General features: G+C 29.1%; 54 protein-coding genes, 2 tRNA genes and 1 riboswitch (1 of these 57 running past the window's edge). Of the genes, 16 read left to right on the plus strand and 40 right to left on the minus strand.

Annotation, left to right across the window (positions count from 1 at the left end):
- Positions 1 to 106 precede the first annotated feature (106 nt).
- The 7 genes from EXD82_RS04690 to mutS all read right to left on the minus strand — a co-directional run bounded on the left by EXD82_RS04690 (position 107) and on the right by mutS (position 8,768).
- On the minus strand, positions 107 to 796 hold the full coding sequence (locus tag EXD82_RS04690; RefSeq protein WP_142535762.1) for a DUF554 domain-containing protein: 690 nt from the start codon (positions 794 to 796) through the stop codon (positions 107 to 109).
- A 24-nt stretch (positions 797 to 820) separates the two neighbouring features.
- Positions 821 to 1,336, minus strand: coding sequence for a prolyl-tRNA synthetase associated domain-containing protein (locus EXD82_RS04695; RefSeq protein WP_142535763.1), 516 nt, complete (start codon positions 1,334 to 1,336; stop codon positions 821 to 823).
- A 187-nt stretch (positions 1,337 to 1,523) separates the two neighbouring features.
- Positions 1,524 to 2,804 (minus strand): methionine gamma-lyase family protein, encoded by a 1,281-nt coding sequence (locus EXD82_RS04700; RefSeq protein WP_142535764.1) that lies wholly within the window; start codon positions 2,802 to 2,804, stop codon positions 1,524 to 1,526.
- A gap of 11 nt (positions 2,805 to 2,815) precedes the next feature.
- Positions 2,816 to 3,055 carry an RNA chaperone Hfq gene (gene hfq, locus EXD82_RS04705; protein ID WP_142535765.1) on the minus strand — a complete coding sequence of 80 codons (240 nt, stop codon included), beginning with the start codon at positions 3,053 to 3,055 and terminating at the stop codon, positions 2,816 to 2,818.
- A 16-nt stretch (positions 3,056 to 3,071) separates the two neighbouring features.
- Positions 3,072 to 4,007, minus strand: a complete 936-nt coding sequence (gene miaA, locus EXD82_RS04710; RefSeq protein ID WP_142535766.1) for a tRNA (adenosine(37)-N6)-dimethylallyltransferase MiaA — start codon at positions 4,005 to 4,007, stop codon at positions 3,072 to 3,074.
- A 17-nt stretch (positions 4,008 to 4,024) separates the two neighbouring features.
- Positions 4,025 to 5,965, minus strand: a complete 1,941-nt coding sequence (gene mutL, locus EXD82_RS04715; RefSeq protein ID WP_142535767.1) for a DNA mismatch repair endonuclease MutL — start codon at positions 5,963 to 5,965, stop codon at positions 4,025 to 4,027.
- A 34-nt stretch (positions 5,966 to 5,999) separates the two neighbouring features.
- Positions 6,000 to 8,768 carry a DNA mismatch repair protein MutS gene (mutS, locus tag EXD82_RS04720; protein WP_142535768.1) on the minus strand — a complete coding sequence of 923 codons (2,769 nt, stop codon included), beginning with the start codon at positions 8,766 to 8,768 and terminating at the stop codon, positions 6,000 to 6,002.
- Positions 8,769 to 8,903: 135 nt separating this feature from the next.
- Here mutS and upp point away from each other — a divergent pair, with 135 nt between their 5' ends.
- Both upp and EXD82_RS04730 read left to right on the plus strand, forming a co-directional pair.
- Positions 8,904 to 9,533, plus strand: a complete 630-nt coding sequence (upp, locus tag EXD82_RS04725) for a uracil phosphoribosyltransferase (protein WP_142535868.1) — start codon at positions 8,904 to 8,906, stop codon at positions 9,531 to 9,533.
- 109 nt (positions 9,534 to 9,642) lie between these two features.
- The gene (locus EXD82_RS04730; protein ID WP_142535769.1) at positions 9,643 to 10,071 is read left to right on the plus strand and encodes a 4Fe-4S dicluster domain-containing protein; all 429 of its coding nucleotides are present in this window, start codon (positions 9,643 to 9,645) and stop codon (positions 10,069 to 10,071) included.
- A 65-nt stretch (positions 10,072 to 10,136) separates the two neighbouring features.
- Here EXD82_RS04730 and EXD82_RS04735 read toward each other — a convergent pair whose 3' ends face one another.
- Positions 10,137 to 11,564 (minus strand): MATE family efflux transporter, encoded by a 1,428-nt coding sequence (locus EXD82_RS04735; RefSeq protein ID WP_142535770.1) that lies wholly within the window; start codon positions 11,562 to 11,564, stop codon positions 10,137 to 10,139.
- Between the two features lie 190 nt (positions 11,565 to 11,754).
- The gene (locus tag EXD82_RS04740; RefSeq protein ID WP_142535771.1) at positions 11,755 to 12,051 is read right to left on the minus strand and encodes a DUF2325 domain-containing protein; all 297 of its coding nucleotides are present in this window, start codon (positions 12,049 to 12,051) and stop codon (positions 11,755 to 11,757) included.
- Positions 12,052 to 12,259: 208 nt separating this feature from the next.
- Here EXD82_RS04740 and EXD82_RS04745 point away from each other — a divergent pair, with 208 nt between their 5' ends.
- Positions 12,260 to 13,606, plus strand: a complete 1,347-nt coding sequence (locus EXD82_RS04745; RefSeq protein ID WP_142535772.1) for a Na+/H+ antiporter NhaC family protein — start codon at positions 12,260 to 12,262, stop codon at positions 13,604 to 13,606.
- Between the two features lie 41 nt (positions 13,607 to 13,647).
- Here EXD82_RS04745 and EXD82_RS04750 read toward each other — a convergent pair whose 3' ends face one another.
- Entirely contained in the window at positions 13,648 to 14,556 is a 909-nt protein-coding gene (locus EXD82_RS04750) for a Ppx/GppA phosphatase family protein (RefSeq protein WP_142535773.1), read from the minus strand.
- A 104-nt stretch (positions 14,557 to 14,660) separates the two neighbouring features.
- Entirely contained in the window at positions 14,661 to 16,781 is a 2,121-nt protein-coding gene (ppk1, locus tag EXD82_RS04755) for a polyphosphate kinase 1 (protein WP_142535774.1), read from the minus strand.
- Positions 16,782 to 17,042: 261 nt separating this feature from the next.
- Between ppk1 and EXD82_RS04760 the strand changes: the two genes are divergently transcribed.
- Positions 17,043 to 17,119, plus strand: a tRNA-Arg gene (locus EXD82_RS04760).
- A gap of 131 nt (positions 17,120 to 17,250) precedes the next feature.
- Here EXD82_RS04760 and EXD82_RS04765 read toward each other — a convergent pair.
- Positions 17,251 to 17,553, minus strand: a complete 303-nt coding sequence (locus tag EXD82_RS04765; protein WP_142535775.1) for a TIGR04076 family protein — start codon at positions 17,551 to 17,553, stop codon at positions 17,251 to 17,253.
- Between the two features lie 11 nt (positions 17,554 to 17,564).
- Positions 17,565 to 18,104 carry a PadR family transcriptional regulator gene (locus EXD82_RS04770; protein ID WP_142535776.1) on the minus strand — a complete coding sequence of 180 codons (540 nt, stop codon included), beginning with the start codon at positions 18,102 to 18,104 and terminating at the stop codon, positions 17,565 to 17,567.
- Between the two features lie 237 nt (positions 18,105 to 18,341).
- Between EXD82_RS04770 and EXD82_RS04775 the strand changes: the two genes are divergently transcribed.
- From EXD82_RS04775 to EXD82_RS04785, 3 genes are all read left to right on the plus strand, one after another.
- On the plus strand, positions 18,342 to 19,628 hold the full coding sequence (locus EXD82_RS04775) for a cytidylate kinase family protein (RefSeq protein ID WP_142535777.1): 1,287 nt from the start codon (positions 18,342 to 18,344) through the stop codon (positions 19,626 to 19,628).
- A gap of 140 nt (positions 19,629 to 19,768) precedes the next feature.
- On the plus strand, positions 19,769 to 20,296 hold the full coding sequence (locus EXD82_RS04780; RefSeq protein WP_142535778.1) for a cysteine hydrolase family protein: 528 nt from the start codon (positions 19,769 to 19,771) through the stop codon (positions 20,294 to 20,296).
- 12 nt (positions 20,297 to 20,308) lie between these two features.
- Positions 20,309 to 21,760 (plus strand): nicotinate phosphoribosyltransferase, encoded by a 1,452-nt coding sequence (locus EXD82_RS04785; protein ID WP_142535779.1) that lies wholly within the window; start codon positions 20,309 to 20,311, stop codon positions 21,758 to 21,760.
- A gap of 34 nt (positions 21,761 to 21,794) precedes the next feature.
- On the opposite strand, the gene EXD82_RS04790 is transcribed toward EXD82_RS04785, so the two are convergent.
- The 4 genes from EXD82_RS04790 to EXD82_RS04805 all read right to left on the minus strand — a co-directional run bounded on the left by EXD82_RS04790 (position 21,795) and on the right by EXD82_RS04805 (position 24,773).
- Positions 21,795 to 22,589: a Cof-type HAD-IIB family hydrolase gene (locus EXD82_RS04790; RefSeq protein ID WP_142535780.1), complete on the minus strand. Its 795-nt coding sequence runs from the start codon at positions 22,587 to 22,589 to the stop codon at positions 21,795 to 21,797.
- Positions 22,590 to 22,604: 15 nt separating this feature from the next.
- Complete coding sequence (locus EXD82_RS04795; protein WP_142535781.1) at positions 22,605 to 23,498, minus strand: YegS/Rv2252/BmrU family lipid kinase; 894 nt, start codon at positions 23,496 to 23,498, stop codon at positions 22,605 to 22,607.
- Between the two features lie 10 nt (positions 23,499 to 23,508).
- Entirely contained in the window at positions 23,509 to 24,150 is a 642-nt protein-coding gene (locus tag EXD82_RS04800; RefSeq protein WP_142535782.1) for a lactate utilization protein, read from the minus strand.
- A 101-nt stretch (positions 24,151 to 24,251) separates the two neighbouring features.
- On the minus strand, positions 24,252 to 24,773 hold the full coding sequence (locus tag EXD82_RS04805; RefSeq protein WP_142535783.1) for a TIGR04002 family protein: 522 nt from the start codon (positions 24,771 to 24,773) through the stop codon (positions 24,252 to 24,254).
- 212 nt (positions 24,774 to 24,985) lie between these two features.
- On the opposite strand from EXD82_RS04805, the gene EXD82_RS04810 reads away from it, so the two are divergent.
- On the plus strand, positions 24,986 to 25,750 hold the full coding sequence (locus tag EXD82_RS04810; RefSeq protein WP_142535784.1) for a DeoR/GlpR family DNA-binding transcription regulator: 765 nt from the start codon (positions 24,986 to 24,988) through the stop codon (positions 25,748 to 25,750).
- Positions 25,751 to 25,814: 64 nt separating this feature from the next.
- Here EXD82_RS04810 and mgtA read toward each other — a convergent pair whose 3' ends face one another.
- The 3 genes from mgtA to EXD82_RS04825 form a co-directional block, all read right to left on the minus strand.
- The gene (mgtA, locus tag EXD82_RS04815; RefSeq protein WP_142535785.1) at positions 25,815 to 28,550 is read right to left on the minus strand and encodes a magnesium-translocating P-type ATPase; all 2,736 of its coding nucleotides are present in this window, start codon (positions 28,548 to 28,550) and stop codon (positions 25,815 to 25,817) included.
- Between the two features lie 133 nt (positions 28,551 to 28,683).
- Positions 28,684 to 29,190 carry a winged helix-turn-helix domain-containing protein gene (locus tag EXD82_RS04820; protein ID WP_142535786.1) on the minus strand — a complete coding sequence of 169 codons (507 nt, stop codon included), beginning with the start codon at positions 29,188 to 29,190 and terminating at the stop codon, positions 28,684 to 28,686.
- 2 nt (positions 29,191 to 29,192) lie between these two features.
- Positions 29,193 to 31,694: an HAD-IC family P-type ATPase gene (locus EXD82_RS04825; RefSeq protein WP_142535787.1), complete on the minus strand. Its 2,502-nt coding sequence runs from the start codon at positions 31,692 to 31,694 to the stop codon at positions 29,193 to 29,195.
- A gap of 126 nt (positions 31,695 to 31,820) precedes the next feature.
- Positions 31,821 to 31,926, plus strand: a riboswitch (TPP riboswitch).
- Between EXD82_RS04825 and thiM the strand changes: the two genes are divergently transcribed.
- Both thiM and thiD read left to right on the plus strand, forming a co-directional pair.
- Positions 31,918 to 32,739 (plus strand): hydroxyethylthiazole kinase, encoded by an 822-nt coding sequence (thiM, locus tag EXD82_RS04830; protein ID WP_142535788.1) that lies wholly within the window; start codon positions 31,918 to 31,920, stop codon positions 32,737 to 32,739. Its footprint overlaps the riboswitch before it by 9 nt.
- A complete protein-coding gene (gene thiD, locus EXD82_RS10600) occupies positions 32,726 to 34,165 on the plus strand; it encodes a bifunctional hydroxymethylpyrimidine kinase/phosphomethylpyrimidine kinase (RefSeq protein ID WP_142535789.1) in 1,440 nt (479 codons plus the stop codon). Before thiM ends, thiD begins: the two co-directional genes overlap by 14 nt.
- Positions 34,166 to 34,257: 92 nt before the next feature.
- On the opposite strand, the gene EXD82_RS04840 is transcribed toward thiD, so the two are convergent.
- Positions 34,258 to 35,598: an MATE family efflux transporter gene (locus EXD82_RS04840; protein WP_142535790.1), complete on the minus strand. Its 1,341-nt coding sequence runs from the start codon at positions 35,596 to 35,598 to the stop codon at positions 34,258 to 34,260.
- A 119-nt stretch (positions 35,599 to 35,717) separates the two neighbouring features.
- Here EXD82_RS04840 and EXD82_RS04845 point away from each other — a divergent pair, with 119 nt between their 5' ends.
- Complete coding sequence (locus EXD82_RS04845) at positions 35,718 to 36,455, plus strand: MerR family DNA-binding transcriptional regulator (protein ID WP_174919164.1); 738 nt, start codon at positions 35,718 to 35,720, stop codon at positions 36,453 to 36,455.
- A gap of 55 nt (positions 36,456 to 36,510) precedes the next feature.
- Here the strand turns inward: EXD82_RS04845 and EXD82_RS04850 are convergent, their stop codons facing one another.
- The 3 genes from EXD82_RS04850 to EXD82_RS04860 all read right to left on the minus strand — a co-directional run bounded on the left by EXD82_RS04850 (position 36,511) and on the right by EXD82_RS04860 (position 38,199).
- Positions 36,511 to 37,353: a CPBP family intramembrane glutamic endopeptidase gene (locus tag EXD82_RS04850; protein WP_142535792.1), complete on the minus strand. Its 843-nt coding sequence runs from the start codon at positions 37,351 to 37,353 to the stop codon at positions 36,511 to 36,513.
- Between the two features lie 179 nt (positions 37,354 to 37,532).
- Complete coding sequence (locus EXD82_RS04855; protein WP_142535793.1) at positions 37,533 to 38,063, minus strand: folate family ECF transporter S component; 531 nt, start codon at positions 38,061 to 38,063, stop codon at positions 37,533 to 37,535.
- Between the two features lie 59 nt (positions 38,064 to 38,122).
- A tRNA-Arg gene (locus tag EXD82_RS04860) sits at positions 38,123 to 38,199 on the minus strand.
- A 316-nt stretch (positions 38,200 to 38,515) separates the two neighbouring features.
- Between EXD82_RS04860 and EXD82_RS04865 the strand changes: the two genes are divergently transcribed.
- Both EXD82_RS04865 and EXD82_RS04870 read left to right on the plus strand, forming a co-directional pair.
- Positions 38,516 to 39,451, plus strand: coding sequence for a magnesium transporter CorA family protein (locus EXD82_RS04865; protein WP_142535794.1), 936 nt, complete (start codon positions 38,516 to 38,518; stop codon positions 39,449 to 39,451).
- Between the two features lie 31 nt (positions 39,452 to 39,482).
- Positions 39,483 to 40,487 carry a calcium/sodium antiporter gene (locus tag EXD82_RS04870; protein WP_142535795.1) on the plus strand — a complete coding sequence of 335 codons (1,005 nt, stop codon included), beginning with the start codon at positions 39,483 to 39,485 and terminating at the stop codon, positions 40,485 to 40,487.
- Positions 40,488 to 40,524: 37 nt separating this feature from the next.
- Here EXD82_RS04870 and EXD82_RS04875 read toward each other — a convergent pair whose 3' ends face one another.
- Positions 40,525 to 42,393: an SEL1-like repeat protein gene (locus EXD82_RS04875; RefSeq protein ID WP_174919165.1), complete on the minus strand. Its 1,869-nt coding sequence runs from the start codon at positions 42,391 to 42,393 to the stop codon at positions 40,525 to 40,527.
- Between the two features lie 244 nt (positions 42,394 to 42,637).
- Between EXD82_RS04875 and EXD82_RS04880 the strand changes: the two genes are divergently transcribed.
- Complete coding sequence (locus EXD82_RS04880) at positions 42,638 to 43,549, plus strand: AEC family transporter (RefSeq protein ID WP_246082013.1); 912 nt, start codon at positions 42,638 to 42,640, stop codon at positions 43,547 to 43,549.
- Positions 43,550 to 43,692: 143 nt separating this feature from the next.
- Here the strand turns inward: EXD82_RS04880 and EXD82_RS04885 are convergent, their stop codons facing one another.
- From EXD82_RS04885 to EXD82_RS04950, 14 genes are all read right to left on the minus strand, one after another.
- The gene (locus EXD82_RS04885; protein WP_142535796.1) at positions 43,693 to 43,923 is read right to left on the minus strand and encodes a hypothetical protein; all 231 of its coding nucleotides are present in this window, start codon (positions 43,921 to 43,923) and stop codon (positions 43,693 to 43,695) included.
- Between the two features lie 15 nt (positions 43,924 to 43,938).
- The gene (locus EXD82_RS04890; RefSeq protein ID WP_142535797.1) at positions 43,939 to 44,988 is read right to left on the minus strand and encodes a hypothetical protein; all 1,050 of its coding nucleotides are present in this window, start codon (positions 44,986 to 44,988) and stop codon (positions 43,939 to 43,941) included.
- Positions 44,989 to 45,133: 145 nt separating this feature from the next.
- Positions 45,134 to 45,916, minus strand: coding sequence for a hypothetical protein (locus tag EXD82_RS04895; protein WP_142535798.1), 783 nt, complete (start codon positions 45,914 to 45,916; stop codon positions 45,134 to 45,136).
- On the minus strand, positions 45,917 to 47,077 hold the full coding sequence (locus EXD82_RS04900; RefSeq protein ID WP_142535799.1) for a hypothetical protein: 1,161 nt from the start codon (positions 47,075 to 47,077) through the stop codon (positions 45,917 to 45,919). It abuts the gene before it with no gap.
- 12 nt (positions 47,078 to 47,089) lie between these two features.
- Positions 47,090 to 47,917, minus strand: coding sequence for a hypothetical protein (locus EXD82_RS04905; RefSeq protein WP_142535800.1), 828 nt, complete (start codon positions 47,915 to 47,917; stop codon positions 47,090 to 47,092).
- Positions 47,910 to 48,626, minus strand: a complete 717-nt coding sequence (locus EXD82_RS04910; protein WP_142535801.1) for an ATP-binding cassette domain-containing protein — start codon at positions 48,624 to 48,626, stop codon at positions 47,910 to 47,912. The genes EXD82_RS04905 and EXD82_RS04910 overlap by 8 nt, the downstream gene beginning before the upstream one ends.
- A 17-nt stretch (positions 48,627 to 48,643) precedes the next feature.
- Positions 48,644 to 49,006: a GntR family transcriptional regulator gene (locus EXD82_RS04915; RefSeq protein WP_142535802.1), complete on the minus strand. Its 363-nt coding sequence runs from the start codon at positions 49,004 to 49,006 to the stop codon at positions 48,644 to 48,646.
- 161 nt (positions 49,007 to 49,167) lie between these two features.
- Positions 49,168 to 49,599 (minus strand): Fur family transcriptional regulator, encoded by a 432-nt coding sequence (locus EXD82_RS04920; protein ID WP_142535803.1) that lies wholly within the window; start codon positions 49,597 to 49,599, stop codon positions 49,168 to 49,170.
- A gap of 202 nt (positions 49,600 to 49,801) precedes the next feature.
- Positions 49,802 to 50,110: a PTS sugar transporter subunit IIB gene (locus EXD82_RS04925; protein ID WP_142535804.1), complete on the minus strand. Its 309-nt coding sequence runs from the start codon at positions 50,108 to 50,110 to the stop codon at positions 49,802 to 49,804.
- 52 nt (positions 50,111 to 50,162) lie between these two features.
- A complete protein-coding gene (locus EXD82_RS04930) occupies positions 50,163 to 50,501 on the minus strand; it encodes a GIY-YIG nuclease family protein (RefSeq protein WP_142535805.1) in 339 nt (112 codons plus the stop codon).
- Entirely contained in the window at positions 50,488 to 51,084 is a 597-nt protein-coding gene (locus EXD82_RS04935) for an NUDIX hydrolase (RefSeq protein ID WP_142535806.1), read from the minus strand. The genes EXD82_RS04930 and EXD82_RS04935 overlap by 14 nt, the downstream gene beginning before the upstream one ends.
- 128 nt (positions 51,085 to 51,212) lie before the next feature.
- The gene (locus EXD82_RS04940; RefSeq protein WP_142535807.1) at positions 51,213 to 51,974 is read right to left on the minus strand and encodes an acyl-CoA dehydratase activase; all 762 of its coding nucleotides are present in this window, start codon (positions 51,972 to 51,974) and stop codon (positions 51,213 to 51,215) included.
- 100 nt (positions 51,975 to 52,074) lie between these two features.
- Complete coding sequence (gene add / locus EXD82_RS04945; protein ID WP_142535808.1) at positions 52,075 to 53,100, minus strand: adenosine deaminase; 1,026 nt, start codon at positions 53,098 to 53,100, stop codon at positions 52,075 to 52,077.
- A 49-nt stretch (positions 53,101 to 53,149) separates the two neighbouring features.
- Entirely contained in the window at positions 53,150 to 53,968 is an 819-nt protein-coding gene (locus EXD82_RS04950; RefSeq protein WP_142535809.1) for an Mrp/NBP35 family ATP-binding protein, read from the minus strand.
- A 399-nt stretch (positions 53,969 to 54,367) separates the two neighbouring features.
- Between EXD82_RS04950 and EXD82_RS04955 the strand changes: the two genes are divergently transcribed.
- Both EXD82_RS04955 and EXD82_RS04960 read left to right on the plus strand, forming a co-directional pair.
- On the plus strand, positions 54,368 to 55,984 hold the full coding sequence (locus EXD82_RS04955) for a Na/Pi cotransporter family protein (RefSeq protein WP_142535810.1): 1,617 nt from the start codon (positions 54,368 to 54,370) through the stop codon (positions 55,982 to 55,984).
- Between the two features lie 145 nt (positions 55,985 to 56,129).
- Positions 56,130 to 56,861 (plus strand): lysophospholipid acyltransferase family protein, encoded by a 732-nt coding sequence (locus EXD82_RS04960; RefSeq protein ID WP_142535811.1) that lies wholly within the window; start codon positions 56,130 to 56,132, stop codon positions 56,859 to 56,861.
- Between the two features lie 67 nt (positions 56,862 to 56,928).
- On the opposite strand, the gene EXD82_RS04965 is transcribed toward EXD82_RS04960, so the two are convergent.
- Positions 56,929 to 57,671: the 3' portion of a 4Fe-4S dicluster domain-containing protein gene (locus EXD82_RS04965; protein ID WP_142535812.1), read on the minus strand. 193 nt of this gene lie beyond the right edge of the window; 743 of the gene's 936 nt are visible here — the last part of the coding sequence; its start codon lies beyond the right edge, outside the window — the gene reads right to left on this strand; the stop codon is at positions 56,929 to 56,931.

Below are 57,671 nucleotides of genomic sequence, written 5' to 3' on the forward strand. Positions count from 1 at the left end.
AGGAGTTTCTTTGTCAAAGACTCAAAGCTAAAAGCCTTATTGAACCCCCAGTCTAACTGGGGGTTTTCTATATACAATAAAAAAGAAGGGAATTACCCTTCTTTTGTTATATTACTCCAAACATACCAAATATTATAGGTATGATGACTCCCGGAAGCATATTAGCTATTTTAATATTTGTTACTCCAAGTAGATTAAGACCAAGCCCAACTATCATAAGACTTCCTGTAGCAGTCATTCCAGCAATTACTCCATCACTTAAAACAGATGAAAGAAAAGATGCTCCAATAGTTATAAGTCCCTGATAAATAAAAACTGTTACAGTAGAAAATATTACTCCTATGCCTAAAGATGCAGAAAAAATAATTGAGCTTATTCCATCAAGAACCGATTTTGCATATAATGTTTCATAATCTCCGGAAAGCCCCGCTTGTAAAGCTCCTACAATAGCCATAGCTCCAACACAGAACAAAAGACTTGAAGTAACAAATCCCTCTGCTATTTTATTCCCAGAATTTTTACCATTTGAAAACTTATTTTGTATGATATTTCCCAAGTTATTTATATATTTATCTATATCTATAAGTTCGCCTATAAGTGCACCAGCAGCCATAGATATTATTGTTACAAGCGTATTTGTACTTTCAAGTGCTCCTGAAATACCTATATATATAACACAAAGAGCAAGAGCATTCATTATTATATTACTTACTCTTTCTGGAATACCACCTTTTATAATAAGACCAATAATACATCCGGCGATTATAACTGCACAGTTAACTAAGGTTGCTATCATTTAAATCACCCCTATATTATTTAATTAAAGTTCTATTTCATTAAGTTCTACGTTGATATATTCAAAATATTTTTTCAAATCTTCAAGAGATATTGTAACTGTTTTATAATTTACATTTGGATGAAAATTAAGTAATTCTCCATTAAGAAGATCTTTATCTATAAATACCTGTACAACTTTATTCTCATCATTAACAACAGCGAATGGATTTACACTCCCTGGAACAAGTTTTAAAACATTCATAAGTCTTTGCTCTGAAGCAAAAGAAAGAGCTGTACTACCTATTTTACTTCTTACTTCTTTTAAATTTATAGCTTTCTCATCAAGTGTTACTATAAGATAATATTTATTTCCTTTAGCATTTCTTAAAAAAAGATTTTTTGCATGAAGTCCAGGAGCCTGTTCTTTTATCTTATTTAAATCCTCTGCTGTATATAGAGGTTCATGTTCTATGACTCCATAATCAGCTCCAATAGCTTCTAGTACATCATACACTTTCTGTTCTACTTCTGTAGGTTCAGTAGAAAATATTTTATTCATAAAAAATTCCTCCTATTCTATACATGAAAATAAAAAGTATTTCAAGTATATTACAAGTTTATAGTATCTTAGTATAAATAATACCATAAAAAATGATTATTGTTTCAAAAAATATGAAAATTTAGCAAATTTATTTTTTATTAATTAATAAAAACAGCATTCAATGCTATGAATGCTGTTATATAAATTATTTATTAAGTTGTTTGATTTTTTCTATAGCTTTAAGAGTACCCATTTTTGAATGATCAAATGTAAGTCCTCCCTGGAAATATACATTATATGGAGGTCTTATTGGAGCATCTGCACTAAGTTCTATAGAAGAACCCTGAACAAATGCGCCTGCAGCCATTATAACTTCATCACCATATCCAGGCATTGCCCATGGAACAGGTGTTACAAATGAGTCTACGGGAGCAGCTTCCTGTACACCTTCACAGAATTTTATAACTTCCTCAGCATTATTAAGCTGAACACACTGTATTATATCACTTCTGAGATCTTTATACTCTGGAAGCACACGATATCCCATTTTTTCAAATGCCCTTGAGCAGAATATTGCTCCCATAACTGCCTGTGATACTACATATGGAGCCATAAATAATCCCTGAAGAACAGTTCTTGTTGTACCAAAAGTAAGTCCGCATTCCTTACCTATACCAGGGGCTGTAAGTCTATATGAAATCATTTCAACAAGATCATGTCTTCCTACTATATACCCCCCAGTAAGAGCAAGTCCCCCACCTGGATTTTTTATAAGAGATCCAGCCATTATATCTACTCCTACATCAGTAGGCTCTTTAGTATCCAGAAATTCTCCATAACAGTTATCGACCATTATTATAACATCGCTACTTACTTTTCTTATGGCTTTTACAGCTTCTTCTATATCTTCTATAGACAGAGATTTTCTCCATTCATATCCCTTTGAACGCTGTATCATTATAAGTCTTGTTTTATCGTTTATTTTATCTTTTATTCCATCAAGGTCAATATTTCCATCTGGAAGAAAATCAAGCTGACTGTATGTAACACCGAATTCTTTAAGACACCCTTTTTCTTCTCTTATACCTATAACACCCTGAAGTGTATCATATGGAGCCCCTGTTATAGAAAGTATTTCATCTCCAGGTCTCACAAGTCCCTGAACAGTAAGAGAAAGAGCATGAGTTCCATTTACTATGATAGGTCTTACAAGTGCATCTTCTGTATGGAATACTTTTGAATATATTTCCTCTATTTTTTCTCTCCCTAAATCATTATATCCATAACCTGTTGTCCAGTTAAAATGGTTATCACTTAATTGGCTGTCTTGCATTGCTTTAAGTACCTTATATTGATTATATTCTCTTATCTCTTTTATTTCGTCAAATTTAAATTTTATATCATCCATTACAGACTCTGAAAATTCAAATGTCTCATCATCAATATTATATTGTTCTTTTAAAAATTCTTTAGTTATATCTAGCATATTTATTACTCCTATTTATTTGTTTTATTAGATATGTTAAATGGTCTAAGTGGCTGTACAGTAGAAACCGCATGCTTATATATAAGGCTACTATGTCCACTTTCATCTTCAAGTAAAATTACATAGTTATCAAATCCTTTTACAGTACCTTTTACCTGAACACCATTCACCAGGTAAATTACTAAAGGGCATTTTTCTTTTCTTGCATTGTTAAGAAATATATCCTGAAGATTTAAAACATTATTTTTCATGTACATACCTCCATTATTATATATATTGCTCTACACATGATAAAATTGATTTTTTTAATTCATCCATAGGCATAGATTCAACATCGAACCATGTAGCTTCTTTATATCTTTTGAACCAGGTTATTTGTCTTTTTGCATATCTTCTAGAATCTCTCTTTATAATTTCTATAGCCTCATCAAAAGAATATTCGCCTTTCAAATACTTTATAATTTCTTTATATCCTATTCCCTGCATTGATGTTAGATCAGGTGAGTATCCTCTATCAAGAAGATTTTTGACTTCATCAACAAGACCTTTCTCAATCATAATATCTACTCTTTTATTTATTCTTTGATATAGATGTTCTCGATTTCTATTAAGAACTATTATAATCGGCTCATATTTTTCATTATATTTAAGATCAGATGAAAAATCGCTCATTTTTTCACCATTCATACAAACTTCGATAGCTCTTATAACTCTTTTTGTATTATTTGGGTGAATTCTTTCTGCAGCATCAGGATCAAGTTTTTCAAGTTTTTCATGCATAAATTCTGGACCTTTAAGCTTAAGTTCTTCTTCCAGTTCCTGTCTAAGTTTACTATCTGAGTCAGATTTTGCAAAATCCATATTATATATTAAAGAACTTAAATAAAGCCCTGTTCCACCAGTTATAATTACATTTTTACCTTTTTTATTTATTAAATCAATATAATTCGAAGCTCTCCTTTGAAATTCAGAAACTGAGAATGGAGTATCCGGATAAACCTCATCTATCATATAATGAGGTATATTGTTCATTTCATCACAAGTAACCTTTGCACTTCCAATATCCATATATTTATATATCTGCATTGAATCAGCTGAGATTATTTCTGCATTCAAAGATTTTGCTAGCTGTATAGAAAGTTCTGTTTTTCCTACAGCTGTAGGACCTGTAAGTATAATAAGAGGTATTTTATTATTTTTCATGTCATCCTCCTTTGGCTTTAAATAATTCTTTTAAACATTTTTTCTATTTCTGATTTTGTAAGTTCTACCATAATAGGTCTACCATGTGGGCATGTATACGGGTTTTCGCATGATTCAAGCTGTTTGAATAAAGCTGAAATTTCAATATTCTTTATTCTATAATTTGCTTTTATAGCTGATTTACATGCCATTGTAGCAAATCTATCGTATTTTAGGTCATAGCTTCCTGAAATATCATTTATATTATCTATAATCTCGATTATAAATTTTTCTGATTGAGGTATTCCAAATAAGTTAGGAACTCCTCGTATAAGAATATGATTTAATCCAAAAATTTCAACGTCAAATCCAAAATAAGAAAATACAGAAATATTTTTTTCGACTAATGACATATCTACATTAGATAATTCAAGTATAATCGGATCTAATAATATCTGAATTGGAATTGATTTTTTTCTGAATGAATTCATATATTTCTCAAAAAGTATTCTTTCATGTGCTGCATGCTGGTCCATAAGATACATGGAATCATCTCTTTGAAGTATTATATATGTATCAAAAACAGTTCCACAAACTTTATAATTATCAAGTGAAAAAGCTGTTTCTCTGTTTTCTTCATCATTCTTATAAAGATCATTGTTTTTAATTTTAACACTTTCAATTTCAAGTTGTTTACTTTTACTGTATTCACAAGAATCCTCAGATATATAAGAATTCTTGTTATCAGAATTGACACTGCTAAATGAATTTATATCTTCAAATTTTGTAAATGAACTAACATTGGCTGAAAGGTTTATAGGCTCTAATTCTTTAAATTCTCTTTTGTTTTCGTTGAAAGATTTATTTTTAGCATGTTCTTTCTCTGATTTTGTTTTTTCCCCTATAAAACTGCTATTATGAGAAATACTAGATTTATTTTCTCTTAAATCTATTTTATCATTATAAGTTTCATATTTTGCAATAAGATTATTTTTTAATAATTTAGCTTTTAAATATTCCCGGAGTTCGATATAGATTTCTCTTTCTTTTTCAAACTTTACCTCAAGCTTTGCCGGATGTATATTTACATCAAGTTTTGCTGGATCTACATATATATTTATAAAACATATAGCATGTTTATTTATAGGTATTATAGATTTATATGCTTCAGAAATAGCATCCAGTATTATTTTACTTTTTACAAATCTGCCATTTATATATATATGCTGAAGATTTCTATTTGACCTAAAGATATTATTATTTCCTATAAATCCATCTACACTAAATAAATTACATTTATAATCTATATTAATAAGGTTTGATGATATTTCTCTTCCATAGACACATCTTATTGCATTGTTCTGTATACCATCACCAGGTGTATCAAGCATAATTTTCCCATTATTTATATACTTGAACTTTATATTCGGATATCCTATAGCAAGTTTATTTACTGTATCACTTACTGTGATGGTTTCTGAATGATCTGATTTGAGGAATTTTTTTCTAGCCGGAGTATTAAAGAAAATATCTTTTATCAAAATTATAGTTCCTGTATTTGTTCCGACAGCTTCTTTTGAAACTACTTTACCTCCATTAAGATATATATTAGTTCCAATAGATTCATCTTTATATTTTGTTGTCATTTCAAGCTTTGATACAGCAGATATTGATGCAAGTGCTTCTCCTCTAAATCCTAAAGTATTTAATTTAAATAAATCTTCAACTGCATCAATTTTACTTGTTGCGTGCCTAAGAAAGCATTTTGATACTTCAGATGATGGTATACCATGGCCATTATCAATTATTTTTATAAGTGATTTACCACCTGATTCTATTTCAATAGTTATTCTTGATGCTCCTGCATCTATAGAATTCTCAACAAGTTCTTTTACTATAGATGCAGGTCTTTCAACGACTTCTCCTGCTGCAATTTTATTTATGGTTATATCATCCAGAATTCTTATCTTTTCTGACATAATTTCACCTCCTTAATTACAAATACAATATTTTCTATTTGTTTTTTCTGGCTATCTTTTGAAGTTCTAAAATACTACTCATTGCGTCGAGAGGTGTCATATTCATAAGATCTAAAGATAAAACTGCATCTTCAAGTTCATTTCCAATCTGAGCAAATGAAAGTTGCATCTCTGTTGGAGCTTCTTTTAATGCAATAATTTCCTTTTTCAACTTTTTATTTTTTGCTTCAAGAGTTTTTATATTTTCTTTTGCCTGTTCATATTTTTTTCTATATTCGTCAAAGTTACTATTTATTGATTTCTCATCTATAGAAATTTTATTTTCATTAACATCTTCTTTTTTTACACCCGATGTAAGTGTCTTCATATTATTTACATGATTTTTCTCAAGATCTGATAATATCTCAGATGATCTTTTTATCACCTCTTCTGGAATATCTGCCAGTTTAGCAACATATATACCATAACTTTTATCAGCAGCATGAGGAACTATTTTTCTTAAGAATACAATATCCTTACCATTGTCTTTGACATCAATAGAATAATTTTTTACTGATTCAAATTCATCTTCAAGATCTGTAAGTTCATGATAGTGAGTTGCAAAAAGTGTCTTACATTTTATCTTTTCATGTATATACTCCACAATAGACCATGCAAGACTTATTCCATCGTAAGTACTGGTTCCTCTTCCTACCTCATCAAGTATAACGAGACTGTCAGCTGTTGCATTATTCAAAATAAGTGAAACCTCGTTCATTTCTATCATAAAGGTAGATTGTCCCTGTGCAAGATCATCACTGGCTCCTACTCTTGTAAATATTCTATCTGTTATAGGAATATCTGCGTATTCTGCAGGAACAAAGGAACCTATATGAGCCATTAATACTATTACGGCTGTCTGTCTCATATATGTAGATTTACCGGACATATTAGGTCCTGTAATAATATTAATAGTATTTTCATTATTATTCAGATATGTATCATTCGGTACAAAGTTTTCATGGCCAACAATACTTTCTACAACAGGATGACGACCATTTTTTATCTCAAGTTTATTGTCAGTATTAATATTTGGTTTAATATAATTATTAATAGATGCTGTTTCGGCCATAGATACATAAACATCTATGGTAGCAACTATTTGAGCAATACTTTGTATCCTATTTATATTATTATAAATTTGATTTCTTATATCTGTAAAAATTTTGTATTCAAGAGCTTTTATTTTATCTTCTGCATTTAGTATTTTTTCTTCTATTTCCTTTAGTTCAGGTGTTATAAATCTTTCAGAATTACTTAAAGTCTGTTTCCTTATATATGTATCATCTATACATCCCTGCGCAAGTCCTGCCTTTGTTATATCTATATAGTATCCAAATACTTTATTAAACCCGATTTTAAGAGATTTTACACCTGTTTTTTCTCTCTCGCGGATTTCAATATCTTTTATTATTTTTGCTCCATTTTGAGAAATATCTCTAAGATCGAATAACTCCTGATTGTATTCACTTTTTATAATATTACCGTCTTTTATTGTTATTGCCGGTTCTTCCATTATAGATGAATCTATTAATGTATATATATCAGAAAGTGTGTCCATATCACCTATATAAGAAAGAAGTTTCTTGCACCCGGAATTATATATAATAGTTTTCAAATCAGGTAAATGCGCAATTGAATTTTTAAGATTTATAAGTTCTTTGGGCGTAACTTTCTCAAATGCAATTTTACCGCATATTCTTTCTATATCATATATTTTCTTCAGACTTTCTGACAGGTCTGATCTTGTTCCATAATCTGAATATATTTCATCTATTATATCTAATCTATTTTTTATTTTTTCAATATTTACAAGAGGTTGTTCTATATACTTTCGTAAGAGTCTGCCTCCCATAGATGTTCTGGTGTTATCTAATACATCTAAAAGAGAACCTCTTTTTTTACCTCCTCTTATAGTTTGTGTCAACTCAAGATTAGTTCTCGTAAACATATCAAGTAGCATATATTCTTCGGATTTATATATATTTATACTACAGATATTTGAAGTAATCTGCTTTTGAGTATCAAATATATAGTTCATTAATAATACAAGACTTGATTTTATGAGGAAATTTTTATTTATTCCGATATCTTCTAAATAGGATTCAGAAAAATATTTAGATAAAATACTATCATCATATTCATTATGTGTTTTTTCTTCAGATATTGTATTAAGATAAATATTACTTATTGTAGCTATATTATACAGAAGATTTTCCAGTTCTGAATCATTCATTATTATTTCTGACGGCTTGATTTTAGCGGTTTCTTCTATTAGTTTATCAATATTAGTTATAGTTGCCTCAAGTTCTCCAGTACTTATATCTACATAAGATATCCCTACCTTATCATCTATTCTATACACAGACATAAGGTAGTTATTTTTTTTATTTTCAAGAAGAGAACCGTCAAGAACTGTTCCCGGAGTAACAACTCTAACAACGTCTCTTTTTACAAGACCTTTTGCAGAAGCAGGATCTTCAAGTTGTTCTCCTATTGCAACTTTGTATCCATTTTCCACAAGTTTTGATATATATGAATCTGCAGAATGAAAAGGAACACCACACATCGGAGCTCTCTCCTCAAGTCCACATGACTTACCTGTAAGAGCAATTTCAAGTGTTTTTGATGCAATAATGGCATCTTCAAAAAACATTTCATAAAAATCACCAAGTCTATAAAACAGTATACAGTCTTTATATCTGTCTTTTGTATCAAGGTACTGTTTCATCATTGGAGTAAGTTTTTTTCTATCTATGTTCATCTTTACCTCCTTTGAATTTATCTGCTTTAATATTATATCATAACACAAATAAACATATACAACAAATGGATGCAATTATGCTCAAAATCTGATATAATAACGGAAACAATAATAATTTTATGGAGGTACAGAATGATGAACAAAGTAATAGAAATAAATCATCCTCTGATACAGCACAAACTTACTATAATGAGAGATAAAAACACAGGGACAAAAGATTTCAGAGAACTTCTTACTGAAATTTCAATGCTTATGGCTTACGAAGTAACAAGAAATCTTCCCCTTGAAGAAGTTGAAATAGAAACACCTCTTGTAAAAACAAAGGCAAATATAATCTCTGGTAAAAAATTAGGTATAGTTCCAATACTTAGAGCTGGTTTAGGAATGGTTGATGGTTTTGTCACTCTTATTCCAAATGCAAAAGTTGGACATGTAGGATTATATAGAGACCCAGAAACATTAAAACCTGTAGAATATTATCTTAAACTTCCAAAGGATACACCTGAAAGAGAAATTATAATCGTAGATCCAATGCTTGCAACAGGTGGTTCTTCAGTGGCAGCAATTGATGTTTTAAAAAGAGAAGGAGCAAAAAATATAAAACTGGTAAATCTTGTAGCTTCTCCTGAAGGAATTTCTGAAGTGCATAAATATCATCCTGATGTAGATATATATGTAGCAAGTGTTGATGAAAAGTTAAATGAACATGGATATATTCTTCCAGGACTTGGAGATGCAGGAGATAGATTATACGGAACTAAATAAAACATAAAAAATCGCCTTTCAAAAGGCGATTTTTTAATTTTAATAGAAGAAATTTATTCAATATGTTACTATAAAAATACAGCAGTTCTATAAAAGGGGGAATTTTATTTTGAAAAAAATAGTTTATAATATAGGATTATGTGATGGATGTTTTAAGTGTCATACAGCATGCTCAAATGTTCATAAAAACACAGATGGACAAAGTTGTAGAAAAATGAAAAGAATACACAACCCTATAGATAATTACGCCAGAATTATAACTGATGCATGCAGACATTGTGATGAACCTATATGCGCAAATAATTGTCCTAATGAAGCAATATATAGAAATGAAGAAACAGGATTTATAATAGTTGATAAAGAAAAATGTACAGGATGCCAGATATGCTCTTTTGTATGTCCATATGATATACCAAAATTTGTAAAAGGCAAAATGATAAAATGTGATGGATGCAATGATATAGTACTTAAAGGCGGTATACCTGCCTGTGTTGAAATATGTGATAGAAAAGCGCTTAGAATAGTAGATGTAAAATAGAAATGAATAAATTAAATGCCCTCAAATTATGTTTCATACTATGAGGGCATTATTTCTAATATTTTTTATTTTATTTTACTAAGCCATTTTCCGCTATTAAATCTATGAAGTACAAGTCCCGATCTTAAAAGCTGGTCGATTATAAGTGCAATCCAAGCACCCTGAAGTCCCCAGTGAAGGCTATTAACCATAAATATAGCTAATGCTGGTCTTATTATTAATGTTGTTACTGTTGTTATAATAGCAGTAGCTTTAGTATCTCCTGCTCCTCTTAATATACCACTTACGATAAACTGAGAACCTTGAGGTACCTGTATAAGTGCCATCATCATCATTATTACAGTTCCCGATTTTATAATCTCTGGATCATTATTATATAAAGATACTATAAAATCAGGGAAGAAAAAGAATAGCAACATAAGAACAACAGATATACTCATACCAGTTCTTCTAGCTCTTGTAGCATAAAGTTTAGCCATATCTTCTCTTCTTTTTCCAAGACTTTGGCCAACCAGAGATGTTGCCGATACAGCAAATGCCTGACCGTTCATAAAAGACAATGCCTGAACATTCATACATATCTGATGAGTAGCAAAAGCTACTGTTCCAAGTGATGCGACTGTTTTAGCATATATAATCATACCAGTACGCATAACAAGTTGCTCTATAAGTGCAGGAATACCTATATCAGATATTTTTTTCATAAGTTTCAAATCAGGTTTGAAATTATCTTTTATTCGTATTCTTATATAATTTCTATTTCCAGTAACGGATATAACAGAAAATATAAAAGCAAAAATCTGACCGATTACAGTAGCTATAGAAGCTCCTGCAACACCTAATTTAGGGAATCCCATATTTCCATATATTAAAAGATAGTTGAAGATTACATTTATAAGGTTTCCTGATAAGTTGTAAAGCATGGCAGTCTTTGAATTTCCTGCTCCTCTAAGAGCTGCAGTTATAGTACTTGTAAGTCCTAAAACAGTTATTCCTAGCATCTGTATCTGGAGATATATAGTACCATCTTTTAGAGTTACATTATCGGTTGCCCCCATAAATTTTATTATACTTTCCGAAAATATAAATATACTTACAGAAACAAGTATAGATAGAAAAAGCATTATAAGAAGTGCCTGTCTGAGTATCCGGTTTGATTTTTCCGGCTTATTTTGACCTTTATATCTGGCAACAAGAGCCGTCGTACCAACATTTAATGCTGAAAATACAGATATTATAAGAAACTTTGGCTGAGTTGTTAGACCTATTGAAGTAAGAGCTGCCGCACCAAGTTTACCTACCATTATCATATCTACCATAGAAGCAAGCTGAGTAAGTGTAAGTTCAACAAGAGACGGCCATGCGATTGTAAAAACATCTTTATAAAGCATTTTTGAAGATATTCCTTTAGGAATCCGTACTTTTTTCCCTGAAAAATCTTCATTTCCATTACCGGTTTCTACATAATCAAGTGCAATTTTATTCCGATTCATATATCGCCCTCCTCTAATATTAAATTTTAACTTTATCACAATTAATTATTATAACATTTCACATTGTAAAAATCTACACAATAAAATATTTTTATATTAAAATATATTTCGTGTCAATTTGCATAAAAATAAAAACCCGATGCATATCGAGTTTTATTAATAATGGTAAAATTTGTTTTTATATGTAAGATCAAGAATGACATAGTTCATCCTGTATTTGTTCGATACATTCAAAAAATGAGCTTCTACTACTGCTTTTTCTTCTATATATTGGTATATTTTTCTTTTTTGCTTTTGATTCAACAATAGAGCATATTTTATGAGAAACTGTTGATGTTAATATTATAATAGCATCAGGATTTCCTATTGAAACAGCTAATTTATTTGCTTTTTTTGTACATACTTTTGTTTTAAATCCCGAAATCTTACCTATTTCAAGATAATCCTTTTCCATTCGTTCATGTCCACCTACAACTAATAGACTCATTATTTTCCTCCTAATATTATTATATGATAATTATTTTTATATTATAAATATTATCATTATATATAATTATGGGTCAATAACATATAAGTATATGATATTTTTTGTCAATTATTTAATTTGGGTATATAAACATATAATTTGAAAAATAGTCAAAAATTATATATACTTAATGTACATATAAAAAAAATTATATATAGGGGGTAATATTATGGATAAAGTAAAAGCTAATGGAAAAGCAATTTTTCCATTTATAGTTTTTATAGCTATTTATTTAGGAGTTGGTATAACTCTTGAATTATATGGTGTTGAAATGTCTTTTTATCAACTTCCGGCTCCGGTCGCAATAATCATAGCAATAGTTGTTGCTTTTATTATGTTTGACGGAAGTATTGAATCAAAATTTGCAGAATTTGCAAAAGGATGTGGACATGAAAATATTTTAATGATGTGTTTTATATATCTTTTTGCTGGAGCTTTTGCTACTGTAGCATCTGAGATGGGTGGCGTAGATTCAACCGTAAATCTTGGATTATCTTTTATACCTGCAGAATATATAACTGCCGGTATGTTTGTAATTTCATCTTTTATATCTGTTTCAACAGGGACATCTATGGGAACAATAAGTGCTGTTGCACCTATAGCTATAGCTACTTCAGAAAAAGCAGGATTAAGCTTAACTCTTATGCTTGCTGCTATAATAGGTGGTGCAATGTTTGGAGATAACCTATCAGTAATATCTGATACAACAATTGCTGCAACAAGAACACAGAATTGTGAACTTAGAGATAAATTCAGAGTAAATTTATTTATAGCAATACCTGCAGCGTTTATAACCTTTATTTTGTTTATTTTAATGGGAAGCCCAGAGACACCGGTTCCTCTTCAAAATCTTGATTTTAATATAATAAAAGTTATTCCTTATATTATAGTTCTTGTATTGGCTATTTCTGGAGTTAATGTTTTTGTAACATTAGGTATGGGTACTATTGTCGCCGGAATAATAGGTATATTTTATGGAAATTTTAATCTTTTAGGATTTTCTCAAGCTATTTACAAAGGTTTTACGGGAATGAATGAAATTTTTCTTCTTTCTATGTTTACAGGTGGACTTGCTCATATGGTTACTCAAAGAGGAGGATTACAGTGGATACTTGAAAAAATACAAGGTTTTATAAAAGGCGAAAAATCAGCAGCTATAGGGATAAGTGCTATTGCAGCAGCAGCCGATATGGCTGTAGCAAATAATACAGTTGCAATTATAATAACCGGCCCAATAGTAAAAGAAGTGGCAAAAAAATATAAAGTTGATCCAAGAAAAAGTGCGTCTTTGCTTGATATCTGGACTTGTGTATTTCAGGGATTTATACCATACGGAGCACAGATATTGCTTGCTGGAAGTTTAGCAGCCGGAAAAGTAAGCCCTCTTGAACTTTTCCCTTTCTTATGGTATCAACAACTTCTTGCATTATTTGCTGTTCTATCAATTTTTATACCTTACGCGGATGGAATTATAAGAAAAAATCCTTGGAATTGGGAATTAGATAAATCAAACTAAATAATAAAATAGACCTATAATTAAATTATAGGTCTATTTTATTATTTTTCACAAGTAAGAATTTTGTCCTGTATATATCCATCTCTAACTCCATTTTTTAAAACTACAACTTCTTTTGCACAAGATAAAGAGCATACCGTATCAAGTACTATAATACTTGGAAGAATATTATTCATTCTATCGGGTACAATTCTTTCTAATATATCTATATCACTTCTTCTTGGATCTTCAAATCTTTCAGTTAATTTATTAAGTTCTTCTATAGATATATAATATTTATTTATTTTTTTATTTATTCGATGGATATATCTGTGAAGTTTCGCAACTGCTCTAGCGGTTCCTCCCATAAGATATATAACATCATTTCGATTTTTCTTGAATATACCATCTTCTTTTATGGATTTTTTTACATAATCCTTTATTTGTGCAATTTCATCTAAAGTAGGATACACCATAGAGACAAATTTATTTTTCATTTCCAAACCACCAAGAGGTAAAGAAGTAGACTTAACTATTTGATTATCTTTGAAGTTAAAAATCTGTATACTTCCACCTCCGAGGTCTAATCCAATACCATTTTTATCTTTTACTATTTGTTTAAGTCCTATGAAATCATAATAAGCTTCATCTTCTCCGCTTATTATTTCCATTTCAGGTATAATTTTTCTTATGTTTGAAACTATTTCATCAGTATTAGAAATTTTTCTTAATGAAGCAGTTGCAAAACAATAAACTTTTTTACACGCAAGTAATTCACATATTTTAGAAAATCTATCAAGAGCTTTTAAAAGTCTCTCTGCACCTTCATCAGAAAGTTTTCCGTTATCTATAAAATTTAATATAACAGAAAGTTCCTTTTCTTTTAATATTATGTTGATATCATTATTTTTTAATTCGCATACAATTAATCTTATTGTATTTGAACCCACGTCTATAACTCCATATCTCATTATAAATGCTCCAATCTTTTGTCTTATTAATTCTATACTTTATTTTACAACAAAATATGAGATCTGTTAAGTAATGCTGATTATAGAAGCAATTAAGTTTTTATCTACAGACTTTTACTTTCTTCTAATTCTCTATATGCTCTTTCAAAGAAATATATTTGAGAATCCAGTTTTGCGCCTTCAGATTCAACATAAACATATTCTCCATTAGGAAGAAGTTTTCTGGCTTTTACATTATCATTAAATTGTATTGTAAAATCTTCTAGAATTCTTTTTTTAATTTCCTCATTATATATAGGTGCTGCAACCTCTACTCTTCTCATAGTATTTCTTGACATATAATCCGCAGAACTTATATAAACTTTTGAATCTGTACCTTCTCCAAAAATATATATTCTAGAATGTTCAAGATATCTTCCTACTATACTTATTATTTCAATATTTTCGGTTTCACCTTCTACTCCAGGTATAAGACAACATATTCCTCTTACGATAAGTTGTACTTTCACACCAGCCTTTGATGCCTCTATAAGTCTATTTATAAGGCCTTTGTCAGCAAGAGAATTTACCTTTGCTCCTATATAAGCTTTTACACCATGTTGAGCTTTTACTATTTCATTGTCTATCATATCAAATATTTTATTTCTCAAACAATGCGGTGCTACAAGAAGATGATTTGTATCTTCCACAACTTCTCCAAGAGAAAGTCTGTCAAATACTTCAGCAGCTTCATGAGCTATCCTTGAATCTGATGTCATTAAAGAATAATCAGTATATAATCTAGATGTTTTTTCGTTATAATTTCCAGTACCAATTTGTGTAATAAATTTAATTCCCTCATCAGTCTTTCTTGTTATTAGGCAAAGTTTAGAATGTACTTTTAACCCAGGAAGACCATATATAACTCGACATCCAGCTTTTTCAAGAACTCTTGACCAGTTTATATTATTTTCTTCATCAAATCTCGCTCTTAATTCTACAAGAACAACAACTTCTTTATTATTTTCAACTGCATTAGTAAGTGCTTCAACAATTTTACTGTTATTTGCAAGTCTATAAAGAGTCATTTTTATAGAAACGACAGATGGATCTTCGGATGCTTCATACAACATATCAAGAAATGGTTTCATACTATTATATGGGTAGAATAATAGTTTATCTTCTTCATCAATTTGCTCCATTATAGGTCTTGATGATGTTATATGTGGTGATTTTTGAGGAACTAATCTATTATAGACTAATTCAGAGTGCTCTCTAAGTATATCCTGTATTTCTCTTGAAAAAGAAAATTCCAAAGGTGATTTTGAATAAAAGATGTATTTTTTATCAAGGTCTATATATTTACACAGTGTTTCTAGAGCTGACGTATTTAATTTTCTTGACATTTCCATTCTTACAGGAGAAAGTTTCTTTCTTTTTTTTATAAGCTTTTTCATTGTAGATCTGTAATCTAAATCTTCATCATAAACAGTCTCTTCATCTATATCAGCATTTCTTGTTATTCTTATTAACGATTTGCTTTTTACTTTATAACGGCTAAATATTTCAGAAACAAAATGAAGAATAACTTCTTCAGCTAATATGTATTTTGTCGAGTCAGAAGGAATTCTAAGAAGTCTTGAGAAAGCTTCTCCTGAACAAGGAACTATTCCAAGTTTTTCAGTTCCACTTTTACTCTCTAAAGCAACAACTGCATATATCCGTTTGTCCTTTAAAAAAGGAAATGGTTGTCTTTTACCTATTATCTGTGGAGAGATAAGAGGTCTTATATTTGAATTAAATATTTTCTTTAATTCTTTTTCATCTTCTGGTGTAAGCATTTTTTCATCTGCTGTGAATGCTTCAGAATTTCCATATTCACAAACAGTTTCTTTTTTTGAGTGAAAATCTATTAACTCTAAACCATATTTTTTAATTTCACTCATTATATCTGCATAAGAACTGTCCTTTACTTTACAAATCTCTTTTGTGTATGAAACTATGGCATCAAGCTGTTCTTCCGGAGTCATATTTAATTTGCTTTCTCTCTCATCCGGATCTATAATAAGCTGATCTCTTAGAGAGCCAACTCTTACCATAAAAAATTCATCAAGATTGCTTTGAAATATAGATACAAAAGATAATCTTTCTAGCAGCGGAACTCTTATATCCATACTTTCTTCAAGAACTCTCTTGTTGAATTTCAACCATGAAAGCTCTCTATTGTCATAGCATATTTTTTTCATAACAGTATCCTCCTAAAATATAATAAAACTGTCTCATTTAATAAATCTAACATAATGCCATTTTGAAAAACAGATTAACTTAGTTAAAAATATATTAAAAAAATGTTAAATTATTTTATTTTTTACTTATATTGAAAATTTCTGATAATATTATAATATATATTATATACTATTTTTTTACTCCTTACAAATTTTATTGTAGAATAATAAAATTTTATGATATAATATATTTCGAAATATTTAATTTGTTATTATTTAGTTGTCGTATTAGCTCAGCTGGATAGAGCACACGCCTCCTAAGCGTGGGGTCGGAGGTTCAAATCCTCTATGCGACGCCAATAAAAAAGCCTAAGATTTCTATTGTAGAAATCTTAGGCTTTTTCTTATTATAAATTTATAATAAGAATAGTATTATTCTTTTGAAACTTAGTAACATAAGTGTAATTTTTATTTAACAATACTGTTGTTATTAATCAATAACTTCGATAAGAAAACTTACTGGTCTAAAACCATCATTACATGAAATCATAGCTGATTTTTTATTTTTCATCCATCCATTGTATATATCCTCGCCACCATAAGAAAGCGTCATGACAAACGCTGACATACTATCCCATGCACTTTCACATAAACCATCAGGTTTTTTCCAGCCATCGGTTATAAATACCTGCCCTTCTTTCATATCACATGGATTTTCAATTGGATTTTCGTACTTTTCGATAAGATCTGGATAACATGATTTCTTCATTACTGTTATTTTACAATTTTTCATAGTTCCTCCCATTATTCATCTAAATATGAGTTTTTGCATAGTTCTAGCCAATCTATATAATAATCTTCTCTCATTATTGCTCCTTTTACTACTATATAATCACTGAATTCTTGACTTCCTGGTTTTGGAACAAAAGAGTAATTTTTAAATGTTTCTAAAAGTCTTTCTCTTTTTCTTTTGTGCAAATCTATTTGACATTTAATAAGATTAATAACATCACTTTTATTCATAGACTCACTGAAGTACATCTTGAGTCTAAATAAGTCCTTTTGGAAAGGCTCAACTTCTGGGTCTAATATCAACCACTGTTTAAAATCCTGAATACCCTCTTCTGTTATAGAATATAATTTTTTTTCCATTACTTCTCCAGAGATAACAGTTTCAAAAGTAATTAAACCCTCCTTAGTAAGGCGTTTTAATTCTGGATAAATTTGACTATGTTTTGCGCTCCAGAATTCCACAACACCACTATTAAATTCTTTTGTTATATCATATCCAGTCATAGGCTTTTTCATAAGAAGACCTAAAATAACATATTTTAAAGTTCTCATATAGCGCTCCTTTTTTATTTATTATTTTTCATTATATCACAATTATATACCCATAATATAAATATAAAAATCTTTTCAAATATTAATAGTATATTTATAAATATAAAATATTTGACTGGTATATGGATATATGATATTATAAACATGTAATTTATTACATATAAAAAGTCTTTAAAGAAAATCTTTAAAGACTTTTTATATGTGTCTATTTTAATACTTTGGAAGGAGAATATTTTTATGAAATTAAAACGTTATATTGTATTTTTAATTGGACTTTTCATAAATTCTTTGGGTGTAAGTATAATAACAAAGGCTGAACTTGGTACTTCGCCAATATCATCCATACCATATGTACTTAGTTTAAAGTTTCCTTTTTCATTAGGTGAATTTACAATAGCATTCAGTATTCTTTTAATTATTCTTCAGATTATGATTCTTAGGAAAAATTTTAAAATCGAGGATTTACTTCAAATTCCGATATCTATTATTTTCGGATATTTTATAGATTTCACTATGATTCTTTTATCTTCATTTAATCCAGAATTATATATACAAAAATTTATATTTTTACTTTTCGGATGTCTTGTTCTTGGATTTGGAGTTTATCTAGAGCTTGTTGCCAATGTAGCTATGTTACCTGGAGAATCATTTGTAAGAGCTGTAACCTCTACCTTAAAAACAAATTTCGGTTCAACAAAGGTTGCTTTTGACGTATCAATGAGTATAATAGCACTTATTTTATCATTTATTTTCTTTAAGTATGTAAATGGTGTAAGAGAAGGAACTATAGTAGCTGCTGTTCTAGTAGGATTTATAGCTAGAATATTCGAAAGAAGACTAAAAAAATTAGAGTTAATCTTATTCCCATATACAGAAAGCAATAACTATGATACAGATTGCCATTCTGCACCAATTTATCCTAATATTATACTTATAGATAGACAATATGGGAGTGGCGGTCATGATATAGGAAAAGGACTTGCTGAAAAATTAGGCTATAGTTTTTATGATAATGAAATAATACAGCTTGCTGCAGGAACTACTGGATATTCAACTGAGTATATACAGAATATAGATGAAAAAATGAACAGTATATTATTGTATGATTTTAAAAATCAGATGTATTCTCATACCTCCGAATATCAATCTCCAAATGATAAACTTTTTGTTGCTGAATCAAAAGTTATAAATGATCTTGCTGATAAAGGAAACTGCGTTATTGTAGGAAGATGTGCCGATTATATTTTAAGAAATAGAAAAAATTGTATAAAAATATTTCTTCATGCCTCATCTGAATATAGAATAAATAGAATAATGGAAACAAATAATATAACTAGAAATGAAGCTATTTTGAAAATAAAGAAAGAAGATTCAAGGCGTGCTGGTTATTATTACTACTATACAAATCGTATATGGGGAATGGTAAATAATTATAATATAACTCTTGATACAGGAATAGGAGTTGAATCATCAGAAAATATACTTTTAGATTTATACAATAATACAATTAAAAATGTTTTATAATTATTCTGGGAAATCTGTAGAATCCATTTACAGATTTCTTTTTTTGTGAATGATATTAAAATATGATAAAATTAAGTTTATAAAATCAATATTTATGGTAAGTAATAAAAATAATTAATTTCGTCTATGGAGGAATATAAATGAATAAATGCTTAATTGTAGTAGATATGCAAAATGATTTTGTAACAGGAAGTTTAGGAACTGATGAGGCAAAATCTATTGTGTCTAATGTTGTAGAAAAAGTAAAAAATTTTAAGGGTAAAGTAATCTTTACCCAGGATACTCATGAAAAAAATTATCTGAATACTCAGGAGGGGAAAATTCTTCCTATTGAACACTGTATAAATAAAACAAGTGGATGGGATATAATAGATCCATTAAAGGAAATCATCGACAATAAGGAATATTCAGTTTATACAAAAGGTTCTTTTGGGAGTATTGAACTTGCAGAATATATAAAAAATAAATACAACAGCAATGAAATAGATTCAGTTGAATTAATTGGATTATGTACAGACATATGTGTGATAAGCAATGCTCTTATTATTAAAGCCCTATCTCCAGAAATTCCAATATATTTAGATTCTTCATGTTGTGCCGGTGTTACTCCTGATAAACATGAGGCAGCATTAAAAACGATGGAAAGCTGTCAGATAATTGTTAAATAAGGAGGTATAAAAATGTTAAATTATGATAAAAGAAATCTTACTATGATGATGGACTTATATGAATTAACAATGGCAAATGGATATTTTCAAGGAGAAAATACTGATAAGTATGTCGTATTTGATGTTTTCTATAGAAAAAATCCTGATGGTGGTGGTTATGCAATATTTGCTGGGCTTGAACAGATTATAGAATATATTGAAAACATGCATTTTGATGATGAAGATATATCTTATCTTGAAAGTCTGAATTTATTTGACAAAAAATTTCTTGAATATCTGAAACAATATAGATTCAGTGGAAATATTTATGCCTTTGAAGAAGGTACAATTATGTATCCAAATGAGCCGGTTATAACAGTTGTAGCACCACTGATAGATGCTCAGCTCATAGAGACTGCTATTCTTGCTATATTTAATCATCAATCACTTATTGCTACTAAAACAAATAGAATCGTACAATCTGCAAAAGGAAGAAAGGTCTCTGATTTTGGGGCAAGACGTGCTCATAACATGGATGCAGCAATATATGGAGCGAGAGCTGCATATATTGGTGGTGCATCTGGTACAGCTACCGTGCTTGCAGGACAGAAATTTAATATTCCAGTTGGTGGAACTATGGCTCACAGCTGGGTTATGTATTATAAAGATGAATACAAAGCTTTTATGGAATATGCAAAAACATACCCTGATGAATCAGTCTTTCTTGTAGATACATATGATGTTCTTCATTCTGGTATTCCAAATGCAATAAAAGTAGCAAAAGAATATCTTGAACCAAAAGGTAAAAGGCTTAAAGGTATAAGACTTGATTCGGGAGACCTCGCATATTTATCAAAGGAAGCCAGAAAAATATTAGATTCAAACGGAATGGAAGACTGTAATATAATTGTTTCTAATAGTTTAGACGAATATACTATATCATCTATTTTAAATCAAGGTGGAGAAATTGATAGTTTTGGGGTTGGAGAAAGGCTTATTACAGCTAAAAGTGATCCCGTGTTTGGTGGTGTTTATAAAATAGCTGCTGTAGAAGAAAATAGTAAGTTTGAACCACGTATAAAAATATCTGAAACAGTAGAAAAAATAACAAATCCAGGATGGAAACAGGTTTACAGAGTATACAATTCTGATGGACATGCCATTGCAGATTTAATAACGGAAAGTGATGAAAAACCGGATTTGAAAAACAAATATCGCTATGTAGATCCTGAAAAACCTTGGAAGAACAGATATTTTGAAAACTGTACTATTAAGAAGCTTCAAAAACCGGTTATATTGGATGGCAAAAAAGTTTATGAAAATAAATCATTATCTGATATACAGAGTTATGTTAGAAAACAACTTTCTGAAGAAATATGGACTGAAGAGCAGAGATTTGAAAATCCTCATAAACACTATATAAATATGAGTCCGGAATACTATGAAATGAAAATGAATTTACTCAATGAAAGTAGAGGAGAATAAAAATTAAGCAGCAGGTATATAACCTGCTGCTATTTTATCTTGAGTTTATGCTATTAATAATACTGATTGCTTCAGAAACATTTTTCACAACATATGAAGCGGATTCCTTGACATCATCTCTTCCATTTTCCATAGCAAAGCTATATTTAAATCCTTTTAACATGGAAATATCATTTGGAGAATCTCCTATTGTAGCTATTTCATCGTGTGATATATTTTCCTTTTCAATTACAAAATTTATACCGGATTCTTTTGAAACTCCCATAGGAACTATATTAATAGTACTTTCACTAGAAAAATATATATCAAGCTCATTTCCAAATTCATCTATTAATATTTTTTCAATTCTTGCTAACTCTTTTTCATCTTCACATGCAACACCAATATTTCCTATCATATTATCAAAACTTTCTTTTTTAGTAAATTCTGGATCTATGATATAATCTTTCGAATAGTGGCTAAAAGCCTTACTCTCTTCAAGAATAACAGTTTCACCTTTATATTTAAAGTATATCTGTGCATCAACTGATTTATTTATTTCTATGTTTTCAAATGATTTTATAACTCTTTTTGCAATATCATCATCAAGAGTTCCTTTAAAAATAATCTCAAGATTATTATCGTATATAAAAGATCCATTCTCACATATAAAATATCCATTCAAAGAAATATAATTCTTAACCATTTTATAACCTTGTTTGAATATTCTTCCGGTCGCTACATTGAATACACCATTTTTTTCGAAATTTGATATTGAGTCTATATCATCATTACTTATACCATTGTTATATAAAGTTCCATCTAAGTCACAAAAAATATATTTTATCATCTAATCTGTCATCTCCTATAAGTCTATTCCTAATACCTCTATAGCTCCCTCTATACATTCTATGCATAGAGGAAAAGAAGGGCCTTTTTCTCCATCAATATCTGTTCCTAAATCACTCTCATCGCAATCAATTACAAGTTTTTTTGTCTTAAAATATAATATTTCATCATCTGTATCAAAATCTAAATGTTCTCCTTTAAGAACTCCTATAAAAACAGGGATAGATTTTGGAATAGGCATCCCTTTAAATATAATAACATCCAGATATCCATCGTCAAACTCTGATTTATATGCAAGGTTGATATTTCCCGCTGTCTTTCCATTAAAAACAAGCAATAAATACATATTGCCAGAATAAGATACTTCATCTGATGTAACAGTTACATTAAATTCTCTCATAGAAAGAGCCTCTTCTATTCCTTTAATATAGTATCCTATTCTACCAAAAGAATTCTTCATATGAGTATTTATTTTCTGTGATACATCTGTAAACATTCCAGAACTTGCTACATTTATAAAATACTTATTGTTTACTTTTCCAATATCAATTTTTTTAGATTTTGAACTTATTATATTTTTGATAGCTTCTTCAGGTTCAAAACTTAACCCTAAAGCATTTGCAAAATCATTGGCGGTTCCTGAGGGAATTATCCCTATAGGAATATTAATATCTCTTTTTTTAAGTTCATTTACAATTAGATCTATTGTACCATCTCCACCACAGATTACAATATGATCGTATGAATCATCAATATCACATATTGAAATATATGCTGGTATATCATAATCAAGTCTATATGGTATTACATAATATCCATTTTTCTGATATACTCTTATAATATCATCAAGTCTTGATGCGATTTTTTTTTCTCCAGAATTTGGATTATATATAAATTTAACTTTTTTCATAATATGCCTCTTAATATCCTAATACTTCATTTAAAAATATTACATGCATTCTTCCCTTTGAACGCTGTTTTTTGATAGTTACATAATCGCAGCATATTCTGTCAGAACTTGAACAATACGCACATGACCCAGAAATAGAACATGGTGTATCTGTATTAAGTCTTTTAGCATTTGCAGGAGCTGCTATATTTCTCACTCTTTCTATTGCTTCCTGCTCGTTTTTTACAATTTTATTTACACCTGAAATAACAATTACTTTATCTGGTCCATAAATCATAGCAGCAACTCTGTTTCCGTTACCATCTACATTATATAACTCTCCATTTTCTGTAATTGCATTTGAACTCGTAAAATAAGCATCTGCGAAAAAAGACTTTCTGTATATCTCCTTTATATCATTTGCCGAAAGCCCTTCTTTATATCTGTCAAGAAAGTTATAATCACTGCCTCTTAAAAAGTCAATTATATCTGTCTCGAAAAGAGTCATAGAACCACCACACGATACTGTGCTACCACTTTTAACAATAGATTTTATTGTTGATATAAGTTCATCTTTATCTTTTGCAAAGTATCCATTGATATTATTGTTTTCAAGAGCTCTTATAGTTTTTTCTATTTTCTTTTCATTCAGCCATTTCATATTATTATCCATAAAAAACACCCCTTTATATGTTTGTTATTTATATCTATATGATAACATATAAAGAGCTAACTACTCCATATATTATATCTAATATATATTAATATTTATAATTATCTGTAAATATATTTATGTAGAATAGATGATTTGTCAAAAGCAAATCCTAGTATTATAAATACTATACTACTTCCTATAGGCTGTATCATCCCTATAGTACTTAATATGAATGCAGACCAAAAATTCCCTATTATGACTCCCTCTGCAATCATATATAAAACTGTACCTATAATACCTGCAAATATAGAACCTATTATATTCCTTTTAGATACGATTTTTTCTCCTTTTTTAAAAAATAGTACAAGAATAGGTTTTATTATAATGGTAGGAATTGCCCATATTGCAGAACCTGTTGATATATCAGCTAACCGAGCTCCAACTGCAGCCGTAGCCATTGCATATGGTGTTGGTAATATAACTGCTGAAAGATATATAAATGCATCTCCTATATGCACATATCCCCCATTAATTCCCATAGGTATATGTAATATATATCCGGTTGTAATAAAAATAAGTGCTGCCAATAAAGATGATAATACTAGAATGTTATTATTGTTTTTAGAATTTAAATTCGACATATTTCTCTCTCCTTTATTAATTGTTTGATATATATGATACAATAAATCATACAATATTTGAATAAAATTTGATAATTCCATTATTTTTCATAAATTGTATGATAACAAAGTTATGGTATATATTATCAATAATTATTAATTCATCTTCTTTCATATTGAAATTGAAATTCCCATATGATAAAATTTATCTAATTATAAACAGGAGGTATACAATGTTTGCTGAAGAAAGAATACAGGATATCCTTGATACACTTAAAAAAGATGGGAAGGTAAAAGTAAAAGATTTAAGCACAAAATACAGCGTAACGGAAGACTGTATACGAAAGGATTTAAAAGCACTTGAGAAAATAGTACCTATAAAAAGAATTTATGGTGGTGCCGTTCTTCATAGGGAATCTCTTGCCTATCATTCAACAAAACAGAGACTTGGAGAAAATATAGATATAAAAAGAAAAATAGCAGAAAAAGCATTTGATATGGTAAATAATATGGAAACTATATTTCTTGATGTATCTACAGTTAATCTTATTTTAGCGGAACTTCTTGCAAAAAGTGGTAAAAAACTTACTATTGTTACAAATATGGTTGATATATTAAATCTGTTTACAAATATTGATCATAATATTCAAGTTGTTTCCGCTGGCGGAATACTAAACTCTACTATAAATGGTTTTGTGGGTGCATCAACAATTGATTTTCTTTCTAACTATAAATTTGATAAATCTTTTATTGGTACAGGGGGAATTGATGTTCCTTCAAATTGTTTGACAATATTTGAAATAGATGACGGTCTTACAAAAAAAAGTGTTATGGAAAATAGTAGAGAAATATATGTGGTAGCAGAATCAAAAAAGTTTGCATTTGATTGTGCTTACCAGTTTTATTCACTTGATAATATTGATGCGATTATAACAGATGAAAAACCTGATAGTGACACAATAAAACTTCTTGACGAATATAATATAACTATTGTATAAAAATATCATCATAAAACTTTGTTTCTAATACAGTAAAAAGAGAGCTATTAAGCTCTCTTTTTATTTAAAGTAATTCTCCAAATCTTTTTACATATGCCTTTTTAAATATAGTAGCAACAATCATGTAAAGTAAAATACATGGAAGTAAGTACATAAAGAAAGTCATTGGTAATGCTGAGAATCCTATTATATTTCCAAAATTTGTAAATGGTATTAATGTAAGAACCATTATTCCAGTAAATGTAAGAATTGTAAGAGGCTTTGATGCTCTACTCTGGATAAATGGTATTTTAGGAGTTCTTATCATATGTATTACAAGAGTTTGACTCCACATAGATTCTATAAACCATCCAGCCTGGAACATTGCTATATATGCTGCCTGAACATGTATTAATTCCTGTCCAGAAAAATGAGTTGCTAAGTCATTAAAAAGTACTCCTCCAGAAACAACCATTGGGCATAGTATGAAATACATAAAAGCATATGTAAGCCAATCAAATATAGAACTTGTAGGTCCTATCCACATCATAAATCTACCTACAGATGATGCATCCCATTTTCTTGGTTTTAAAAGATATTCCTTATCAACATTATCCCATGGAATAGCTGTACAACTAAGATCATATATAAGATTTAGTATTATAAGATGTATACTCATCATAGGTAAAAAAGGAAGTAAAGCTGATGCTGCCAATACAGAAAACATATTGCCGAAATTCGAAGAAGCTGTCATTTTTATGTATTTTATCATATTTGCATACGTCTTTCTTCCCTCTATGATTCCCTCTTCAAGAACCATCAAATCATTTTCAAGAAGAATTATGTCAGCAGATTCTTTTGCAATATCTACTGCTGTGTCTACAGAAATACCTATATCTGATTTTTTCATAGCCGGAGCATCATTTATACCATCTCCCATGAAACCTACACAATGCCCGTTATTTCTTAAAGCAGTTACTACCCTTGATTTCTGTTCAGGAGAAAGTTTTGCGAATATAGTTGTCTTTTCTACAGCATCTGAAAGTTCAAAATCACTCATGTACGAAATTTCTGTACCTAAAAGAGTATTTGACGTGTCAATTCCAACGTAACTACATATGGCTTCTGTAACAGTTTCATTATCACCTGTAAGAATTTTTGTTGTAACTCCATATTCTTTTAATGCTTCTATAGCTTTTGCTGCTGTTTCTTTAGGTGGATCAAGAAAAGCTAGGTATCCGATAAGTACCATTTCATTTTCATCATCTTTTCTCAGTTCTTTTGAGAATATATTCTTTTGAGCAACTGCTATTACTCTAAAACCTTTTTTGTTCAAATCCAGTACAGACTTAAGGATTTTATTTTTTAATTTATGGTCAATTTTTTTTATAGAACCATTTATCTCAGCATAAGAACATATAGAAATCATTTCTTCAACAGCACCTTTTGTTATCATCTGTTTTTTACCTTTTCTATCTTCCACTGAAACAGATAATCTTCTTCTTGAAAAATCAAATGGTATCTCGTCTACTTTGATATATTCCTCAGAAAGATCTGTAAGTGTCTTATCTATATTTTCTTCCTCTTCTGTTTTTTTAATGATAGCTATATCCATAAGATTTCTATAACCTGTCTGAAAATAACTATTAAGATATGCATGTCTTAGTACTCTTGAGTCTTCATTGCCATCAAGATTTAGATGATATTCAAGAACAACATTATTTTGTGTAATAGTACCTGTTTTATCTGTACATAGAATATCTATTGCTCCAAAATTTTGTATTGAATTAAGATTTTTTACAATGGTTTTTTTCTTCGACATTGCAACTGCACCTTTTGCAAGACATGTAGTAACAATCATAGGAAGCATTTCCGGTGTAAGCCCTACTGCAACTGATATTCCAAATAGAAATGCCTCTGGCCAGTTTCCTTTTGTTATTCCATTTACTATAAATACTATTGGAACCATTATAAGCATGAATCTTATAAGTACCATTGAAACTTTGTTTACACCCTTTGTAAAACTTGTTTCTTCTCGATCTTCAGAGACAGAATCAGCAATATCTCCAAATATCGTATTCTTTCCTGTAGCTATAGCTACAGCTTTTGCTGTACCACTTATAACATTACTGCCCATAAAGGATATATTTCTATAGTCTGTAATATTTATTGACTCTCTTTCATATATACAATCTATTTTTTCAATAGGTTCACTTTCTCCTGTAAGAGATGATTGGTTTACAAAGAAATCTTTTGATTCTACTATTCTTACATCTGCTGGTATCATATCTCCTACTGAAAGCATTATTATATCACCAACAACAATATCATCAATTTTTACATCAATGGCTTTTCCATTTCTTATAACAGTGCATGTTACTGCTATCATATCAAGTAGTTTTTCGGCTGCATTTCCAGATTTTGTTTCTTGAACAAATCTTAATGTTCCAGAAATAAAAACCATTATAACTATTATTCCAACAGTCATAAAATCAACTTCACCAGGATTTCCATCAAGAATAGGTTTTATTATATCTGTAAAGCCTGATACTATTGCAAGACAGAAAAGTATCGCTGTGAAAGGATTTATAAAAGATTCCATAATCCTTCTTAGAACACTTTTTTTACTTTTATGTGCCACTTCATTACTTCCATATATATCCCTGTTTTTTAGTATCTGCCCTCCGCCTAATCCGTCATGACATGTACTATACTTATTCATGATAGACCTTATATCATGAGTCGCTGCAAAAGTAATTTCTTTATCAGCAGTTTCTCTAAGAGATATTATATCTCTATCTTTTTTTGTTTTTATTGTCATAAAAAACACCTCCATTGAATATATATTTTTGTAGAAGAAACTTAACTTCTATTTAAATTATATATTCTGGAAGTGTTTAATAATATCTATTAACTCTTGCTTTTTCTTGCATTTTCGCAAGAATTTATTGATATTAGTTATCATTAAATTTATATCCTATACCCCAGACAGTTATTATATATTCAGGGTCATCAGGATAAGGTTCTATTTTCTTTCTCAGCTTTCTTATATAAGACATAATATTGCTGTCAGATAAAAGATACTTGTCATCCCACACGGCTTGATATATCTGCTCCTTTGTAAAAATTTCCCCTCTATTTGTGTATAAAAAATATAATATATCAAATTCCTTGGGAGTAAGATTGACGTCATTTCCAGATACAGTTACTTTTCTTGTTCTTCTATTTATTACCAAATCTTTATAAATACTTTCATCCATGTCAGGTAATATATTTATATCTTCAGATCCTTCCATTTGTATAAGTATTCCATTATTCTGACCGCCCAGCATATCCATAAAATATTGCCATAATTCATCGTTAAGATGCTCGTTACCATCAGTATGAGATTGAATAAGCTCTTTACATATCCATTTTACAAAAGAGGTATTAACTTTTATTTTTTCTATTTTTTTATCCATATTTATACCTCCTGAAATCCATATTTTATGATATATTTTCTCTTTCTGAATGATATAAAAACAGAATATATAATTATTACTGGAATAATATATATATAATATATAAATGGAAGTTTCTGGAATCCTATACTTATAAATAAAGGATTCGTTGTTATTAGAATCGATATAATTATTACTGCAAAACCAATAACCCATGTTGAAATTGATTCCTTTATATTGTTAATAATATTTTCGTCGGTTTTTAAAATATTAAGAACTATAATTTGTGACCGTATAGATTCTATAAACCATCCTGTTTGGAAAACAGATATAAATTTATTTTGCATATATAGATCTGATATATTATTAAAACTCTCTACACCACAAACATATGGACATATTACAAAAAACATTATTGCAAATGTTATAATATCAAAAATAGAACTTATTGGTCCAAAAAATCTCATAAATACAGCAAGCTTTTCTCCACCCCATTTAACTTTTGAAGATACTTTTTTCTGTCTGGATTTACTCAGTGGAAAAAGCATACACATTGTATCATAGATAAGATTCATAAAGAGAATCTGAACTGCACTCATAGGCATAAATGGAAGAAATGCCCGAGCAAACCGTATTGAAATAATATTCCCGAAATTTGAACTTGCGGCAATTCTTACATAGTCCAATATATTTATAAATACATTTCTGGATTCAGAGATACTATCTGCTACTACTGATAATTTTTTACCTATTACTATAACTTCAGCAGCGTATTTTGCTGCATCTGTTGCAGTATCTACAGAAATACCGACATCAGCATTTGAAATTGCGCCTACATCATTTATTCCATCGCCTAAAAAACCTACTGTATTTTTTTCTTTTAATATATCAACTATTCTGGTCTTATCATATGGTGAAAGCTCCGCATAAATATTATATTTATCTACTATCATTTTTAGCTCATCATCTTTTATTTTACTTATTTCATTGCCGGTTATTATTTTATTTGAGTCTATATTAAGTCTTTTACATATAGATGATGTAACTTCCTTCTTATCTCCACTTAATACTTTTATTGATACACCCAGTTTCTTTATTTTTTCTATTGCAGCAAATGCTTCTTTCTTTGGAGCATCAAAAAAAGCTATATACCCAACAAGGATATAATCTTTTTCAGTTTCAAGTTTTTCATTTTTTTCTGCAACACCTATTACCTTCATACCATCTTCAAAGAGTTCCTCCGTAATAAGTTTTACATTTTTTAATGCATCCTCTGAAAAGGGATATGTTCTATTGTTATAGATAAAATATGAACACATTTCTATAATACTATCTATATCACCTTTTATTATCTTTTTTCTTTTATTATCTTTATCTGAAATAGTTACACCAGATATTTTGTTTTTATACTCAAAAGGAGATTCCGCATATTTACAGTATTTTTCTTTAATAACATTGCAGTAATCTTCTCCAAAGCCTGCTTTTACAGACGACAGTATTGACTCATCAATTGGATTTTTAGCTACTGATGAGAAAAAACTATTAATATATGCGTATTCAAGTGTAGTTTTACTTTCATTTCCCAATATATCCATATAATATTCGGGAATTAAATTTTCATTTGTAAGAGTTCCTGTTTTATCAATACATAAAATATCCATATCAGACATTGTCCGCATAGATTCTATACTCTTAAGTACAGCTCTTTTTTTATAAAGTATGGTACTTCCTTTAAGAATAGATACTGCCATAACCATCGGAAGAAGTTCTGGAACTAATCCTATAACAGTAGAAATCGCAAATAGGGTTGCATGTATTATCTCTTTTGAGTTTATAACAGCAAGTATAAATACCAGAGGAAATATTACTAAAGAGAATTTTATTAGAACAAACATAATTGAGTATGAACCATCTTTAAATATACTTTTCTTTACATTTGTTTTAACTCTCGTATTAGTCTTTTCATATACAGTACTTTTTCCTATGCTTTTTACTATGCCCTCACCAGTTCCTGAAATCACTAATGATTCTGCAAAAACCATATCATTTCTATATATATCAATAAAATCCAATGAATCATTTGAATTTGATTCAGAAGGAAATTTTTCTATAACATTGCTTTCCCCATTTATTGCCGCCTGTGATACAAAAAGATTATTAGATGAAATAAGTTCTATATCAGCAGGAACTCTTTCTCCTGCGGATATAACTACTATATCACCTATAGATAATTCTGATGGATTTACTATCATAATACTATTATTTTTTCTAACTCTTATATATGTATCAATATCATTTTTTATATAGCTATATTCTTTTCTTCTTTTGTGCTCTGCTATAAAGTATAAAGCAGCACTTATGATTATTATCCGCAATAATATTTCATACGAAAAAGCAGCAATATTTTCTGAAGTGTTATTTAAAATATTTATAATAAAAAAAGTTATTGTTATAAAAATAAGAATAACTGTAAATGGATTAAAAAAAATCCTTCTAAACTCGTTTGAGATAAATTTTTTATTCATAAAACCTCCTATGCATACAATATAATTTCATTTTATCATGGAATTATTGTCATATAAATAATATTATAAGATATATTTATGATATAATGAAAAAGGATTATTAAATCCAGAATATCAAATCATTCAATAATCAATCAGGGGAGTTTATGTAGATAGACTGAGAGTAAGCCGAAGCTTAGACCCTTAACCTGATTTGGATAATGCCAACGGAGGGAGAATACTTATGTTTAAAACATGTCTTGAAAATGTACGTTCAAACGTACCACTAATCCACAACATTACTAACTATGTAACTGTAAATGATGTTGCCAACATCATTCTTGCCTGTGGTGCAAGTCCTATAATGGCCGATGACGAAGCGGAAGCTGCGGATATAACATCTGTATGTAATGGACTTAATATAAACATCGGTACACTTAATCACAATACTATTCCATCAATGATTATAGCTGGTAAAAAATCAAATGAACTTAACCATCCTATTATACTGGATCCTGTAGGTGTAGGAGCAAGTGCTCTTAGAAATAATACTGCTAATAAACTTCTAAATGAAATTAAATTTGATGTTATTAGAGGAAATATATCAGAAATTAAATTTTTATCTACAGGAATAGGTTCTGGGAAAGGTGTTGATGCAGGAATTGCGGATACTGTAACAGAAGAAAATCTTGATGAAATAATAGCATCTCTTAAAAAGTTTTCTAAAATAACAGGAAGCATAATAGCTGTAACAGGTGCGATAGATCTCGTAGCTAATGAAAAACAATGCTATGTCATAAGAAATGGTCGCCCTGAGATGGGTAAAATAACAGGTACCGGATGTCAGTTATCTGGTATGACTGCGGCATTTATATGTGCAAATAAAGATAATATGCTTGAAGCAACAGCTGCTTCTATTTGTATGATGGGACTTGCCGGAGAGATAGCCTGGTCAAATATGAATAACTATGATGGAAACTCAACATACAGAAATAGAATTATTGATGCTATATATAATATGACAGGAGAGATGTTGGAAGAAGGTGCTAAATATGAAATTAGATAAAAAAGATCTTCTTTTATATGCCATAACCGATAGAAGTTGGCTTAATGGAATGACTATGGAAGAACAACTTAAAGAGGCTATAACTGGCGGAGCAACTATTGTACAGATACGAGAAAAAAATATGAATTATTCAGATTTTCTTGAAGAGGCAAAATCACTTTATAAAATATGCAAATCATCAAATATACCATTTATTGTGAATGACAATATCGATATAGCAAGGGAAATTAACGCTGATGGTATTCATGTTGGACAGGAAGATATGGATGCTAAAGATGTTAGAGCTATTATAGGAGATAAAATGATTCTTGGTGTTTCCGCATCAACAGTAGAAGAAGCTATAAAAGCTGAAAAAAATGGAGCTGATTATCTTGGAGTTGGTGCTGTTTTTTCAACATCTACAAAGAAGGATGCTGACAGTGTAAGTTATGAAGAACTAAAAAAAATATGCGATGCTGTTTCTATACCTGTCGTAGCTATTGGAGGAATTACTTATGATAATATGGATGTACTCAAAGACAGTGGTATATGTGGTATATCTGTAATAAGTGCTATTTTTGCACAAAATGACATAAGAAAAGCAACTGAAAATTTAAAAAATAAATCAGAAAAATTATTCAAATATCATAAAATGCCAGTAGCTCTTACTATTGCAGGAAGTGATTCAAGTGGCGGCGCTGGAATACAGGCAGATATAAAAACAATGACAGTGCATGGTGTATTTGCAGAGAGTGCTATTACAGCACTTACTGCTCAAAACACAACTGGTGTAATGTCTGTATTTGAATCATCTCCTGAATTTCTTTCAGAGCAGCTGGATTCTGTATTTAGTGATATATATCCAAATGCTGTAAAGATAGGAATGGTTTCATCATGTAATCTTATTCATGTAATTTCAGAGAAACTTAGAGAATATAACGCGAAAAATATTGTAGTTGATCCTGTTATGATTTCTACAAGTGGATCAAGATTAATAGAAGAAGACGCAATAAAAACTCTTAAAGAAGAGCTTTTCCCTCTTGCATCAGTATTGACTCCTAATATTCCTGAAGCTGAAGTCATCTCTGGTATAGAAATAAAATCAACAGAGGATATGATAAAAGCATCTAAAATTATTGGTGATAATTTCAAATGTGCGGTACTATGCAAAGGTGGACACAGTATAAATGATGCAAATGATTTACTTTATTCTAATGGTGAATTCAGATGGTTCTATGGAAAAAGAATAGAAAATAATAACACACACGGTACAGGATGTACTCTTTCAAGTGCTATTGCTTCAAATCTCGCAAAAGGTAAGAATTTAGAAATGTCCGTATTAGAGGCAAAAAACTATATTTCAGGAGCTCTTTCATATATGCTGGATTTAGGAAAAGGTAGCGGTCCTATGAACCATGCTTTTTCTGTACACGGAGAGTATAAATAGATAAAAAATAGGCAGTTTAAAAACTGCCTATTTTTGTATATAAATCCCCTAGCTTTGTCGACAATAAATTTACATAATTATATTATGTAAATTTAATTTTCACTTAAATACTTTGTTTTATATGTAAACAATATTGATACAAAAACAGTTATAATTTCTGCACACGGAACTGCCGCCCATACTCCATTCATTTCCCAGAAGATTGGAAGTATATATAAAAATAAAAGCAACAAAAAGAAAGATCTAAGAAATGTTATTATAGCTGATAAATGACCATAAGCATATGACGTTAATCTTACTGCAGAAAATATACTAATACCAAATACTATAAATCCTATTGAGTATATCCTCATACCATATACCGCTAAATTATATACATCTGAAGTTTTTTCAGCAAAAAAGGATACAGCATATGGAGCTACAAAGAATCCTATAATATAAAGTATTCCGGGAACTATCCCGAGGAATCTGAATGAATATTTTTCTATTTTTCTACATACATTCTTTTTTCCTTCTCCGAATGCATGTCCAAGAAGGGGTGAAACCCCCATTGAATATCCAAATGCTAATCCTATAAATATAAACTGAAGGTACATTGTTATTGTAACAGCTGCTATTCCATCCTCACCTGCAAATTTAAGTGCAGATATATTGAATGCTATCGTAGTTATTGCTATTGCTATTTGGTTTATAAATTCGGAAGAACCATTTATAAGACATCTTGGAATAAAAGAAAAACTGATTCCTGAATATTTAAATTTTACAGTTTTACTCATAAAAACTATATAATACAGACCAATAACAAATGATACAGCAATTCCTATAATTGTAGCTAAAGCTGCTCCATATATCCCCATTTTCATAGGAACTATAAATACATAATCCAGAATAATATTTGTAATTCCACCAGCGAGAGAAACTATAAAACTATATAGAGGTGATCCATCAATCCTTATAAAATATGTAAAAATTTCTTTGCCGATTACCAAAATAAATCCTACCATCCATGGTATTATATAATCTTTACAATATATTATTGTTTTATCTGTAGCACCTAAAAGATACAGAAGTTTATCAAGAAATATAAAAAATAAAAGAGTTATAATACCACCTATTACTATGGATGAAATAAATGCAGTTGTAAATTTAATATTTGCTTCATCATATTTCTTTTGTCCTATCGATATAGCTGCAAGAGCACTTCCACCTATCGCAAATATATATGCTATTCCAAGAAGTATGTTTATTATGGGATAAACTATATTTACGGCCGCTAGTGCATCTGTTCCAACAAATTTGGATACAAAAACACCATCTACTATCGTATACAGAGTTGTAAACAAAGAAGTTAGATATGTAGGAATGACAAATTTAATCACTTTTCTAAATTTTAGAGTTTCTTCACTTTCTATAATACTATTTATTGAATTCATATAAGTCTCCTTTCCTTGAATATTACAATAAACAGTATAAACCTTAAAGTAACTTGAAAGTCAATTGTAATTATGGTATTTTGTATATAATTATATATTTAATAAATAGGAGGAACATCTTGGATAAAACATTTAGAATCGGTGAAATTGCAGATTTTTTCAATATACCATCAAGTACTCTTAGATATTGGAATGATAAAGGTGTATTGAAATCAAAGAAAAATATAGAAAATAATTACAGAGAGTATGATTTCATGGATCTTATTGAGATATCTGATGTAATATTTTATAAAACTCTTGGAATTCCATTAAAACAAATTACATCTATAGAAAATATGGAGCTAAAAGAATATAAGGAACTGTTTGAGCTTCATAAAATATCACTATTCAATGAACTTGAACTATTAAATAAAAGAATTGAGAAATTAAAGAAACATCAATCCGCAATAGATGAAGTTATACGATTAAAAGATTCTGGAATAAAATATGGAAGTATTGATATCGATACCATCTGTGGTTTTGAACTTACCGAAATAAACAAAATATCATTATATATTTCAGATCCATCGCTTTATATAAGAGTTCATGACTCAGACAATTTGAAATATGAAAAAAGAGGAATTATAATCGAAAGCTTTAATAATGAAGATATTATTTGGAAAAAAAGAACAGATAAATATGCTATTTTTTTGATGAAAGAGGAAGTTTCAGAAAAATGGGAAAACAATCTTTGCGAATATATAAATAAAATCAAAGAGGATTATAATACAGGGAAAATTTTAAGTAGATTTCTATGTAGAGCAAGTGAAAACGGGAAAATATTTGATTTTTATAAATGTTATGTTGAAATAATATAAAAGGAAGTATGTCTGATATATAAATATATATCAGAAAACTTCCTTCTTTTATTTATCAATCAACGTAAACAAGTTTATTTTTATTATAACAATATATTGAAAGAATCAATACTGCTATTATTCCTGCTCCCCCAGAAAAAATACAACTTGATGCTGAACCTTTAGCAATTCCTGAAAATACTGCTGCTGGTGTATATATACTTATACTATTCATAGAAAGACTAAGGATTAAAGGGCACCATATAGATTCGGTTCTATAAAGTAGATATGATTGAATACTGCCAATTGCAATACTTGCAATTATAAGCATGATGGAACTTATTATCGGATTTGATACGCTATCTCTATATAGTATCGACATAACCGGTAACTGCCATAATCCCCAAAATAAGCCATCTAAGATTGCTGCTTTTTCTGCAGATGTAATTTTACAAAGTTTTGGAAGAAGATATCCTCTCCATGCAAATTCTTCGCACAAACATTGTATAATTCCATATAATGGAAATATTATTGCAAGATTTGATACCTCATATGTTATACCTTTTAAATATTCAAAAAGACTCGTATATTGAAAACTATAAATAGCAACTGAAGAAAGTAGACCTATTCTGGTTTTAAATATAAAGTAATTTATTATAGCAGTAATATACATAAAGACAGGCATAAGTATTAGTGTCTTCATAAATATAGACCGATTTTTCTTCATATTTAATCTGATAAAAAAGGTTGCTGATTTATCTTTAAATATCACTTTCGCAATCAATGAAATTATTGCTGGAATGAACATAATTACTATAACAGTGTTATATCCTAAAAAATCTTTAAGAATATTGGTTATTAAAATAGTTAATATAAATACCGTGCTTAGAAAAAATATAATCTGTTTTTTTGTACTCATATATACCTCCTTAGAAATTTCTATAGACCTAGTTATAATCTCTTTTATATATAGGTTAACACGACAATATTAAAAATTTCTTAAGAGATATTTTATAAACAGTAAAAAATTCTATATTTTTGTAAAGAATATATCATAGTTTATATACACAAAGAAAAAGCACATCATGATGATGCGCTTTAACGAGAGCTCCTGTTATAAGCAGGAATATATCTATTTAATGAAGCAAGACTGTATGATACATTATATATTATAAATATTTTTACAATAAGCATAATAACCGACTGAACTGATCTCATAGATATAATAGTCCACAAAGGTTGCCCGGTTAATATATATATATTTACTGTATTAAGTAAAAGTTCTACAATATTTACCATTATAACTGTTGTAGTAATATTTTTTATACTCTTTGGTTTTTCATACAAGAATTTACCATATATCATAGCAGTTATACATGCTGTAATTGTAAATCCTGGGAAAAAATCAGATGCAAATAATATAGTTCCTATTATATCGCTTATAGCTGCAACTGCTACTGTATATTTTGTCCCGTACATGATTGCAGCAACTGTTATTGGAAGAAAACTAAATCCTATTCTAACTATTGGAGTTGATATGGATAAAAATCTTGAAAGAATTATACTCATTGCTACAAAAAGTGATAAAGTAACAAGGTCTCTTGTATTGATTTTCTCTGTATTTTTCACAATAATATCTCCTTTTTCATATAATTCAAAATGCTCTGCATTATGCAGAGCATTTATACTGGTGTACCCGACGGGATTCGAACCCGCAGACCTTCAGAGTCGGAGTCTGACATTCTACCAATTGAACTACAGGCACATATTAAACAGATTTAACATATATATAATAAATTAAAACACTACTATATGTCAATATAAATATACTGTCTGCACATTAAAAATAAATATTTAGTTTCCTTTACACTTGATTTATGAACAAAATCAAGGTATTCTATTAAATGGAAATATATTTTTATAAAGGAGAGTGATGGGCAATGGATAGTTATCCGTTGCATAGGAAATACAATTTAAACTATCACTTGACTGTATCTATTATTCTATAGCATCTTTTTTATTCCTATCAGAATAACAGATACTGTTAAATGATGGAATATTTTTATACAGGAGATGCTACCATGATCAGATACTATAAAACAATTGATTCCAAATTGGAAAAGCTCAATGAAATTGAGGATGGATGCTGGATAAATCTTGTAGAGCCAAATCAGAGTGAAATACATTTGATTGTTGAAAAGACAGGTATAGATATAGAAAGTATAAACTCTGCTCTTGACGAAGAAGAACGTTCGAGAATAGATGTAAATGAGGATCATACGCTTATACTTATAGATATTCCTATAGATGAAAGTGACTCTGATAATTCTCATTACAGTACAATTCCCCTTGGGATAATTATAACTGATGAGATAATACTCACTGTATGTAGTGAACAGACAAGAATACTTAATGACTTTATAGTAGGTCATATAAAAGATTTTTATACTCATATGAAATCAAGATTTATACTCCAGATTCTTCATAAAAATGCGGCTTATTATCTTCATTATCTTAGAAGAATAAACAAAATGACAAATGAACTTGAGAAGGAAATATACAGTTCTATGAAAAATAAACAGCTTATACAGCTTCTGGAACTTGAAAAATCACTGGTATATTTTTCTACTTCTCTTAAAGCCAATGAACTTGTACTTAACAAAATGCTTAAAACTTCAAGTATAAAAAAATATCATGATGATGACGATCTTCTTGATGATGTTATTATAGAAAATAGACAGGCTCTTGAAATGGCATCAATCTATGGAGATATATTAAGTCGTATCATGGACGCTTTTAGTGCGATAATAAGTAATAATCAGAACAATGTTATGCAGTTTTTAACTGTTGTTACACTTATAGTTTCTATCCCGACTCTTATCTCAGGGTTCTTCGGAATGAACGTAGGGGGAATTCCCCTTTCATCAAATATAAATGGTTTCTGGATGATTGCAGCAATTTCTGCTGTTATATGTATAATAATAACTATATTTATGTCCAGAAATAAACTTCTTTAAATTTAAAACTGAATATGGAGGAAAATTTAATATGAATTATATACTTCTTATAGTTGGATTTATTTTTCTTGTAAAGGGAGCTGATTTTTTTGTAGATGGATCATCAAGTATAGCACAGACTCTTAAGATTCCGTCTCTAATAATAGGTCTTACTATAGTTGCTTTCGGTACAAGCGCTCCTGAAGCTGCAGTAAGTATTACAGCTTCTATTAGTGGACAAAATGGAATGGCTATGGGAAATGTTGTGGGGTCTAATATATTTAATCTTCTGGTTGTTGTAGGGATATCCGCTATAATAAAACCACTAATGATTGAAAAAGGTGTTAGAATCAAGGAATTTCCATTTTTGATACTTATATCTGCGTTATCTTTTGTAATAATAGCCGATCAATATTTTAATTCTACTTATATAAATCAATTAAGTAGAGGCGATGGTATTATACTACTAATGTTTTTTGCAGTATTTATGTACTCTCTTGTAATGAGTGCCTTAAAATCCCGTAATGATGCTATAGAAAATCAGAAGCTTCATCCAGAAGAATATAAAGATATGAACATAGAAATAGATGCTCCATCTAAAACAATGCCTATTGGAAAAGCTATTATTTTTTCTATAGGAGGTATTATTGCTATAGTTCTAGGTGGACAGCTTGTTGTAAATTCTGCTACAGGCATAGCAAAAAGTTTTGGAGTAAGTGACCAGCTTATCGGGCTTACAATTGTTGCAATAGGTACTTCACTACCTGAACTGGTTACTTCTATAATAGCTGCTACAAAAGGTGAAAGTGATATAGCTCTTGGAAATGTTATTGGTTCAAATGTATTTAATATATTATTTGTTCTCGGAATATCTGCAGCTATTTCGCCAATATCAATCGATCCAAAACTTTTTATAGATTGTCTATTTATGATAGCAGTAACAGTTCTTGCATACATATTCTCTTTAATCAGGAAAGATATAAACAGATTAGAGGGAGCTGTTCTTACAGCCCTATATATAGGATATACACTATATTTAATTTCTGGTGTAATATAAAAAAGAAGTCATCTCTTACGAGGTGACTTCTTTTAATTTAATTTTCATCATCAAAAATCATATCATCCTTAAATCCTTCAAGCATAGTCTCCAGATTTTCTTTTATATTCATTATATATCCTGGTATATACTCAGGTTTTTCTTGAACTTCTTCAGGACAAAGTTCAAATTCTGGTATTTGTATATCATTTACAGCGATGTCTATTTCTGGCATTGTATCGTATATATCACACGAATTTTCAAAACCATCTTTAGCAAGTTTTTCAAAAACAAGAAGTGATTTTTTATGATAAAGGCATCCCAGCATATATCCACAGTTTTTACTTCCAGCTTCAATACCTTCTCTAAAATATTTTTCGGCCTTAGTAAAATCATTTAATCTGAAATAAAGATTTCCAAGGTTCTCAATTGACTCTATACAGTTGTTTAATTTTGACTTCTCATACCATTCAGTAGCTGTTTCTGAATCATCATCAGATATATCTGATATAACCCCCATCATATGTTGACAATATGAGTTTCCTTCCTGAGCAGGAACACTGTAGTTTGATTTTGCTTCATCATATTGACCTTCGTTGTAATAAATTCTTCCAAGATGAACCATTGCATTTAAATGATTATTTTCTGCTGCTATTTCAAAGTATTTTATAGACCCTTTTATATTACCCATATTTTCATATATGCATGCAAGTCTGTACGCTGAATCAACATCTCCATTTTCGGCAGCCTTTTTGTACCATATAACAGCTCCTTCAAGATCTTCTCTTTCATCATAAATCTGTGCAAGTTTTATTTGACATGAAAGCTTTGACGGCATCATAGAAAAATATTCTATAGCTGTATCTACTTCTCCTATTTCAAGATATAAATCCCCAAGATTTTCAATAGCAGGTCTACAGTTCATATCTATAGAAGCTTTGAAAAGCTCAATTGCTCTATCATATTCTTTCTGTTCAAAGCATATACCACCAAGATTATTTGTTGATTCTATAATTCCATCATTGCTGGCTTCCTCATAAAGCTCTTTTGCATCATCTATATTTCCTTCTTTATTTAATAGGTTTCCTAATCTAAACTTTGACATCGTATGGTTCTGAGCAATTGCTCTTTCATAATATTCAAGTGCATCGTCCACATTATCTTCTCTGTCGTATATATATGCTAATCTGTACTGAGATTTCATATCACCGCTATCTGCACTCTTTTTATAATATTTTTCGGCTTCATCAAGTTTGTCATTTATTTCCATAATCATACCAAGATTAAAACATCCTTCTATGTAACCTATTTTGTATAACTGTTTATAAAGTGCAATAGCCTCTCTTGCTTCATTTCTCTGAGTATGAAAAACTGCAAGATTATACATACAATCAGGGTCATCATATCTGGCACCTTTTTTAAACATTTCAAATGCTTCGTCTTCTCTATCTAAAAGATTGTATAAAACACCTAGATTGTAGCATGCCTTTCCATAGTCTGAATCTGTTGCATCAAGAAGTATTTCTTCACATTTTTCATAATTTTTGAGTACATAATAAGTAACACCCATGTTATTCTGTGCAGCCAGAAGTCCTATTTTCATAGCTTTATCATACCAATATAAAGCATACTGATAATCTTCTTCCGAAAATTTTATATTACCTATATCCAAAGCTGCTTCTTCCATTCCACTTTTATAGGCTATTTTATACCATCTTTCAGCCTCTTCATATTCTCCCATATCTTCAAATATGTTTCCTAAAGTATACTGAGCTTTTACACTTCCTTCACTGGCAGCTTCTTCATATTTTTTTATTGCCGATTCCGTTTTACCTATCTTTTGAAGAAATTTTGCCTGTGTATATGCAACATTAGGATCATTTGAAATATCCTTTATGCTTTTAATTGAAAACATTGCATTTTTCATAATACTCCTCCATTCAATAAACCATTCATTATAGTTTATATTATATCAGATGATTATATTGTTTTACCAAAATTTCTATATTTTTATTTATAATTCCACAATAATAATAAAAATGTATGTAACTATAAAATTTTTTAATACATTATTTTTTTAACAATAATACATTTTAAATACAAACTTTTATTTATAGATAAATCTGCAAACTAATGGTATTATAGATATAGAGGTGATTTGTTTGAATTTTATGGATATATTTACCCAGGTTGCAATCTTATTTATTATAATCCTGGTTGGTTATTTTGTGAGAAGGTTTAATATGCTGGATGATGAATCGACATCAAAACTTTCATCACTTGTAATGAATATTTTTCTACCGGCAATGATAATAACAGCTATGCAGATTGATTTTGAAGCTGAATTAATTCCAAAGATGCTATCATTATTTGTTGTATCAATGGTAATGTTTGCTGTTTCAATAATAATTTCATTTATTATGAAATTATTTGTAAAATCAGAATCTGAGCTCGGAATATATCAATATGCCCTTGTTTTTTCAAATTCCGGATTCATGGGTTATCCGGTTGTTGAAGCTGTTTTAGGGAGTGGTGGTATATTTTATGCAGCTATATTCAATCTTCCTTTTAACTTTATATGCTTTACACTTGGAGTTTATTTCTTGTCAAAAGGACGACCTGGAAAAAAATTCTCATTAAAATCTATGGTCAATAGTTCAATAATAGCTGTAGTAATAGGACTTATATTATTTTTTACAAAAACAAAGCTACCAGTATTTATAAACGAACCACTTGTTCTTTTAGGAAATGTGACTACACCACTTTCAATGCTTGTTATAGGATCAATGCTGGCAGGATCTTCAGCTACAGAATGTTTTAAAATGCCTAAAATGTATATTCTTACTTTTTTAAGACTTATAGTAATACCTGTAGCTGTATTTATTGTACTTAAACCATTTAATTTTGATTCACTTGTTATGGCTATTCCTGTTGTTATAGGCGCTATGCCTTCAGCAGCGAATACAGCTATAATGGCTAATGAATATGGAGCGGATGTTTCTCTGGCTTCACAGGCGGTATTTTTTACAACATTATTTTCGGTTGTATCAATTCCGCTTATAAGTGTTCTACTTTTAAGTTAAATGAATCGTTATTTCTATATGATAATGATTTTATATTTCTGCAGAAATATTTTTTGATTATTTATTTTTATTAATAATCTTTTTATTTACTATTACAAAAAATTTAGGCTATCCTATTAATTAATAATAGAATAGCCTATTTTTTATTTTAACTTTTCTAAATCCATATATACATCTAACTGTGGTATAAAAATTAAATTATCTTTCATATGCGTACTTCCAAATTCCATAAGTATTTTGCCTTCTTTATCCCTAGTTATAGTATATTTTATGATATCACTATATTCATCTATATTTGCATGAAAAAAAGTACCTTCATACTGTTTAAATTTATAATCGAAAAGTTCTTTTGTAAGTTCTATTGTTAATAACATACTACCTCCATTTGTCTACTCTTTTATAAATATTGGAGATTGAATTCCTGATGCTCTGAATGTAGCTTCATACACGACCTTCTGTTTATCTATATCATAAACTTTCAAAGTTGACTTATCATCATAGCTCCCATCAAATGAAAATGTATAGCTATCTGATATTTCTGAGCCATAGATAGTTTTATATGATTCTACATAAAAGATTTTATTGCCATAAAATGCATAATTTTCAGAACCTGAATAAGAAATCTCTCTATCATCTGAAGATAAATTACGCGCTAAGAAATCAAGCTTATGAACTTCTAACAGCTTTAATTTTTTCCTTTTATCATACCTATACAGATATAAATCTTCTGTACCTTTTTTTACAACAAGTTCTATATCATTTCCTTTTACTCTTGATAGAACTACCTGATACGTAAAAGAAAAATCATCTTCATAATTGAAATCTTCAAGACTATTTATTTCAGAAAAAACGCTTCTATTTATATTATATACTATTATCCCAATAGATGCATCATTGATATTATATGTTGATATATATATATTCTCTCCATCTGTAAATGTAGAATTATTACCTCCTTCAATAAAATTAGCCTCTGAAATTTCGCTTTGAGAAGATATTTTGTATGTAGAATTGTATATATCAAATTGAATAGCCGTTATTTTTTTCATACTCTTATCTGCATAAAGTGCATATATTCTATCTTCATATACCATTAATTTAAGTAGGTTTAAATAATTTTCTACATTATCTTTTATAAATATCTTTTTATCTTCTACTTTTGAATTCTCTCCAAATACTATTATTTTAAAGTATGGATTTAAAGATTCTGTTATCGTATTTATCACATAAACATCTTTATTTGCTTGAAAAATTGAGTTTTCATTGATATTATCTGAATATTCTCTTATCTTCTTTTCACTTTTAAAGTCATTGTTAATATAATTGAAATCAGTGTAATAACCTGAATATAGAGTACTTTTAGATAAATCATTCCCAAATATTAACTTTTCAATCTGTTTCCCATTCGATATCTGTGTCATAAGAGAAATTTTTCCCATCTCATATCTATTACCTTTCTCATAAATAGGATGAATTCTACTGTGAGATAATGATGTAAAGCGTAAACAAAGTATTATTGATATAAATATAAATATCAGAATAAGCATAATCCGCTTTCTTATATAATTCATAATATCCTCCTAATTAAAGTTCTATTTTTTGAAGAATAGTTTTTGAAATTTCAAATGAAAGTATATTAAGTATTATTCCTGCAAGAAAAATAAAAAATGTATTTCTTGCAAAAATATAGAATATAAATATACTAATTAAAAGTATTACTGATAATATAAGAATTGCTATTTTTTTTATTGCATTACCTTTCCAGACATGATTTATTAATATGCACAACATAGATAATGTAGATACAAATGCTGTCATACCTAGGATATATATAAGGCTAAAATTATAAATATTGTATGGAATAATATTTATCATATATAAATCTGATTCTAAAAAAGCCTTCAGTGGTGATATGAAATAAATATTTTTATTTAATATTGAAAATATTAACCCTATGAAACCAGAAAATAAGATATATGCAATTATATTTGCTATAAAAATAAAGTATATACACATTGTTTTGGCTACATATAAATTAATTCTATCTAAAGGAATAATACAATATATGTAAAAACTTTTGTTTTTTCCAAAAAAATCTCCCATCCAAATAAGTATTCCTGCTAAACTACATAAAAACATTGTAAATAGAAATACTTTAATACTATTTGTCCCCAATATAATTGAATATGAGAATTTTTCAGGTATATTTGAAGCATTGTATCCAAGACTACTAAAAGTACTATTAAATTTATTCAAATTTGAAATCATACTGTAAAATAGCATAATTCCATTTAACCGCAATATAATCACAAATTTTAATCTATTTCTTTTCAGTTCATTCATAAATATATATAAAACTTTATTCATCTACCTACCCACCTTTTCAAAAGAAGAATCATTTGAATTTTGTAGATTAAAAATTTTTGCATCAAATAGTATACTTTGATTTTTTCTATCGATAACTTCTAATTTAGATAAATTTGATTTATTTGCAGTTGCACTATATGAAAATACATATATTCTATCATTTTCTATATAAAAACTTAGTAATGTATCCGGTTTTCTTTCCATGCAATCAATTTGGGATTCTGTAAATTCCATACTGTTTAGATCTATGTCTATTATTCTAAAATCATTGACTGTATCTTTTATATCAGTATATATTGCTCCTTCAAGTATGTGTAACTTATCTTCTTGATAAGAAAACCGTATTTCTGTTGCATTTTGTAAAATTTTACAATCAAAAGATTTATTTTTATTTATATCGTATTTACATATATAAATTTCAGATAACGGTTGCACCTCGTCAGAATTTATTTTTTTCTCCATAATATAGCACAAGTACCCTCTTTCATCAGTTCCATCTACCTCTGAAAACAATACTGACTCATATTTCTTATCAGCAACAACCTCTCTTCCTGAAATTTTGTCTATACTCATGTCATTTGAATTTATTTTAAAAATACACAGACTCTTATTACCTTTAGTATTGTTATATGAAATAATAAAATATATATTTGATTTCTCAACATGAACTCCGTTTATCTCTGGTATTTCATATTCAAGGATATCATTTAATGAAATATTTATTTCTGTTTCCTCTAAATTTCTTTTGTCAAACTTGTTAGAATCAATCTCTTTTGTATAATTAATTCTTTTCATTTTTGTATTTCCAGTATATACATATATTTTATATTGCCCACTATTTGTTTCTGAATTGCTGAAAGCTATAGCGGGAATTTTTTTACCTGCTTGACCGGATATTCTATATATACTACTATTATCTGTTATATTTTCACTTTTTATCTTAGAGTGCGCATTTAGACCGGTTTTATCTATAATGTATTCTCTTTCAAAATTTTTCCCTAATTTAACATCTTCTATTTTTAAAGCAATATTACCCATTTTGTTAATATTCCCATTTTGTGTAACTATTTTTGCATCGGTTTCTCTACTTGAAAAAATAAACATAAAACCTATTAGTATTAGCAATATATATACACATACGTGATTTATTTTTAATTTCATATCGATTCCCCCTTATAATTCTAGTTTTTTCTCTATAAGTAAATAAGATAAAACTGCAGAAATTATGCTAAATATAATTGATAAAATTATTCTTACTACTATAATATTGCTAGTTATTCCTGTCAAAATAAAAATATTATAAATAAATTTGTCCATTACTTTGATGGGAATATTAAGAGAAGCGTATGTAAGAATAGCTATAGATACCACAAACACATAAGAATTAGATCTAAATACCATAAATATAATTGAACAAAGAGAAAGTAATGAAATTATACAAAGAAGATAAAAAATATTTTCAATAATAAAATCTCCTATATATATATTTAAGAACATTATCTTTGGCATACTTATAATATCCTCTCTAAGATTTGTTTTTATTACCTCAACTTTCGATGATGCTATGAAATAGAATATATTTTTTGCTGCATATATAGAGATAATCTGAGTAAAAACCACTGAATTTACAAAAATAATTGAATTTATCAATTTTGATATATAAATATTTATTTTTGATATAGGAAGAGTCATTATAGTTAAAATAGATTCATTTTTTTCATATAATCCTATGACCCAAGACATGACTGTATATGCAGTAGCCCCAAATATACTTATTGCAGAAATAAAAAGTATATAAACATTTTCATAGAAAATATCTGAAAATACAATTCCTTCTTTATGAGTAAAAGGGTTTATTACATTTATATTTTTGTCTATAAATATAAATGTGCATATCACTATGAAAATAAATGTAAGTATAGCAGTTATTAGATTATATAATATATAAACATTAAAATTCTTTCTAAAATCCAGGTTTAAAACAGTAATGAATTTACTCATTTGAATACACCTCTCTCATCTTATCTAGAATCGATATATTCTCTAACTCCCTCAGTTCTTCTGCGTTTATTTTTAAAACTACTTTTCCATCGTCTACAAAAAAGACATCATCTACAATATTTTCAATCTCGGATATTTCATGAGTAGTTATCACAATAGCTTGATTTTCATCCATATATTTAGGAATCATTCCTACAAACTCTTCGCGTTTCAAAAAATCTATTCCAGAAAAAGGTTCATCAAGAAGCAGATATTTAGCTCCCTGAGAAAATCCGATAATCAACTTTATCCTTGCCATATTTCCCTTCGAAAGATTATTCATTATATAATTTTTATCAAGACCAAAAATATCAATCATTTCATATGCTCTTTTCATATCCCAGTTTTTATAAAAAAAATCCATAAACTCGAAAGTTTCCTTTATGCTCATCCCGGAAAAATAACTATCTATATCAGGAATAAAAGAAAGTATATTGTATGTATCTTTTGATATTTTCTTTCCATCAACTAAGACTATTCCCATATCAGGCTTTAGTAATCCTGCCATAGTCTTCAGAATACTTGTTTTCCCCGCTCCATTTATGCCAAGTATCGCTGTTATCTTTCCAGTTTCTATTTCTATATTTATATCATCAAGTACATTAAATTTCTTATATCCAAACTTATTTATTCTTTTAAATGATTTGCTTACATTTTTTAATTCAATCATAAAAATATCCTCCACTTTTATTTATCATAAAATTTATCTATAATCTGAATTACTTCTTCTTTAGATACATTGATAGATTTCATTTCTTGTATAAAACTCTTCAGTGATTCGCTTATAAGTTCTTCTTTTAGAGCAGATATAATTCTATTGTCAGTAGTTATACTACTCTGATGATTTTTATAGGTAACAATAAGACCTATATTATTCATCTCTTTATATGCCTTTTGAACAGTGTTAAGATTTATTTTCATTGATGACGCCATCTCCCTTCTCGAAGGAATTTCATCCCCAGGTTTAAGTTCTCCTATTATAATTTGTCTTTTTATATATTTTATAATCTGAAGATATATAGGAGATGATGAATCGATTGTAAAATACATAGATCCTCCTTTCGCCCCAAAGTGTATTATGTGCATAGTACACTTTTGTCATAAATATCTTTTTTAATAGAAGACATAAAAAATTACCTTCTAAGTGTATTATATGCATAGTACACCCAGAAGGTAAAGTTACAGAAATGTAATATTTAGGTTATAAAATATTATAAATTAGTGTTTATACATCTAATTTCAAGATTCTCGTCATATCCTTTATCTATAAGAAACTTTTTCATTACCAATTTTAAATCACAGCATTCAAGCTCTATAATCTCACCTGTAGAAAGGACAACCTCACATCTGCTACATATATTGTAAATATCTGGTTCAGAAAATGTAAATTTCTCATTTTCATCTATTATACCAGCCTCCTGAAGTATTCTTATAAATCTATATACTGTAGCAAGACCTATACTTCTATCCTTCTTCTTTGATGAATAATATATTTCTTTTATAACTAAGCTATCTTCTTCTAGTATTGTCTCTAATATCAGTTTTCTTTGAAAGGTTATCCTATATCCTTTATTTTTAAGTTCTTCCAATATTATTGAAGTAAGTTTTTCTCTATTTGCAATGGTCAATTTTCCGTGAAACAATCTACCATCTCCTTTTTAAAAGTGATTTTTATTATCATATATAAATTATAATCATCATTCCCTCTATAGTCAATACTCTAATAAAATAAGAATATAAATTTAATATAATTGTATTCTCATAATCACTATTTTTCATATAATAATAAAAAGCCTAGTATTATTGTATACCAAGCTTTTATTAGTCAACTATTTATAGATCAATTTATTTTCCACAAAGTTCAAGAGCAAGATTTAAAGTGGCATGACCATCACAAGATCCAAATTTTACCATATCAATAAGTTCTATAACCATATTTTCTGATGCTTTTTCTTTTATTTCTGATTCATATGCAGCAAGCTGCGGACTTAAAAGCATAACATCAAAATCAGCTTCTTCTATCTTTTTATCTATTTCCGGTTTTCCTATAGCTTCTATAGAACATTCTATTCCTCTTGATTCAGCTTCCTTTTTCATTCTATCTACAAGTATAGATGTAGATAATCCTCCTGTACAAGCAACTATTATATTCATTCATTTCCTCCAAAATATATCAATAATAATATTTATTATATTACTGTTTTTTTTAGCCTGTCAATATATTATTTTTATCAATATATACTATTTCTATGTTTTTTTTATTCATAAAATCTTTTACTAACAGTTCTGGGTTTTCTATAATTAAAAGTTTTTTATTTCTACTCATCTGCTTAATAAAAGCTTCTAATTTCATAGCATTTGATTTGCTTTCAGACAAAAACAATGCTTCCAATGATTTATACTTTCTACTTTTTGTGTACTTACAATTTATACCTTTTTTATGCTCTTTTATTCTTCTTTTTATATCAGTAGTATATCCTGTATAAAGACTATTATCTGCACATCTTATTATGTATGTATAAAATCCTGTTTTATAATTTTCCATACACAAACCTTTGAAGAATTAAATATGCTTTTACATCCATTTTTCTATTACTTTTTAGCATTTCTTCAGCTTCTTTTTTATCTATAAGAAAAGTTTCTATATCTTCATTTTCTTCAAGAAAATCTTTGCTTACTTCTCCGTTACATTTGCAGTATACAAATGCACATGATTCATCTGTCATACCTGGAGAGAGATACACTTTATCAATGCTTTCATCACTATTTATGGATACAAGATTTAAACCGGTTTCCTCAAAAAGTTCTCTCTTTACAGAATTATAAATATCCTCTCCCGGATCTATAAGTCCTGCAGGAAGAGAATATACATAATCATTAATTGGAACTCTATATTCTTTTATAATTACAAGTTTGTCTAAATCCTCATGTACAGCAACTATAACTACAGCATCTGCACTGTCTTCTTTTTTGTTAAAATATATGTCTCTAAGAGTTTTCTCATCTTTTCTAGAAGCTAACATCCATGTTTTAGTATTTTTTACTTTATTTTCGTATTTAAGCTCATACATACTCAGAAATTTTGTACAACTAACAGATTTTATATCTTTTACTCTTCTTATTCTCATACTTTCACCCTCTTTTCAAAAGATAATACAATCTCCTATAAATTATATCACCACAAAAAAATTATTTCTATGAATATTATATTTTTTTAAATTAAAAAATGGCAGTAAATAAACTGCCATCTTTTGATTTATCTTTTACCATATCCTATAACAGCAGCTCCTAAAGCTCCTATTATCTGTGTATCTTCTGCAAGAAAGATATCTTTTCCCAAAATATTGCTTATCATTTTAACTAATTCCTTACTTTTTGCAAGACCACCTGTAAAAGCTATCGTATCAACAATTTCTCCTCTTGATAACATAGAGGTAGATTTATTAGCTATTGACTTAAGTATCCCCGCTGCTACCTGACCTGTAGATACGTTTTGAGCAAGCAAACTTACTATTTCAGACTCAGCAAATACGGTACACATACTTGATATATTTACAGGTTCATTTCCTGCTGCAAGTTCATCTATTTTTGTTATATCACTTCCAAGTATATTTGAAGTAACTTCAAGGAATCTTCCTGTACCCGCCGCACATTTATCATTCATAAGGAAGTTTGTAACATTTCCATCAGAGTCTAAATTTATAACCTTGCTGTCCTGACCTCCTATATCAAGAATAGTTCTGACATTACTGTTTATAAAATGTATACCTTTTGTATGACATGTTATTTCAGTAACTTTTTTATCTGCAAAATCCATCACGCCTCTTCCATAACCAGTACCGACTACTTTTTTTATTTCATTTTCATCAATACCTTCTTTTAGCTGTTCATAAACTTCCCTTGCTGTAGTCATTGGGCTCCAACCTGTAGGAACAATTATTTTTTTTATTATTTTTTCTCCATCAAATAAAACACCTTTAGTGGCAACTGATCCTGAATCAACACCTATACTATACATACTACCTCCTAAATATACCTGTTTATACAGATATAAATTATATGAATTTCTATTTACATTAATAATTTTATCACTTATATAAAGGTAATAACTATTTATATTATCTATATTTCAATGCTTCGGGATAGTTTTTTTCTATAATAGATATTAATTTTTCTTTTGTGGATTCCTCTGCAAAAGAATATTTTACTGAATCCAGATATATTTTAAGAAAATCAATTGTATTCATATCAAATACTTCAGAACATAATGATATTTCTTTTCCAACAGATGTATTTGATACTGTTCTATTATCTGTATTTAAAGATACAGGGATACCATAATCTATTATTTTTTTTATTGGATGGCTTTCTATATTCTCTACAGCTTTCGTTTGAACATTACTTGTAGGACATATTTCAAGCATTATATTATTTTCTTTTACATAATCCATAGCATCTTTATTTTTTATTATTCTAACACCATGACCTATTCTTTCTGCATGAAGTTTTTTTATTGAGTCAATTACATTTTTCCAACCAGCAGCTTCTCCTGCATGTATTGTTATATGAAATCCTGCTTTATACGCATAATCCATAGCATTTATAAACTTATCTGCAAAGCCTTCATCTTCTCCACCTGCTAAATCTATCGCCTTCACTTTTTTACAGTTAGAATTCTTTGCCGCTTTTATAGTTTTTATGGCCTCATCTTCACTTAAATGTTTCATACAACAAACTATTATATTAGCTTCTATATTAAAGTATTTTTCCGCCTTTAAAATACCTTCTTCAACTGCTTTTATAGCTTCCTCCTGTGAAAGCCCACCATTTGTATGCAATACTGGTGCAAATCTTATTTCAATATATTTTACATTCTCAAATACTGCATCCTCAAGTAATTCAAATGTTATTCTATTTATACTTTCACTATCCTGCATAACTTTAAGAGGTAAGTCAAATCTTTTAAGGTATTCATCAAGTGAATCACATTCTTCGGGAGCTATCAATTTTTCTTTTATCTCATCTAAGTTATACGATGGAATTTTTATTTCTTTCTTCTTTGCAAGTTCTATTATTGTTTCGGGTCTAACACTTCCATCAAGATGACAGTGTAGTTCTATCTTTGGAATATGATTCCAGTCCATTAAAACACCTCCATTTATATAAAAGGACCGGTATACCGGTCCTTAAAAACTATTTTATTTTTGATATTATAGATGATACTATAGAAGATATTTTTTCATCTGTTTCAGAAACTCCATTCTGAGTTATATCTATTATAGCTTTACTCATAGGGAATTCCCCTAATAATTCAAGATTATGTTTTTTCATAAAACTATCTGTTTCTTCTCCTTCAAATAGTTTTATTTTTTTACCACAATCAGGGCATTCTATATAGCTCATATTTTCAACTACACCATATACAGGTATATTCATTTTTTTCGCCATATTTACAGCTTTTGCTACTATCATAGATACAAGATCCTGAGGAATTGAAACCATTACAGTACCACTTATTGGTATACTCTGCATAACTGTAAGAGCTACATCACCAGTTCCAGGAGGCATATCTATAAGAAGATAATCAAGTTCTCCCCATATAACATCTGAATAGAACTGTTTAACAACTCCTCCAAGTATAGGTCCTCTCCATATTACTGGTTCATTTTCATCATCCATCATAAGATTTATTGACATAAGTTTTATACCATTTGAGTTTACAACTGGATATATATTTTTACCGTCACTCATAGCTTTGGCATCTTTTACACCCATAAGTCTTGGTATACTAGGTCCTGTTATATCAGCATCAAGTATTCCTACTGAGTATCCTTCTTTTGCAAGTTCATTGGCTATAAGAGCTGTTACAGTAGACTTACCTACCCCACCTTTTCCACTCATTATACCTATGATTTTTGATATATTGTTTTTTGGATTATTTTCTATTGCACAGCTTTCTTTTGTACTGCTGCTGCAAGTCCCTTTTGATGGACAGTTACTGCAATTTGACATTAGTATTCCCTCCAATTATGTTACTATTTGGCATATGTTTAATACCTACATTAATATTTTAATACAAGGTAATTGTAAAGTCTATATGACTTTTAATAATAAATATTTAATATTGTTCCTATATATACACTTGTATACCTTTATATAAACTTTTTTGCTCATACGTTATTAATATAATTTTAATATTCTTAACATTTCATTTTATACTAAAAGCAAGTAATTTCAATGGTTGTAATTTGAGAGGTTAACAATTTTAATCAATTTTAAATATTTTTACATAGTTTTAACATTATCTTAACTATTATTTAATCTAATATAAGATACAATTTGATATTCTTATATAGTCGTGTGAAACGTTAACAAATTAGGTATCAAATATATTTATTTCAGGAGGAAAAAATGGAAATAGCAATTACATTAATGGGTGGTCTTGGAATGTTCCTTTACGGAATGACAGTTATGGGTGAAGGACTTCAGAAAGCCGCAGGAAGCAAACTAAAGAAAATAATTGAAATGCTTACAAGCAACGTTGTAATGGGAGTTCTTGTAGGTACTGTTGTTACAGGTATCATTCAGAGTTCTTCTGCAACTACAGTAATGGTTGTAGGATTTGTAAACGCCGGAATAATGACACTTTCTCAGGCCATAGGGGTAATAATGGGAGCAAATATAGGTACAACTGTTACAGCACAGCTTGTATCATTCAGTCTTGAGGATGTAGCTCCTATAGCTCTTGGTATAGGTATTGTTTTTTATATGTTCACTTCTAAAGAAAAAACTAAGCAGATAGCGGAAATACTGATTGGTTTTGGTCTTCTTTTTATAGGTATGGAATTTATGAAAAATGCAGTGGAACCTTTATCAGAGTATGAATCATTCAGAAATGCACTTTTATATTTAAGTAAAAACCCTGTACTTGGAATACTTGCAGGATTTGCAATAACTGGTATAGTACAGAGTTCTTCTGCATCAATGGGTATGCTTATAGCACTTGCATCTCAGGGGCTTGTTCCTCTTACAGCTGCACTTCCTATACTTTACGGAGATAATATAGGAACATGTGTTACATCACTTATATCAAGTTTAGGAGCAAGCCGTAACGCAAAGAGAGCTGCAGTAATGCACCTTTCATTCAACGTTATAGGAACTATTCTTTTCATGCTTGTACTTAACAAACCTATAATGATGATAGTTCAGCATCTTGACCCAGAAAATACAGCAAGACAGATAGCAAATGCTCATACTTTATTTAACCTTACAAATGTGGTTATACTTCTTCCTTTCTCTAAATATATAGTTAAACTTGCAGAAAGACTTGTCCCAATCAAAGAAGAAGAAGTTGAACTTGCTACTGAAAATACTACTAAATATCTTGACGAAAGAATGTTTGAAACTCCATCAATAGCTCTAGGAAATGCACTTAAAGAAATTCTTCGTATGGGAGAAAAATCTGAGAAATCTCTTTCTAGTTCAATATCTTCAGTAATAGATGCTGATCCAAAAGCATTTGACAGAGTTTTCAAATATGAAAATACAGTAAATATGCTTCATAGAAATATTCTTAATTATCTTTTAAAACTTTCAAATACTAATATGAATAGTAATGAAAGAATACGGGCTGATAACTACTTCCATATAGTAAACGACATTGAAAGAGTTTCAGACCATGCTAAAAATATTGTTGAAATAGGTAAAAATCTTATAGACTCTGACAGTAGATTTTCAGAAAGTGGACTTGATGAGATAAAGACAGTATATAACACAGCATTTAAAAACTTTTCAACTGCTATAGAATATATAAATTCTGAGGATGATTCGTTATTTGATGATATAATGGAGAGAGAAAAAGAAGTAAATGCTCTTGTGAAAAAATATAGAAATGATCATCTTAATAGATTCAACAGAGGAATATGTACTGTAGATACAAGTGTATTCTTCCTTGATATATTATCGAATCTTGAGAGGGTTTCAGATCACTCTACTAATATAGCTGAAAAGATAAAATCAATTCATTAATTCTTATTATTAAAAAACCGTGTTAATAAAAAACACGGTTTTTTAATTGCTAAAATTTACATTATTTTCACGATAAATTCTAATCAATATTATATTATTTTCTATAACAAATAATTAATATGATTATATAAAAGGAGAAAATATTATGTTTAATTACATAAAATTTGCAATTACACAGATAGTAGGATTTATATTTTCATTGATACCGCTTAGTATATTTAAATCTTCTCCAGATAAATATTCACAAGAAGATAAATCCAGATTTCTTAATTTACATGCAAAAAAATCTCTCAAAAGAGTAAAAATAAATCTAGATATAAAAGGACGTGAAAACATTCCTGACGAACCAGCCTTATTTGTTGCTAATCATTCGAGTATGCTTGATGGATTTATTCTTATGGCAAGCATTGAAAAACCATTTGGGTGTGTAATAGCTGATGAGCCTGTTTGGAGAAATATTCCCATAGTAAGAAAATGGGCTTCTTTAGTAAAATGTGTCTATATGAATAGAGAAAATAACAGGGAAGGAATGAAAAGTATTATAAAAGCTGCTGAGAACATAAAAAATGGTCAGTATATGGCTATTTTCCCCGAGGGAGATCTTACATGGGTAAAAGATAATTCGGCTATAATATCCGATTTTAAAGCAGGAGCCTTAAAAATAGCATATAAAGCAAAATGTCCTATTGTTCCTGTTGCGATAAAAAATTCAAAGGATACTTATGAAGGATATCAGCCCTATGGAAAGATAAACTCAAAGGATGTTTGTGTTGAATTTCTTAAACCTGTAGTCGAACATATTGAAAATCCAAGATGTAAAACTATAGAACTTGCTGAAAAAATAAGATGTAGTATGATAGAATCAATAGTTAATTAAAATAAACATATATCAATAATAAAAAATGACAGATTTTATTTTATCTGTCATTTTTTATTTGCTTCTATTATTTACTTATTTCTCTTTTTAAAATTTCATCTTTTCTTGATAGAATTTCATCGCTTAAAAGTTCTTTTTCTACTGTTTCAAATCCTAATCTTTCAACTGTCTCAGCGAATCTCTCACCAAAATTACCTTTTTCTCTAAATAAAAGAATCGCTTTTTCTAATGTAGAAAGAACTTCTTCCTCGCTTGTAAATATCTTTCCTAATATTTTACCATGAGATATCTTTTTACCCCATCTTCCAGCTATATATACTTTATATCCTCTTATTTCAGGATCTATTGCTTTGAAATAACATTTTGAATAACATCTTCCACATTTTATACATACTTCAGGATCTATAACAGCTATATTCCCATCTTTTGATGCGGCATTCATAGGACAAACATCCTCTACTGCACATTTTTTACATCCTTTACATTTATCCTCATTTACAGATGGTACAAACCGTCCTATTACACCGAAGTCATTAAGATCAGGTTTTACACAGTTATTTGGACATCCCCCTACCGCTATTTTAAACTTGTGAGGAAGCATTACCTCATGATATCCAGTATAAAATCTATCATGTATCTTTTCAGAAAGGTCAAATGTATCTATAAGTCCATACTGACATGTGGTACCTTTACATGAAACAACAGGTCTAACTCTTTTACCAGAACCTCCTGTTTCAAGACCTCCCTCTGCAAGAAAAGACATAAAAGGTTCTATATTTTCAAAAGGTATACCCTGACATTCAAGAGTAA

This window comes from Peptacetobacter hominis (genome assembly GCF_006861675.1).
Taxonomy (GTDB): Bacteria; Bacillota; Clostridia; order Peptostreptococcales; family Peptostreptococcaceae; genus Peptacetobacter; species Peptacetobacter hominis.

What these genes read in the sequence shown, in the direction of transcription:
- EXD82_RS04770 (WP_142535776.1), bottom strand. Translation starts at nt 18,104, where the DNA reads ATGAGAACTTTAAAATATGTTATTTTAGGTCTTCTTATGAAAAAGCCT.
- EXD82_RS04795 (WP_142535781.1), bottom strand. Translation starts at nt 23,498, where the DNA reads ATGAAAAAAGTTAAATTTATATATAATCCAAATTCTGGAGAAAAAAAA.
- EXD82_RS04750 (WP_142535773.1), bottom strand. Translation starts at nt 14,556, where the DNA reads ATGAGATATGGAGTTATAGACGTGGGTTCAAATACAATAAGATTAATT.
- ppk1 (WP_142535774.1), bottom strand. Translation starts at nt 16,781, where the DNA reads ATGAAAAAAATATGCTATGACAATAGAGAGCTTTCATGGTTGAAATTC.
- EXD82_RS04890 (WP_142535797.1), bottom strand. Translation starts at nt 44,988, where the DNA reads ATGGGAAAAATTTCTCTTATGACACAGATATCGAATGGGAAACAGATT.
- EXD82_RS04740 (WP_142535771.1), bottom strand. Translation starts at nt 12,051, where the DNA reads ATGAGTCTATTAGTTGTAGGTGGACATGAACGAATGGAAAAGGATTAT.
- EXD82_RS04915 (WP_142535802.1), bottom strand. Translation starts at nt 49,006, where the DNA reads ATGTATTTTACAATCGATTCATCATCTCCTATATATCTTCAGATTATA.
- EXD82_RS04865 (WP_142535794.1), top strand. Translation starts at nt 38,516, where the DNA reads ATGATCAGATACTATAAAACAATTGATTCCAAATTGGAAAAGCTCAAT.
- EXD82_RS04785 (WP_142535779.1), top strand. Translation starts at nt 20,309, where the DNA reads ATGTTAAATTATGATAAAAGAAATCTTACTATGATGATGGACTTATAT.
- EXD82_RS04930 (WP_142535805.1), bottom strand. Translation starts at nt 50,501, where the DNA reads ATGGAAAATTATAAAACAGGATTTTATACATACATAATAAGATGTGCA.
- EXD82_RS04850 (WP_142535792.1), bottom strand. Translation starts at nt 37,353, where the DNA reads ATGAGTACAAAAAAACAGATTATATTTTTTCTAAGCACGGTATTTATA.
- EXD82_RS04955 (WP_142535810.1), top strand. Translation starts at nt 54,368, where the DNA reads ATGGAAATAGCAATTACATTAATGGGTGGTCTTGGAATGTTCCTTTAC.
- EXD82_RS04875 (WP_174919165.1), bottom strand. Translation starts at nt 42,393, where the DNA reads ATGAAAAATGCAATGTTTTCAATTAAAAGCATAAAGGATATTTCAAAT.
- upp (WP_142535868.1), top strand. Translation starts at nt 8,904, where the DNA reads ATGAACAAAGTAATAGAAATAAATCATCCTCTGATACAGCACAAACTT.
- EXD82_RS04885 (WP_142535796.1), bottom strand. Translation starts at nt 43,923, where the DNA reads ATGTTATTAACAATAGAACTTACAAAAGAACTTTTCGATTATAAATTT.
- EXD82_RS04745 (WP_142535772.1), top strand. Translation starts at nt 12,260, where the DNA reads ATGGATAAAGTAAAAGCTAATGGAAAAGCAATTTTTCCATTTATAGTT.
- EXD82_RS04820 (WP_142535786.1), bottom strand. Translation starts at nt 29,190, where the DNA reads ATGGATAAAAAAATAGAAAAAATAAAAGTTAATACCTCTTTTGTAAAA.
- EXD82_RS04950 (WP_142535809.1), bottom strand. Translation starts at nt 53,968, where the DNA reads ATGTCAAATTGCAGTAACTGTCCATCAAAAGGGACTTGCAGCAGCAGT.
- mutS (WP_142535768.1), bottom strand. Translation starts at nt 8,768, where the DNA reads ATGAACATAGATAGAAAAAAACTTACTCCAATGATGAAACAGTACCTT.
- EXD82_RS04775 (WP_142535777.1), top strand. Translation starts at nt 18,342, where the DNA reads ATGAAATTAAAACGTTATATTGTATTTTTAATTGGACTTTTCATAAAT.
- EXD82_RS04895 (WP_142535798.1), bottom strand. Translation starts at nt 45,916, where the DNA reads ATGAATAAAGTTTTATATATATTTATGAATGAACTGAAAAGAAATAGA.
- miaA (WP_142535766.1), bottom strand. Translation starts at nt 4,007, where the DNA reads ATGAAAAATAATAAAATACCTCTTATTATACTTACAGGTCCTACAGCT.
- EXD82_RS04700 (WP_142535764.1), bottom strand. Translation starts at nt 2,804, where the DNA reads ATGCTAGATATAACTAAAGAATTTTTAAAAGAACAATATAATATTGAT.
- EXD82_RS04840 (WP_142535790.1), bottom strand. Translation starts at nt 35,598, where the DNA reads ATGAATTCAATAAATAGTATTATAGAAAGTGAAGAAACTCTAAAATTT.
- EXD82_RS04935 (WP_142535806.1), bottom strand. Translation starts at nt 51,084, where the DNA reads ATGAGAATAAGAAGAGTAAAAGATATAAAATCTGTTAGTTGTACAAAA.
- EXD82_RS04880 (WP_246082013.1), top strand. Translation starts at nt 42,638, where the DNA reads ATGGATATATTTACCCAGGTTGCAATCTTATTTATTATAATCCTGGTT.
- EXD82_RS04790 (WP_142535780.1), bottom strand. Translation starts at nt 22,589, where the DNA reads ATGATAAAATATATTTTTTGTGACTTAGATGGAACTTTATATAACAAT.
- EXD82_RS04925 (WP_142535804.1), bottom strand. Translation starts at nt 50,110, where the DNA reads ATGAATATAATAGTTGCTTGTACAGGAGGATTATCTACATCTATACTT.
- EXD82_RS04940 (WP_142535807.1), bottom strand. Translation starts at nt 51,974, where the DNA reads ATGTATAGTATAGGTGTTGATTCAGGATCAGTTGCCACTAAAGGTGTT.
- EXD82_RS04825 (WP_142535787.1), bottom strand. Translation starts at nt 31,694, where the DNA reads ATGAATAAAAAATTTATCTCAAACGAGTTTAGAAGGATTTTTTTTAAT.
- thiM (WP_142535788.1), top strand. Translation starts at nt 31,918, where the DNA reads ATGTTTAAAACATGTCTTGAAAATGTACGTTCAAACGTACCACTAATC.
- hfq (WP_142535765.1), bottom strand. Translation starts at nt 3,055, where the DNA reads ATGAAAAATAATGTTTTAAATCTTCAGGATATATTTCTTAACAATGCA.
- EXD82_RS04695 (WP_142535763.1), bottom strand. Translation starts at nt 1,336, where the DNA reads ATGAATAAAATATTTTCTACTGAACCTACAGAAGTAGAACAGAAAGTG.
- add (WP_142535808.1), bottom strand. Translation starts at nt 53,100, where the DNA reads ATGGACTGGAATCATATTCCAAAGATAGAACTACACTGTCATCTTGAT.
- EXD82_RS04800 (WP_142535782.1), bottom strand. Translation starts at nt 24,150, where the DNA reads ATGGATAATAATATGAAATGGCTGAATGAAAAGAAAATAGAAAAAACT.
- EXD82_RS04780 (WP_142535778.1), top strand. Translation starts at nt 19,769, where the DNA reads ATGAATAAATGCTTAATTGTAGTAGATATGCAAAATGATTTTGTAACA.
- thiD (WP_142535789.1), top strand. Translation starts at nt 32,726, where the DNA reads ATGAAATTAGATAAAAAAGATCTTCTTTTATATGCCATAACCGATAGA.
- EXD82_RS04690 (WP_142535762.1), bottom strand. Translation starts at nt 796, where the DNA reads ATGATAGCAACCTTAGTTAACTGTGCAGTTATAATCGCCGGATGTATT.
- mutL (WP_142535767.1), bottom strand. Translation starts at nt 5,965, where the DNA reads ATGTCAGAAAAGATAAGAATTCTGGATGATATAACCATAAATAAAATT.
- EXD82_RS04960 (WP_142535811.1), top strand. Translation starts at nt 56,130, where the DNA reads ATGTTTAATTACATAAAATTTGCAATTACACAGATAGTAGGATTTATA.
- EXD82_RS04805 (WP_142535783.1), bottom strand. Translation starts at nt 24,773, where the DNA reads ATGTCGAATTTAAATTCTAAAAACAATAATAACATTCTAGTATTATCA.
- EXD82_RS04900 (WP_142535799.1), bottom strand. Translation starts at nt 47,077, where the DNA reads ATGAAATTAAAAATAAATCACGTATGTGTATATATATTGCTAATACTA.
- EXD82_RS04735 (WP_142535770.1), bottom strand. Translation starts at nt 11,564, where the DNA reads ATGAATCGGAATAAAATTGCACTTGATTATGTAGAAACCGGTAATGGA.
- EXD82_RS04905 (WP_142535800.1), bottom strand. Translation starts at nt 47,917, where the DNA reads ATGAGTAAATTCATTACTGTTTTAAACCTGGATTTTAGAAAGAATTTT.
- EXD82_RS04765 (WP_142535775.1), bottom strand. Translation starts at nt 17,553, where the DNA reads ATGAAAAATTGTAAAATAACAGTAATGAAGAAATCATGTTATCCAGAT.
- EXD82_RS04910 (WP_142535801.1), bottom strand. Translation starts at nt 48,626, where the DNA reads ATGATTGAATTAAAAAATGTAAGCAAATCATTTAAAAGAATAAATAAG.
- mgtA (WP_142535785.1), bottom strand. Translation starts at nt 28,550, where the DNA reads ATGACAATAAAAACAAAAAAAGATAGAGATATAATATCTCTTAGAGAA.
- EXD82_RS04870 (WP_142535795.1), top strand. Translation starts at nt 39,483, where the DNA reads ATGAATTATATACTTCTTATAGTTGGATTTATTTTTCTTGTAAAGGGA.
- EXD82_RS04810 (WP_142535784.1), top strand. Translation starts at nt 24,986, where the DNA reads ATGTTTGCTGAAGAAAGAATACAGGATATCCTTGATACACTTAAAAAA.